Origin of the sequence: Shimia fortis (assembly GCF_040225985.1) — a bacterium.
Taxonomy (GTDB): Bacteria; Pseudomonadota; Alphaproteobacteria; order Rhodobacterales; family Rhodobacteraceae; genus Shimia.
This window is the reverse complement of the sequence record NZ_JBBPEU010000008.1, coordinates 1-55920: the sequence shown is the minus strand read 5'-3', so window position 1 is coordinate 55920 and position 55920 is coordinate 1. Positions and strand designations below refer to the sequence as shown.

The following is a 55920-nucleotide window of genomic DNA, read 5'->3' as shown; positions in this document are numbered from 1 at the left end:
CCTCCGAGCAAGGTTACATCGAGCGCAATTGCCCATCGCACTATGACATCGCCCATGCGCTTGATACGGCGCTGCTGTTCCGCTTTCTCAGGGAGACCCAACCTGAGGCATGGCAGACGCTGGAAGATCACTACAGCGCGCAGGCAGAGTCGGAGGTGTTGAAGCGTCTTGAACAGGCGCTAAAGCAGAACCCGACCCATGTCGTGCTGCGCGAAGGCATCAAACTGGTGCCGAACATCCGCTTTTCCTTGTGCTTCTTCAAACCCGCCTCGAACCTGAACCCCGACCTGACCCGCCTGTATGAGGCGAACATCCTTTCGGTGATGCGGCAGGTGGCCTATTCTGCAAGGAACAAGAACGCGATTGACCTCGTGACCTTCGTGAACGGAATTCCCGTCACGACACTTGAGGTAAAGAACCTGCTGACCCAGCAGACCTTCAAACATGCCGAACGCCAGTATCGCAAAGACCGCTCGCCCGCAGGGGAACCTCTGTTGACCTTCAAGCGGGGCGCTATCGTGCACCTTGCGGTGGACCAAGACAACGTCTCGATGACGACCCGCCTTATGAATGGGAAGACCCGTTTCCTGCCCCTAAATAGGGGCCGTGATGGCGGTGCAGGCAACCCAGATGTGCCCGGAGAGAACCGGACGGCTTACCTTTACAAAGACCTGCCGGATGGCAAAGCGGTGCTGTCGCGCGAGGTGCTGCTGGACCTTATAGGCCGCTTTATTCATCTTGAACGCGGTGGTGGCAAGGAAGTGCTGATCTTCCCCCGTTTTCAACAATTGGATGCGGTGCGGAAACTTCTGGCCGATGCGAGGGCGCATGGCGCTGGGCAGAATTACCTCATCCAGCACAGTGCCGGGTCTGGCAAATCAAACACCATCGCGTGGACCGCGCACCAGATCATCAACCTGCATGACGATGACGACAGGCCCTTGTTCGATACCGCCATCATCGTGACTGACCGTCTGGTGCTGGATAGGCAACTGCAGAACGTGATCGGCGGCTTTGCCCAAACCGATGGCGTGGTGAGGAAGATCGACGGAACCTCCCGCGACCTTAAGAAAGCCATTGAGGACGGTGCCCGCATCATCATCACGACCATTCAGAAATTCGGAACGGAACACCTCGCGGCGATCTCGGGGCAGTCCTCAAAGAACTTTGCGGTGATCATCGACGAGGCGCACTCTTCGCAATCCGGGAAGGCGGCGCAAGCAATGGCAAATGCGTTGACCCGCGAAGCCGCGAGTTCGGATGACATCGAAGACCTTATCCTTGCCCATCAGAAGGCCAGAGGTCCGCAGAAGAACATCTCGTTCCTTGCTTTCACAGCTACCCCAAGAAACGTCACGCTGGAACGGTTCGGGCGGCTTGGTGAAGACGGGAAGCCACACCCGTTCCATCTCTACTCGATGCGGCAAGCGATTGAGGAAGGGTTTATCCTCGACGTCCTGCAGAATTACACAACCTACAAAGCCTACTACCAGTTGGAGAAGGCCATAGAGGATGACCCAGAGTTCCGAGGCCGGAAGGCACAGGCACGGGTGGCCCGCTACGCCTCGCTGCATCCGAGCGCTATAGACCAGAAGGTTGAGGTGATTGTCGAGCACTTCCGACGCCATGTATCCAAAGAGTTGGGCGGCAAAGCCAAGGCCATGGTGGTCACCCAAAGCCGCGAACACGCGTTACGCTACTGGCTACAAATCAACGCCTATATCGAGGACAAGGGCTATCCTGATTTGAAGGCGCTCGTGGCCTTTTCCGGTGACAAGGACGTGGACGGTCAAACTTGGACCGAGGCAATAGCAAACGGCTTCCCGGAAACGGAGTTGCCCAAACGCTTTGATGGGGATGAGTTCCAGATACTTGTCGTCGCTGAGAAGTATCAGACGGGGTTCGACCAACCCAAACTCGTTGCGATGTATGTTGATAAGAAGCTGGCGGGGCTGCAGGCGGTTCAAACACTGGCAAGGCTCAACCGAACCCACTCTGACAAAAAAAGAACCTTCGTCTTCGACTTTCAGAACTCGATGGACGAAATCAAAGAGGCGTTCGCGCCCTTCTTTGAGGTTTCAGAGTTGGAAGAACGCACCGACCTGAACCAAATTTACGATCTCGAACAACGCATCTCTGGCTCCTCCTACGTGGTCAGCGACGAGGTCGAGCGGTTCGCCAATCGTTTCTTCAAGGGTGAGCTTGGGGACCAAGATCGGCTCGAACTGGAAGGTACGGTTCGGTTGGCCGTCGCGCGGTTCGATCTGGATGAAGATGACGCGCAAAAGGAAGAGTTCCGGCAGCTACTAAAGAGTTTTGCTCGGTTCTACAGCTTTGTTGCGCAAGTGGTGAAGCTGAGCGACCCATGGCTTGAGAAGCTCTATGCTTACTGCTCGTGGCTATCGCGCTTGCTCCCGTCACGGGATGTGCCACCGGACATCGACGTCAGCGACGATATGCTCGAACTGTCCGCTTTCCGGCTACAAAAAGAAGCGGAAGGCAGCGCATCACTGAATGCTGGCGAAACTGCCACGCTATCACCTATCAGCGAGTTCGGCGTGAACCCATATACCGTGGAAGAAGAGAAATCCCTTTCCGAGATCATCGACTCATTCAACGAGCGCCATGGCACGAATTTCTCGCGGGAGGACTTTCTGCGGTTTGAGCGCGTGAATCGAGAGGTTCTTGATGACAACATGCTGGACATGATGCGCAACAATCCGGCTGATGTGGTCTACAACGCATTCTCGCAAGCGTTCTTTCAAGGAATGGTGAAGATGTTCCAGCAGGACAACGAGATGCGCAACGTGGTGATGACCGACAAGGAAGCCCGAGAACAGGCGACTCGTCACTTCTTCAAGAGGGCGCAGAGGCAGGCTATGAGCGGATAGCAAGTACAGCCACTCGAAAATTACCAATTTTTGCAGATGACCAACTACTATCCTAGAATGTAGGAGAAAATATGACACAGTATTATCGAAGAACCGCACTTAGCCTATTGGCGTTGTCGGGTGTCTATGCGGCCCTACTAGCTTTTTTGCTATACGTCAGCGTCAGTATTGGACAGATTCAAAACCTATTTGCGACGGTGTTGTGGCTTTCGTTGACTCTTTGGTGTGGTCTTTCCGTAAAGCGAGGATCGAACAAAGCTAGGAAATGGGCGATCTTTCTATTTTTTGTCCACATCCTAGTCGGTCTTTTCATGATAGTATTTCCGAGCGTCTACGGATTGGAGCTTCCTATCTTATTTGTCGTCCTGATCTCAATATTCGGATTATTCAACGCACTGAAAGCAGGCAAGGATTAGCCTGTTCGCCCGTAGCACGGTGGCGTATGACTTTCGCTGCTTCCAATTGGTAGCGAAAAAGAGACTGGGTAGTGTATCTTATACCACACACAACTTACACCACACTAAAGTGAATTTTATTGTTTTACTTCATACACTTAAAAGAAAAATAGGGCTAACAACAACCCCTCCTTCAGGGATCGCCATTTTCGTCCCCACATGGGCCATTTCTGTCCGCTGCAAGGGAACGGCTATGCCACTGGTCAATATGACGTGGTAGGTTTGGCGAATGACGCGTCCGCGATGGGTCGCAGGGAAAATCACATTCATCGACACCAACAGGAGACCTTTTTCATGTTCAGCCTTGCCATCACCGTCTGGCGGCTTCTGGTCGCAATTGCCCGATCCTGGGAGTTGCCCGAGTTTCGCGCGGCACTGACTCTTTCCATCATGATTCTGTTGTCCGGCACCCTGTTCTATCGCAGCGTTGAAGGCTGGGGCTGGATTGACTCGCTCTATTTCAGCGCGACCACGATTTCCACCGTAGGCCTTGGCGATCTGTCGCCCCAGACGGATTTAGGCAAGACGTTTACTGTGCTCTATATCTTCGTCGGCGTGGGCGTTTTTGTGGCGCTGTTTTCGCAATTCGCACGGTCGCTGATCGGCTTTGACAAGCCTGTCCGCAAGGACAACATGGATGGCAAAAGCTGAGCCAGCACACGGCACGTGACCAGCGGTGAGTTCCGTATCCCGCAAAACGTCGAACCTGTTCGCACGCCCGCATCAGAACGGGGGTTGAAAGAGAACAAAAAGAGACCAAAATACCTCTTAACCAGAGGAATCCTCAATGCCCTATGCCCATTCCGACAAATCCGTTCCCGTGAGCCAGCCCATTCCCGTTCTCGAAAAGCTCGAAGGCGGCAAGCGCTTTGTCATGGCGAGCGAGTTCGAACCCGCAGGAGACCAGCCCACCGCCATTGCCGAGATTTCGCAGGCGATCAATGAAGGTGAACGCAATCAGGTGCTGTTGGGGGCGACGGGCACCGGCAAGACCTTTACCATGGCCAAGGTGATCGAAGAGACCCAGCGCCCGGCGATCATCCTTGCCCCGAACAAGACACTCGCGGCGCAGCTTTATGGCGAGATGAAGGGGTTCTTCCCGGACAACGCCGTGGAATATTTCGTGTCTTTCTACGACTATTACCAGCCCGAGGCATATGTGCCGCGCAGCGACACCTACATAGAAAAAGAAAGCCAGATCAACGAGCAGATTGACCGCATGCGCCATTCGGCCACCCGGGCGCTGTTGGAACGGGATGACGTGATCATCGTCGCCTCGGTCTCTTGTATCTACGGCATCGGCTCGGTCGAGACCTATTCGGCGATGACGCAGGATCTTGAGGTCGGCAAAGAGTACGATCAGCGCGCCGTGATGGCCGAGCTTGTCGCCCAGCAATACCGCCGCAATGATCAGGCGTTCCAACGCGGGTCGTTCCGCGTGCGGGGCGACAGCCTTGAGATCTTCCCCGCCCACCTTGAGGATCGCGCCTGGAAACTGTCTTTCTTCGGCGAAGAGCTTGAAGCGATCACGGAATTCGATCCGCTGACCGGCGAACGCACCGGCACGATGGAAAAGATCCGCGTCTACGCCAATTCGCACTATGTGACGCCCAAACCGACGCTGAAACAGGCGGTGATCTCGATCAAGGAAGAACTGCGCCAGCGTCTGGATGCGCTGGTGGCTGATGGCAAGCTGCTCGAGGCGCAGCGTCTGGAACAGCGCACGAATTTCGACATCGAGATGCTTGAGGCGACCGGCCACTGCAACGGGATCGAGAACTATTCGCGCTATCTCACCGGTCGCGCGCCGGGCGAGCCGCCCCCCACCCTGTTCGAATTCATCCCCGACACCGCCATAGTGTTTGCCGATGAATCCCACGTCTCGGTGCCCCAGATCGGCGGCATGTACAAAGGCGACCACCGGCGCAAATTCACGCTGGCAGAACATGGGTTCCGCCTGCCCTCGTGCATGGACAACCGCCCGCTCAAGTTTGAGGAATGGGACGCCATGCGGCCCCAGTCCGTCTTTGTCAGCGCCACCCCGGCCGCATGGGAGCTGGAGCAGGCCGGTGGTGTGTTCACCGAGCAGGTGATCCGGCCCACCGGCCTTCTGGACCCCGAGGTCGAGATACGCCCAGTCGAGATGCAGGTCGACGACCTGCTGGACGAGGTGCGCAAGATGGCCGATCAGGGGTTCCGCACACTGGTCACCACGCTGACCAAACGCATGGCCGAAGACCTGACCGAATATCTGCACGAACAGGGCATCAAGGTGCGCTATATGCACAGCGACATCGACACGCTGGAGCGGATCGAGATTCTGCGCGACCTGCGTCTTGGGGCATTTGACGTGCTGGTGGGGATCAACCTGTTGCGTGAGGGGCTGGATATTCCGGAATGTGGTCTCGTCGCCATTCTGGACGCCGACAAAGAGGGCTTCCTGCGCTCTGAAACCTCGCTGATCCAGACCATTGGCAGGGCCGCGCGCAACGCCGAGGGGCGCGTCATCATGTATGCCGACCGCATCACCGGATCGATGGAACGTGCGCTGGGTGAGACCAACCGCCGCCGCGCCCGCCAGATCGCCTATAACGAGGAGCACGGCATCACGCCGGAAACGGTCAAGAAAAACGTCGAGGACGTGCTGGCCGGTCTGTATGACGGCAATGTCGACATGAACCGCGTCACCGCCCAGATCGACAAGCCCCTGCACGGCGGCAACCTCGAAGCCGTGCTGGACGGGATGCGCACCGACATGCGCAAGGCGGCCGAAAACCTTGAATTCGAAGAGGCCGCCCGCCTGCGGGATGAAATCAAGCGGCTTGAGGCGGTGGATCTGGCCGTCGCGGACGACCCCATGGCAAGGCAGTATGCGGTCGAGGCGGCGAGCGAACAAGCCGTCAAGTCACGCGGACGGTCATCGGCTGGCCGCGCAGGGCAGCGTGGCGGGAATGTGAAGCGACGGAGGCGGTAAAAAATGAGCACCACACCTGCGCTGGAACTTGCGAGTTCTCTACGAAATGGGCTTTTGGCCTGGAAATCGGAAGACCCTCACGTCGATCGCCGCGCCCTTTCAAAGGCGATACGCGACAATTGGGATCGGAGAATAGGAAAAGCTAAGTTTGGCGGTGTTTGGTCTATTTCACTGGCAAAGACAAATCTTGCTCACCCGGCATCTACCGAAGCGTTGAAGATAGCTCGCGAGGAGTGGTCAGGGTTTACGGTCACAGTTGAGCATGCCGTTCCAATTGCCGTTCTTTTTGACGCCTTTTGGGCAGCAAACAGCGACCCCAAACTACAAGAGGTTATCGATGCCTACTTTGTCGCCGTGGTTACGAAGTCGGAAGACGAAAGGCTTCGCAAATCAGGTTTGGCCAGCAAGATGCCGCCGAATTGGAGTTGGGGCGATGACACTTTTGCGCGCTGGGCGATTGCAGGAATCTCTGTTTCAACCGCTGAACAATACCTCAAGCCAAATCACTATTGATTTCACAGGTCGCCACAATTTAGGTCGCGCCCGACCCGATGGGTGGGGGCGGGTCGCGCACATACAATCATGCATTGGTCATCCGTGGCGCGAGGTTCACCCTGCCTCACCAATACAAATCCAAACGGCGGACTGAAGCCCGCCCTACCATCTTCCGTAGACCGGGCTTTAGCCCGGGATACCCTTTGCCATTCCTCCGCACCACCCTATCCTCCCTCCCTATGCGCCCCCTGATCCTCGCTCTCACCCTCGCCGCCCCCGCCCATGCTTGGGAGGCGACCATGGGCGCGGTCTGCACCCTGAGCCACGAGACCGGTGCGGCGCGTATTCACCTCACCTATGACCCGTCCAAGCCGCTCTACACCCTTGCCATCACCCGCAAGGATGCGCCGTGGCAAGAGGCATCGTGGTTTGCGATGGCGTTCAGGGGCGCGCGGGATCTGACGATCTCGACCGAGCGCCATGCGCTCTCGGAAAACGGCCAGACGCTGAACGTGACAGACAGGGGGTTCGGCAATGTGCTGAACGGGTTGGAGTTCGGCCAGACGGCCACGGCCTTTACCGATACCCAGCGGGTCGATATCCCGCTGGACGGGGCCGCGCCCGAGGTTCGCAAGTTTCGCGATTGCGCGGGCGCGGCGCTGTCTTAGGCAGGACGCTGGGTCAGAAATCGAAGATATCTTCCAGAAACCCGCCCATCTTTTTCTTCTTGCGGGACTTGCCCTTGTAACTGTCACGGTAGTCGTCGCGATACGCCTCGCGGGCCGGCTCACGATGTTCGCGCGGCGGCGGGGGCGGTGCGGCGAAATCGGCAGAGCGTTCGATGATCTTGTCCAGTTCTCCCCGATCCAGCCAGACCCCGCGGCATTGGGGACAATAGTCGATCTCGACCCCGCTGCGATCGGTAATGACCAGTGGGGTTCCGTCTATGGGACATTTCATGCGCGTCTCCTTTTGCTCAAGGCTCATGACAGTGAGATATGGCGCGGGGGTGGAATGTCATCCGTAATACTGCGTAGCCGTGTGCCGGAACGTCTTGCAGGAGGCGGTCAGGCGGGTTGCCCCTAGACCTTGGGCGCGCGCCGTGCCAACAGTTTTACCATGCCAGAGATTGACCCTTTCCAGACACCGGACGACGCGGCGCGCGCCCTTGCGCGGCGTCTGATTGATGACGCCACCTACGGCGCGCTGGCCGTGCTGACACCCGAAGGCACGCCCTCGGTCACGCGCATTGCCGTGGCCACCGACAAGGACGGCACGCCTGTCACGCTGATCTCGACGCTGTCGACACATACGCCCGCGCTGCTGGTCGATCCACGCTGTTCGCTGCTGCTCGGGGAGCCCGAGGACAAGGGTGACCCCCTGACGCATCCCCGTATCACGCTGGACTGCCGCGCCGTTTTCCTCGATCGCGGCACGCCCGGGCACACAAACCTGCGCGCGCACTATCTTGCCCAGCGTCCCAAGGCGAAGCTTTACGTGGATTTCGGGGATTTCCGGTTTGTGCGGCTTGAATTGCAGACCGCGATGCTGAACGGCGGCTTTGGCAAGGCATTCCGCCTCACCGCCGCCGATTTGCAGCGCGCAGAATAACCGCGCGGGCGCGTTACTTGCTGACGGTCAGGCCCAGCAGACGCCAGGCCTGCATGCCACCGCGATAGTAATGGATTTTCTCGGCCGGATAGCCCGCTTCTATCATGCGCCGGATCGCGGTCGGGGATTGCCCACACCAGTTGCCGTTGCAATACAGCGCCACCGGTTTGGCCCCTTCGCAATCGAACCCGTCAAAATCAATTTCGCAGCCCAGTTCATCCAGACGATCGGCAGCTTCAGTATATGGGATGTTGACCGCGCCGGGGATGGCGCCATCCTCGAACCAGTGGCCCACACGGCTGTCGACGACAATCGCCTCGGGGTCCTGCAATAGTTCGAGCAATTCCAGTTCGCCGATCGTGGTAACGCCCGGCGCCGGTGTCATGGGTTGCACACAGAAGTTCGGGCAACTGCGCGACGTCTTGGCCCAATCGCCTTCCAGCTTGTTTTCCGTGTCCTGAATGCGCGCAATCTCGACCGGGCCGCTTACTGTTTCCACCGTCACGGACAGGATATCGGGGCGAATGCCCACCTCTCCTTCTTCGGCGAACACAGGCACAGCCGCGAGCGATGCGGCCAGAACGCATAAAAATTTCTTCATCTCAAGTCTCCTTTGGGGCTGCCCGCACCACCGGATTTTTTCAGGGCACGAGTTCCGGGAACTTGGCCACCTCGTCGGCGATGGGGCCAAAAAAGGTTTGCTCTGCCTTGTTGCCGCTGCGCAAAAGCTCTTCGGCACGGGACACGTTGGTCGCATAGAGCGCCTCTGCCTCGGGCATGGACGCGGGCGTCACGGCCTTGAGCCGGTATCCATCCGTGCGGACCCGCCCTTTGGACGAATCCGTATTGGCCCGCTGAAAGGAGTAGAGGTTCCGCCCGACTCGTGTCAGGGCCACCTCAGCCTCCCAATAGCTGGCATTGTTCGCCAAGAGCTTGGACCCGTTGCGATAGACCTGGCTGAAACAGTCGATCCGATAGACCGGCTCCACCTTGAGGCAGGTTCTGAACCCGGTGTCGAGGATCGTCACAACACGGTTTGTCTGGTCGTGGGACAAACCGGACCCGTCGGCCCCTTGCGCCAAGGCCGGTTGCGCCGCAAAAGCAGCGCAGGCAACAGATGCGGCGGCCAGATGTCGTGACAATCGTTTCAAGCCGGACCTCCTATTATCGCAGCACATGCACCGCGCATTGGGCGTGGCGCACCACGCGCGCCGCCGTTGAGCCGAGGAAATAATCGCTCAAACCCGGACGGTGCGACGCCATCACGATACAGTCTACACCGTGCTCTTCCGCCCATTCAAGAATGGTGCGCCCGGAATGGCCTTCGACCACTTCGATCGTGATATCGTCCTGCCCCGCCAGTTCGTCGCGCAGCCCCTTCGAGATATCGGCAGCGTTATGAGCAATCTGACCCTTGGGCAGTTGCTGGGCGATGTACTCTGGCACGGCCTCCATCACGGTAAGCACCGTGATCTGGGCATCGCCGTCGGACAGCAAGCGTGCTGCGGCAATGGCCTTTGGAGATGACGGATCATGATCCGATGCGATGGGAACGAGAATATTCTTGTACATGGTCTTTCCTTTCTGCGACGTATCCCGCCATCAACGCAGGACATGCACCGCGCATTTTGCATGGCGCACCACGCGGGCGGCGGTGGAGCCAAGAAAAATATCCTGCATGCCGGGCCGGTGCGAGGCAATCACGATGCAATCCACCCCGTTGTCCCCGGCCCAATCTAGGATCGCGCGCCCCGAATGACCTTCGATCACCTCTGCCCGGGCCGAGGGTAGATCGGCAGCAAATTCAGAGAGCGATTTCAGGATCGCAAATCGCGCCTCTTCGTGAAAGCCCTCGGGAATATAGTTCACCGCATAGGGCGGCGGTGTTTCCATGACGTGCAACAGCACGACCATGGTACCCGCCTCGGACAAGGCCCTTGCAACCTTCAACGCGCCTTCGATGTTGCGATCGTCGTCAAAGGAAACGGGCACCAAGATTTTTTTATACATGTAGCACCTTTGGCGTTTTAGGCGACTCTAGACCGCGCACCGTGCAGAAGCCTTGATACAGGTCAGGCCGGATCAACCGAAGTTCTTCACCACGTCATACATGACGGGTTCGAAACTGCGGCAGAGGTTGTTGATTTCGCGGTTACGCTTGCGCATCTCGTCGCTGCGCAACATCGCCTGAAAATCCTCGCGGCGCCGCCACTGGGAATAATTCGCAATGCGGGTCTGCGCATCATTCACGTGCAATCCGGCGGCAATGAAACCCGGCTGTTTGGAAATGAAGTTGTCATAGGCGTCCTGCAGGGCATCCAGAAGATCCTGACAGGTGCCGGGGGTCATTTCAAAGGTCGTAATGACGGTCTGAAGGTCGGCATCTTTGGTAATATGTGGCATCTGACTCTCCTTCTCTTGTCCCGACCTTAGCGCAGCCGGATCGAAACTGGCTAGGGGTTTCCTGCAGGGATCAAAAGATAGGCACCACCACCTGATCCGGAACGGCTCGCCAGAAATTAACCGAAAATTCACCATGCCACACAAATGGTTAAAGTGAGGTGACCATGGTAAGGCTGTTTCTCTTTCTCTGTGTCTGCGCGGTCCCGCTGAATGCGGGGCCGTGGTCACGCGGGGCGGGCAACAGCTTTGTGTCGCTTAGCTATGAAACACCGTTCAAGACCCCAGCAGATACGGGCTATGCGTCGCTTTATATCGAACGCGGGCTAGACGATGTTTGGACACTGGGGCTGGACGCCGGATCGGACCTCCGGGACACGAGGTTTGCGTTTCTGTTTCTGAAACGCCCGATCCAGCGGGCTGATGGCCCCTACAAACTGTCATGGGAGGCCGCCGTTGGCGCGGCGCAGCTGTTCAACCAATCCGCCCTGACCGTCCGCTCCGGCCTCAGCTTTGGGAGAGGAACGCGCTGGTTTCAGAGAGACGGTTGGGCGACGTTAGACCTTTACTACACCTTGGCCCCGGAACACGCTGTCTGGTGGAGCAAGGCCGAAGTGACCGCCGGCCTAGACCTGACAGATCGCACAAAGCTGTTGCTGCAGGCCACGGCCGAACAAACCTCGTTCGGCGGCGCGTTTCACAGTGTCGGACTGGCAGGCGCGGTGCGCCTCAGGCCCGGGCTGCACCTGTTGACCGGCGTCATCGCGAAAGATCACGCAGCTTCGCCCGTTTTGAAGGTGGGTTTCTGGCATGAATTTTCACGGCGCAAATCAAGGTGAATTGAATATTTACCCTTTTTGGCACATAGTGTCGCCAGAATCCGGCCATGGACATCATGAATACATGGGGCATGGCATTCTTAACGGACTGAGGCAGACCATGAAAACTGTTTTGAAAACCGCCCTGATCGCAGCAGTGATCACTCCCGTCTTTGTCAACACGGCTGATGCCGGGCGCCTGACCAGCGCCTGTATGCAATCGGATCGTAAAGGCGTGTCGCGCAGCCTGTGTCGCTGCATCCAGAGTGTCGCCGACCAGAACCTGTCACGCCGAGACCAGAAACTGGCCGCGTCCTTCTTCAAGGACCCGCACAAGGCACAGCAAATCCGCCAATCCGACAACAGCAGTCATGAAGATTTCTGGAAACGTTACAGAGAGTTCGGCGGGGTTGTCGCGGCCAGCTGCAGCCATTTGAAGAAGTAATCCTTCTCGCAAAGTGGTGCGCCCGTCAGGACGCACCATTGACCGAACGCTTAACCACAGGCGTCATTTTCCCGAGCCGGATTTCGGCGCTGCGGGCGTGACCTTCCATACCCTCATGCCGTGAAATCGCGGCACTGACGCGTGCCAGGTCAGACAGGGCTTCGGGCGCGACCCGCTGCCACGTCACGGTTTTCAGGAACTTGTGCACCGACAGCCCACCGGTATAGCGCGCGGCCCCCGACGTGGGCAGTACATGATTCGGACCTGCCGCCTTGTCCCCGAAGGGCACCGTGGTGTCCTCGCCCAGAAACAGCGATCCATAGCTGCGCAACCTGCCCCTCCACCACTCCAGATCCGCCGCCTGCACATGCAGGTGCTCGGGACCATACTGGTCGGCAAGCTGCGCCATCTCTTCACGGTCCGAGCACAGAATGATCTCGCCCAGCGCGGCCCAGGCGCTTTGGGCATTCTGGCGGTTGGGGTCCGGCAAATCCGCGATCATCACGGGCACCAGTGTCATGACGTCCCCAGCCAGGTTTGGATCGGTCGTTGCCAGCCAGACCGGCGAATTGAATCCGTGTTCTGCCTGCCCCACCAGATCGCAGGCCACGAACTCGGCATCTGCGGTACTGTCCGCAAGGATCATGGAATCCGTCGGCCCCGCGAACATGTCGATCCCCACCTCACCGAACATCTGGCGTTTGGCCTCGGCCACGAACTGGTTGCCCGGCCCCACCAGAATGTCGGCAGGCCGGGCCCCAAACATGCCCCCCGCCATTGCGGCCACACCTTGTACCCCGCCCAAGGCAAGCGCACGATCCGCCCCGGCCACCCCCATCGCATAAAGGATTGCCGAAGGAATCCCCACATCCGGGCGCGGCGGCGAACAGGCGGTGATATCCGCGACGCCCGCGACCTTGGCGGTGGTGATGCTCATCAACGCGCTGGCGATATGGCTATAGCGTCCGCCCGGCACATAGCACCCCGCCGCCCCCAACGGGATCAACCGTTGTCCGGCCCAAAGCCCCGGCCGCAATTCGGTCTCAAACTCTGAAATGCTGGCCAGCTGCGCTTCGGCAAAGCCGCGGATGTTATCGTGGGCATAACGGATGTCGTCGCGTAGCTCTTGGGGCACCTGCCCTGCCGCGGCCTCCATCTGGTCACGGCCCACGGCGATCTCTCCGGTCCAGCCGTCCAGCTTGCGCGCATAGTCCCGCACGACATCTTCGCCGCCGCTGCGAATACGGGCCAGCATGATCTGAACGATGTCAGCCGTATCCGAGGTATTTTCGGGCGTAAGGCCCGGTGCGGATTTCAGGTATTGGATGGTCATGTCACGGGATCCTCGGGGCGGGAAAAGGGCGGTAGGACTTGACGCCCAACCTCCATAGTTTCACAAAAGACAAATCTATCGGGAGACAGACCATGCTGATGAAAGGCGTCACCCTGCGGGGTCTGGAAGTGTTCGAAGCCTTGGCCGCGTCCGGCTCGGTCGCGCAGGCTGCCGAGGTCACGGGCCTGTCGCAACCCGCCGTCAGTCAGCAGGTCCGAAACCTTGAAAAGGCCCTTGGCACGGATCTGGTCGATCACGGCAAACGCCCGATGCAACTGACCCCGGCGGGGCGCAGTTTTCTGGCGCGCACCGAGAGCATTCTGTCGGAACTGCGGCTTGCTCAGTCGGAACTGACTGTGATGGACCTGACCCATCTCAGCACGCTGAACATGGGGATCATCGACGATTTCGACAACGACCTGACCCCGCGCCTTGTCACGGTTCTGGCAGAAAGCCTGACACGCTGCCGGTTCAAACTGATCACTGCGCCCAGCCATGAAATTACCGCCGCGATGAAAGACCGGCGCCTGCATATCGGTGTCTCGGCCAGCACCGGAGAGGTGCTGGACGGTGTCACGGAATACCCCTTGGTGCGCGACCCGTTCGTGCTGGTGGCCCCGCGTGGCAAACTGCCCGCCAGCGGCGACCGGATGCAGGCACTGCAGGGCCTGCCCATGCTGCGCTATGAGCGGGAACAGCTGATCAGCCGCCAAATTGAGGCGCATCTTGCGCGCCAGAAACTGACCTTTCCCGAGCGGTTTGAAATTGGCAGCCACCTGTCGCTGATGGCGCTGGTGTCGCGGGGGATTGGCTGGGCAGTGACAACGCCGCTGGGCTATATGCGCGCGGCGCGTTTTCACGATCTGGTCGACGCGCATCCGCTGCCCTTCAAACCATTCAGCCGTAACATTTCCCTGTTCGCAAGCGCCGACTGGGCGGACCGCGTGCCGCGTGACGTGGCCCAGACCATGCGTCGTCTGGTGCAGGGGCAGATCATTGATCCCGCGTTGCGGTCCCTGCCCTGGCTGGACGGCGAGTTGCGGGTGCTGGAGGCCTGACAGCCCCCCTGCCCCGCCTGTCCATTTGGTTTGGGGAACGTACTGCACATATGTCATTGTCATGTGGCCCCCAACCGGATTGAGAACCTCTCGCGGATCGCCTTGTCGGATGCGGTGTCCAGGTGTCCCGGATCCGGCTGGGCAAGGATCTCGCGCGCCCGCGCACTTGCCCGCATCCACGCATCGGGCCGCCCCTTTTCCGACCAAGTCACCGGCGCGTCACGGTCCGCGAAGGCCGGATAGAAATAGTCGCGCTCCATCGCGCCCATGGTCTGCATTCCGCCAAGGAAATGTCCCTCGCCCAGAACGGCCTCGACAATCGCGTCATAGCCCAGCGTGTCCTCATTCACCTCGACCCCGCGCAGGGTTCGGTAAATATGTCCCAGCATGTCATTGTCTAGCAGGAACGCCTCGAACGACGCCCCCAGGAGCGAGGCTGACATGCCTGCGCTTTCATAGATCAGGTTGCCCCCCGCCAGCCCCGCGGCCATAGCCGAGATGCCCTTTTCCATGCCAAATTGCGCATCTACCGCCTTGGCATCAGTCATCGAACTGGCCACGCCCGACACCAACCCCAGCCAGTTTGACACTTGCGCCGAGGCGGCGTTCATCACGCTGATTTCGCCACCACCGCCACAGAACGCGCCTGTCCGCAGGTCGATCACCAGGGGCCAGTTCGAAAAGACCATCGGATATCCCGGTTCAAACACGTGAACGGCGACTAGGCTGGCCAGCGTTTCCGCAAGCGACTGCGCCAGAAACCCCGCAAGAGTGGCCGGCGCAGTTGCCCCTGACTGGGCCGCGGTGATGCAGCTCATGGGGATACCGTGGTGCAAACAAGCCATCATCACCTCAACCGCATCCGCACCGAACCGCATCGGCGAAATCACCGGAGAGATGTGAGCCTTGATCCATGGGTTGCGCCCGAAACTGCCCGCGCCGTCCGCAATCTCGACCATCTCGATGATCGGCGCCACATGCTCGGCCAAGGTAAAAGACGTGGCGACGGGGCGCGTCGTGCCCCGCAACAGGGCGTAGGCGGTGTTCAGGTCAAGGCTCCATTCGTCGGTCATGTCGCTCGCGACGACACAGCGTGTAAACCAACTGACGTTTTCAAGACCATCCTGCAACCGCGTGAAATCATAGAGATCCTGCAATGTGGACGGGCGGTAATCTCCGCTTTCCAAGTCCAGCACCTGCACCGCGGCCCCGCCAGTGCCGAAATGCACCCGATCCCCGCCCACCGTGATCGTGCGGGCCGGGTCGCGCCCGTGTAATTGAAACTCGGTCGGCGCGGCGGCGATGGCGGCCTCAACCAGTGAGGCCGGAATTTGAACCCTGTCGCCGACCTTGCGCGCCCCATGTTGACGCATCTGGGAAAACAGGGGCTCGGGCACCTCGCCCATGCCAAGGCCCTCAAGCAGGCGCAAGGCGGTCGCATAGATCGCGCGGCATTCGGCCTCGGTCAAGGGTCTGTACTGTCCACCGATCTGGCCCGGCTGACAGGGATTGACCGTAGGGGGTGCAGCGCGCTGCGCCAGTTTTTCGCGACGCCCGGATCGGCGCCGTGGGGATGCAGGAATAGTGTTCATGGGACCTTGAAAGCCGCTCTCAACATCCAGATCAGAGCGTTGCGGCGGATCTGGCAAGCGTAGATTTCGAGTTTCGGGAACGGAAATTCTTACATTTCAGATTTCTTAATCTGGAAATTGCCCTTTGCCCAGCATCCGTGCTGTCGGCATGCTTCGCAAAATTCCATCGCGCACGAGGTTGCCCCATGAAATCCACCACACGCGTCGTTGTCATTGGCGGCGGCATCGCAGGCTGTTCAACCCTTTATCACCTGACACAGGAAGGCTGGTCCGATGTGGTTCTGGTGGAACGCAACGAATTGACCAGTGGCACGACCTGGCATTCGGCGGCGCAAGTAACAAATTTCGGCATGAACCAGACCATGTTAGGGCTGAAATCGCACTCCATCAAACTGTACCGCAAGCTTGCCGCCAACCCCGACTATCCTGTCGGTTACCACTATGGCGACGGGGGGATCCGGCTGGCCAATACTGAGGTGCAGATGGAGGGCTATCATCACTTTGCCTCGCAGGCCGCCGGGATGGGTGTGGAGTTCGAGGTCATCGACGCCGACGAATGCGCGCGGCGCCATCCGCTGATCTCGACCGACAACCTTGTCGGCGGGCTGTGGGATCCGCATGACGGCGATATCGACCCGGCGCAACTCTGTCAGGCGCTTGCTTCTCATGCACGAAAAGCAGGAGCCGAAGTCTATCGCAACACCCCCGTGACCGGCTTGACCCAGCACAAGGATGACAGCTGGACCGTGCACACCGAGAAGGGCGATATTGATTGCGAGATCGTCGTGAACGCCTGCGGATATCGAGTGAACGAAGTGGGGGCTATGATGGGCGTGCATCATCCGGTGATGTCGATGGAGCACCAGTATTTCCTAACCGAAAACATCCCCGCCATTGCCGAGGCAGGCCACCGGATGCCCCTACTGCGCTGCCCGATCAGCGACTATTACTGCCGGCAGGAAAAAGGCGGGCTGCTGATCGGGTTCTATGAACAGGACTGCAAGACATGGGGCATGGACGGGATCGACCCGAATTTCGTGAACGCCCTCTGCCCGGATGATCTTGAGCGCGTCATGAACGTGCTGGAAGGGGCCTTTGCCCGCATGCCTGCGCTGCGCGATACCGGCATCAGGGCCGTGGTCAACGGCCCCATCACCTATACGATCGACGGCGCGCCGCTGGTTGGTCCGATCCCCGGTAAACGTAACGCTTTCTGCATCATCGGCCTGCGCGCCGGATTAGGCGAAGGCGGCGGGCATGGCTGGCTTCTGGCGCAGCAGATCGTACATGGCGAGGCCTGCTATGACACGTGGTGCCTCGATCCGCGCCGCTTTACCGGCCACGCCAATGTGGAGCTGACTGCCTTGAAGGCGATCGAGGAATACCAGAACGAGTTCCGCTTTCACTTTCCGCACGAACACCGCCCTGCAGGGCGCTTTGCCAAAACCACGCCCCTGACCCCCGTGCTTCAGGCAGAAGGGGCTGCGTTCACCCCTGTCAATGGCTGGGAACGCGCGGATTTTTTCAAACCTGCGCCCGACTTTGCCGAGACCCACGGCTATCGTTTTAATGAGGTCTTCGATGTGGTCGCCGCCGAAGTACAGGCCGTGCAGACCGCCGTGGGCCTGACCGAGGTCAACGGGTTCAACCGGTTCGAAATCGCGGGCGACGGGGCGCGCAACTGGCTGGACCGGATGTTCTGCGGGCGTGTCACCCGCAAGGCAGGGCGCGTGGGGTTGGGCTATTTGCTGAACCACCATGGCTGTATCAAATCCGAGGCCACCATTGCCAATCTGCCGGACGGGCGCATCTGGTACGGCTCGGCGGCCGCGTCGGAATTTCACGACATGGACTGGCTGACCGCCCATGCCCCCGAGGGCGTGACCATCACCAGCCTGACCAACGACCTGACCATTCTCGTCCTTGCCGGACCGAAAGCACGGGATGTCTTGTCGGCGGTGGCGCGCGGCGATTGGTCTGCCGAGGCGTTTCCGTGGCTGTCTGTGCGCCCGGCTTTTATCGGGATTGCCCCCGCAACCGTCATGTCGGTCAGCTTTTCCGGTGAACTGGCTTACGAAATTCATGTGCCGAATGCCTCGCTTTTTGCGGCCTACACAGCGTTGCGCGCGGCGGGCGAGGCGCATGGGATGACCCTGTTTGGCGCACGCGCGGTTGAATCCATGCGGATCGAAAAAGGCTATCGTCACTGGAAGACGGACCTGATCACCGAATTCGATCCATTCGAGGCCGGCCTCGGACGGTTTGTCAAACTGGACAAGCCCGATTTCCTGGGTAAAGAGGCGCTTTTGAAACGCCAGAAAACCCCGTCAGACAAGCGGTTCGCAACACTGCGCCTTGACACCGATATTGCCCCTGCCCAACCCGGCAGTTCGATCCGCGCAGATGGCGAGGTTGTGGGCACTGTTACCTCTGCCGACTGGGGGCACCGGGTCGGGGAAAACCTGGCCATGGGGTTTCTCATGGCGACAGAGGCGCCTTTGACCGTGGACATTCTCGGGCAGCCCGTTACGGCAGAGAGTGTGGACCCAGTGCGATATGATCCCGAAGGGGTAAAGCCACGATCCTGAGATCGCAGGCATGCGTGCGGCTTAGTCCGCCAGTTTCGTGGCCAGCCCGCGCGCGCAATCTTCAATCAGGTCCAGAACACTGTCAAAATCGCGGGTGTAATAGGGGTCGGGCACCTCATCCATTCCCCGCTCGGGCGCATAGTCGGTGAACAGGCGCAGGGGGGTGGTGCTTCCAGCGGGGCGCAGGCGTTCCATATTGGCGATGTTCGATGCATCCATTCCGAGGATAAGGTCGAACCGGTCGAAATCCGCCGCCTCGAACTGGCGCGCGCGCAAATCCGAAAAGTCATAGCCACGCGCGCGGGCCGCCGCCTGCATCGGGCCATAAGGGGGCTCGCCGACATGCCAACTGCCTGTACCCGCGCTGTCGGTCTGGACGCCCGAAACCATCTGGCGGAATACGCCTTCTGCGGCGGGCGACCGGCAGATATTGCCAAGGCAGACAAACAGAACCCGCATCACACACCTCCGTGCGCAGACACAGCCGCTGCGACCCCGTCCAGCATCAGCTCCATGCGATCACCTCGCGTGACCGGCACCCCTTGCTCTTGCAGGGCGCTTTCCAGCGCGTCAGCAACGCGCCCTTCTCCGACAACAACCACCTGCTGGCCAAGCCAGTAGGGCCGCGCCGCCGCGAGTTCAGCTCCAAGCAACGCCCCCCAAAGCGTTCCGGCATCGCCTGCCCGCGCAATATAGGCCGCCAGCCGTTCGGGCCGGGCCATCGCATCGGCCAGCGCCGCGCGCTGACGTGCCTCGTCCCAATCGGCCGAGACCTCAAGCGCCGCGGCCAGTTGCGCGGTCACGAACCGTTGAAAACTGATCACTTCTCCGGCGCTGACATGCGCCCAGACGGTACTGTCCCCCAGAATGCACAGCACCCCGTCCCAGTTCGGATGCGCTGTAGCATAGCCCGCGATCGCGGCCTCGGCCCCATCGCTGTTCTGGCCATCCCAGGTGAGCGGCGGAAACAGCCAGCCGCCGCCTTCGCCGGGCAAAAGCGCCTCGGGGACGGCCTTGCATGGCAGGTTGCGGCCCTGCCCGCCGCCCCCGACCATGACGATGGGGCCGCCCGGATCGGCGACCGGCTGACGCCCCGGCATATCCCAAAGCGCGATGCCGGATTTGCGGCGTTCGGCAAGTGTCCAATGGCTCATACGTGTCTCCTTTCCGTTCGGTTTCCCCAAACCTGCGGCAAAGGTCAACTCTCCCTTGCCGCGCTTCCTGCGCATTGCCATGCTACGCACAACCGATTGTCAACATACGAGGCCCGTTTCATGAGCAGCGATAAGATTGTGATCCTCACCGGTGCAGGGATTTCTGCCGAAAGCGGGCTTGGCACGTTTCGCGACGAAGGCGGGCTCTGGGCTCAACACCGGATCGAAGACGTGGCGACCCCCGAGGGGTTTCACCGCAACCCCGATCTTGTGCATGCCTTCTATAACGCCCGCCGCGCGCAGGCCGCCGAGGCCGAGCCGAACGCGGCCCATCATGCGCTGGCACGACTGGAACGGGAACATCCCGGAGAGGTCCTCGTCGTGACCCAGAATGTCGATGGGCTGCATGAAAAGGCGGGGTCGCGCAACGTGCTGCACATGCACGGCTTTCTGGCAGGCGCGCTATGTGCCAGCTGCGACCATCGATGGCCCGCGCCGCTGGAGATGTCGAAGTCTGACACCTGCCCTGCCTGCGGCCACGCCGCGACCCGACCCGACATCGTCTGGTTCGGTGAGATGCCTTACTACATGGACGAAATATGGAGCCACCTGGCCAGTGCCGATACCTTTGTCGCCATCGGCACCTCGGGCGAGGTCTATCCGGCGGCGGCCTTTGTGCAAGAGGCCGACCGCGGGGGCGCCCACACGATCGAGCTGAACCTAGCACCGTCGTCGCGCGTGTCGGATTTTGCAGAAACATGTTTCGGGCCAGCGTCGCAGATCGTGCCGGAATGGGTCGCACAAGAGCTGTCTCGCTAGCCTGAGCATGAAAAAGGGCCGCCCCTCAGGGCGACCCTTGACCGATCATTCAGGCACAGTCGCCACGCCAAAGGCGCGGCCTGCCATTAGTTCTTTTTCATGTTGCCGTGGTTCATGTGACCACCGCCATGCATCGGCTTGCGTTCGAGGTCGACGGGGATTTCCACCGGGACTTCGCCCGCTTTTTCGAACACCAGAACGACATTCACAACGTCGCCATGTTCAAGTGTTTCGTTCAGCCCCATAAACATCACGTGGTCGCCACCACGCATCAGCATGTGTTTGCCATGGGCCGGAATGGTAAATCCTTCGGGGATGTGCAGCATCTGCATCACACCATCGGCGTTTTCCTTGTGGGTGTGCAGTTCGACTTTCTTGGAAACATCCGAACGCGCGTCGATCAGTTGATCGTCTTCGTCGCCGTGGTTTTCGATTTGCATGAAGGCGGCACCGGATTTCGACATCTTGGCCGAAACGCGGGCATAGGGATCGGTGATAACGATCATGCCTTCGGCAAAGGCGGGGGCAGCAAGGGCAAAAGCGGCCACGGCGGCCATGGTGATGGTTTTGAAGGACATGGGTCTCTCCTGTCTCAATAGATTTCCGAGATGGGTCTTGTTTTGGGGACGTGCAAAAACATGCGCCAAAAGGCGTCAGACCCGGAGAGGGGGGGCGCGCGCCGAAGTCTCGACCGGTCGAATCACCCGGAACGAAACCGCATAGGCTTCTCCGATCTTCCGCCCGCGGCTTTCGTCAGGGGCCGCCAGCGCAGGGACAGGCGCAACGGCATCCATTAGCGAAAGACTGAACTCTGGGCAGATATGGGAAGGGCCGGTTGGATTGCCCTCGGCATCTACGGGCACCATCACCGGTCCAGTGCCGATGCATAGCTCCATGAAGCCGGACGCAGTGGGCATTCCACGCGCAATCGCCATGCTGTGCCCCGTCAGAACGAGCACAGCAACCAACAGAATCGCGATATGTTGGCGCAACCTGACCATAGGTTGTATCTAAACCTTCCAGCGCCGGAGTGTATAGCGACAAAACGCCGTATCACACGCGCGCCGGCCCACTGGCCGCTTCCCGCTGAAACGATTGCGCCCCAACTTGAAGTGTGGACCGTATTCCCCTGAACAAACAGGAAAACCCCCGCCTGATGCGTCAGGCAGGGGCTTCTTCACTGTCCGATCTTCAAAAGACTTAGGCGTTTGCGGCCTGTGCCTTTGCGATCTCTTTTTTGACTTTCAGCGCGTTGGCCGACAGGTCGCCGTCCTTGGCTTTTGCCAGGAACGCGTCCAGACCGCCACGGTGGTCTACCGAACGCAGGGCTGCCGCCGAAATGCGCAGCTTGACGCCACGGCCCAGAGCTTCGGATTGCAGGGTCACGTCGTTCAGGTTGGGCAGGAAGCGACGCTTTGTTTTGTTGTTGGCGTGGCTGACATTGTTGCCAGTCATCGGGCCTTTTCCGGTCAGTTCGCAACGGCGCGACATGGGTACATCCTCGTTTTTCGGTCCACGGGGAGTGGCCCCCGTCAAAGCAAATGGGCGCCGCAAAGGCCGCGCCCGGAAATTCGTTCGGCGTCATTAGGCCGAATTGATTGGGGCGTCAAGTGATTCAGGTGAAGGAATCTTCAGACAAGCAGTGATTTATGCCATCCCATGACAAACCACCAGCCAAAACAGACAAGGCACTCACTTGGCCGGGGGGGCCAGTTCTGCATGGCGGGTAAAGGCGATGCGGGCAAGTGTCATGTGTTCGCGCCGTGCCGCGTTTTCCCCCAGATGCCGCCAATAAGTGGGCGACTTCCGTCGGCTTTTACGGTGTTTCTGGCGGATTTCCTCCACATCGACCTGCCCGGATAAAAGCTGGGACTGCACCCGTCCGAAACCACCTGCCTCGCCCAGAACCCGCGTGGCCGGATGGCCTCCGCAGCCAAGTCGGCAAATGACCAAGTTTGGGAAACTGGTCTGGATCAGATCGGCGTGGCGATGATCCAGCGGGCGGAACGGATCCATCAGGATCACCCCTTTGAGGCCCCGCTTGGCCCGGCTGGCCACATCCCCCATCGCGGCGTCAAAGCCGTCGGCGCAATCACGGTAGCGCCGGTCCCACGGCACCACTTCGGGCGCGATCGAAATCTGTGGAGATACCAGCAAGGCGTGTTGCAACCCAAGCACCTCGGCAAAGCGCAATATGCCATAGCCGCCCATGGAAAACCCGGTGCCGACAATCCGACGATAGGGGCGGACCAAGGCACCGAGGTGCGCCTCAAAATCGGCAGTTTCGGAATTGATATACCAGTCATTGAACCGCGACTGCAGATGCAGGTGGGCATAGTTCCGTTTCACGAAACGCCGCACGGGACGGGCCGTATCAAAAGCACCGTCCGGACTGACCCGTTGGCGAAAAGTCACGATCAGCTTGGGCGCATCGGCATTGAACAGGGTGGCCCGCAGCCTGTCCCCGCCGAACACGATATCGCCCTCGGCCTTCATGATGCGAGATAGTCTTCCAGCATCCGTTGCGCGGCCCCGCTCGGGGTGGCCTTTCCATTTTCCACGTCCAGCGCCAGATCCGCCATCGCCTCGCGCGCGGGGGATTGCAGAAGCCGTGCCAGCAGCCCCTGCCGCACCTCTTCCTCGAACCAGAACCGCGCCTGCGCCGCGCGGCGCATGTCCCAATGGCTGTGTTCCCGCCGCCATTGAATCAGGGTCTGCATTTCGTCCCAAGCAGTTTCAAGCCCGTTCTCTTGCAATGCGGACACGGTCATCGCCTTGGGATATCCCTCGGGATCCTGCGGACGTTTGCGCAGAAGACGCAGCGCCCCGGCATAGTCGGCACAGGTCCGCATCGCAGCATGTTTCAGGTCCCCGTCGGCCTTGTTGACAAGGATGATGTCGGCAATCTCCATGATCCCGCGCTTCACGCCCTGCAACTCGTCGCCGCCGGCAGGGGCCAGCAGCAACAGGAACAGGTCCGACATTTCCGCCACAACGGTTTCCGACTGACCTACACCGACGGTTTCGATCAGCACCACATCAAACCCGGCAGCTTCGCACAAGGCCACGGCCTCGCGGGTGCGGCGGGCAACCCCGCCAAGATGTGACTGGCTGGGCGACGGGCGGATAAAGGCATTCGGATCGCGCGACAGCCGCTCCATCCGGGTTTTGTCGCCAAGGATGGAGCCGCCAGACCGCGCCGAGGACGGATCGACCGCCAGAACTGCCACTTTCAGCCCCTTGGCCGTCAGCATCATACCAAAGCTTTCGATAAAGGTGGATTTGCCCACACCGGGCGTACCGGACAGGCCGATGCGCAGCGCCTGACGGCCCGAACCCCGCAGTTTTTCCAGCAATGCGCCAGCCATGGCGCGGTGATCGGCACGACCGCTTTCCACAAGCGTGATCGCCCTTGCCAGAGCCCGCCGGTCCTGTTTCAATATCTTGTCATGCAGCTGTGCAATATCCATGGCCGTACCTGTTTTTCCGGCGCTGCCCGCGCCTTTCGCTTGGGGTGTTTACATGCCTTGTCGCTTGCGCGCTTGTCCAGTCTCGATCCCTGCCCTGCCCCGATTTTTCCGGTCTGCGCTTCCAACCGCCGCAGTTGTCGTCAGCCTTGCCGGTCCCGCCACTTCTGAACAGCTTTGGTCGGTACACGCCTTCGGGGTGAAGGTCGGCGAGTTGAGGGTCAAGATGCAGGAAACCGGATCGACCTATCAAGGCGCGGGCAAGTTCGAGACCACGGGTCTTGTCGGCATTGTTGCCAGCATCCGGTTTGACGCCGCCTCAAACGGGCGCATCGGGCCGGATGGTTATGTGCCCAGCCGCTATGAAGGCCATATCAACACCGGTAAGCGTGTTTCGGAAACCGAGCTTTTGTTCTCTGGCGGCACACCGAAAGAGGTCAGTGGCAAACAGGATCCGGCCGTGCCGATCCAGCCCACCGACCTTGCCGGCGCGCTGGATCCCATGACCCTGATGTGGATGACCCTGCGAGACCTGCCCGCGCCGCCCGCCTGCACACAGGACGAAAAACAATTCGATGGGACGCGACTGGCGCGGTTGCGACTGACCGAACGGATTGAAGACGGGGCCGAGATCACTTGCGCGGGTAGTTATGACCGACTTGGCGGATATACGTCCGAAGAACTGGCCGAGATGTCACGCTCGCCCACCTCGGTCACATACCGACTTGAGGACGGGACGTGGCGCGCCAGCAAGGTCCGGCTGAGCTCGCGCCATGGGCCTGCCACGCTTGTGCGACGACGTTAGGGTGCCCCCTCTGGACCCGCCCTCCCGCTTGGTTGATAAGAGGCGCATGTCCCGCCTGCCCATCCATGACGCCATTGCCCCGCTGATCGACGCCCTGCGTGGCGCCGGGCGTGCTGTGCTGCAAGCCCCGCCCGGTGCGGGCAAAACGACGGTTGTGCCGCTGGAAATACTGGCCGCCGATCTGACCAAGGGCCGCATCCTGATGCTGGAGCCGCGCCGCCTTGCCGCGCGCGCCGCGGCCGAACGGATGGCGCAGACCTTGGGCGAACCCGTGGGCCGGACGGTGGGATATCGTATCCGCGGCGAAAGCAAGATTTGCCCAGACACCCGGATCGAAGTGGTGACCGAAGGGATCCTGACCCGCATGATCCAGACGGACCCCGAACTTGCGGGGATTGGCGCAGTCATTTTTGACGAATTTCACGAACGGTCTCTGAATGCGGATCTGGGGCTGGCGCTGTGTCTTGAGATTGGCGAGGCCCTGCGCGACGATCTGATCCTGCTGGCGATGTCGGCCACATTGGATGCCGCCCCCGTGGCCAGCTTGATGGGGCAAGTCCCGGTTATCACCTCTGAAGGGCGCAGCTTTCCGGTGGAAACGCGCTGGCTGGACCGCCCGCTTGCCAAGGCTGAGCGGCTTGAGGACGCGACCGCGCGCCTGATCACACAGGCCGTGGCCGAGACGTCGGGGGGCGTGTTGGTTTTTTTGCCGGGCGAAGGTGAAATCCGGCGGGTACAGTCAAAGCTTTCCCTGCCTGCAGAATGCGATGTGCGCCCTTTGTTCGGGGCGATGCCCTTCAAGGACCAGCAGGCTGCGATCCAACCGGCCAAGACCGGGCGCAAGGTGGTGCTGGCCACGTCCATCGCGGAAACGTCGCTGACCATTCAGGATATACGCGTCGTGGTCGATGCAGGACGGGCAAGGCGCGCGCGGTTTGATCCCGGATCGGGTATGTCGCGCCTTGTCACCGAACGGATCACCCGGGCCGAGGCCACCCAAAGGCAGGGCCGCGCGGGCCGGGTGGCCGAAGGGGTGTGTTATCGGCTTTGGACCAAGGGCGAGGAAGGCGGGCTTTTGCCTTTTCCCCCTGCCGAAATCGAGTCCGCCGACCTGACGGGGTTGGCACTGGAACTGGCCGTGTGGGGGGCGACGCCAGACGATCTTGCCTTTCTGACGCCGCCCAACGCGGGCGTTTATGCCGAGGCCCAGGCCCTGTTGCGGTTGCTGGGAGCACTGAATGCGCGTAACCAGATCACGGCGCATGGGCGCGATCTGGCCGCCTTGCCGCTTCATCCCCGGTTGGCCCATATGATGATTCTTTCAGGTCCGCAGGCCGCCCCCCTTGCCGCGTTGCTGGCCGCACGCGATCCCTTGTCGCGCGGTGCCCCGGTTGATCTACACCTGCGTCTAGAGGCCCTGCAGGATCTCAGGTCCTTTACCGAGCGGCGCCCCTATGGCGTGAACCGCGCCGCCTTGCACACGGTGCGCGACGAGACCAAGCGCCTGTCCGCCGCGACCCGCGACCTGAGCAAGGTCGAGAGAAGTGCTGCGGAAATGGCCGCGCTGGCCTATCCCGACCGGATCGGGCTGCGCCGCAAGGGGGACACGCCGCGTTTTGTGCTGTCAGGTGGCAAAGGGGCCGTGCTGGACGATGCCGATCCCTTGGCGGGCACGCGGCTGATCGTGGTCACCGACACGGACGGGAACCCCCGCGAAGCCCGTATCCGACAGGCCGTCGCCATCACCGAGTCCGAAATCCGCGCCCTGTTCGCCGAGCAGATCACATGGGTCGAGACCTGTGAGTGGTCCCGGCGCGAGCGTCGGGTGATTGCCCGGCGACAGGAAATGTTCGGGGCCATAGCCCTGGACGACCGGATCTGGAAAGATGTGCCTGATGATGTGACGGCACGGGCCATGATGGACGGTGTGCGGGACCTTGGCCTGACCTTTTCCGATGCCGCCCGCCGGTTTCTGGCCCGCGTGGCCCTGCTCCGCGAGGCAGGGCACGACCTGCCGGACATGTCCCAAGAGGTGTTGATGGACAGGCTTGAGGACTGGCTGCTGCCGCATATCTCGGGCATCCGGACCGCCGAGCAGTGGAAGAAATTCGATCTGCTTGACGCCCTGCGCGCGCGGCTGGACTGGTCGCAGATGCAGACCCTGGACCGACTGGCGCCCGCACATTTCACGACCCCACTGGATCGAAAGATACCGATTGATTATTCCGGTGAACACCCTGAAATCTCGTTGCGCCTGCAAGAACTGTTCGGACAAACCACGCACCCGATGGTCGGGCGCACGCCCCTGCGTGTCACCTTGCTGTCGCCGGCGGGACGCCCCGTCCAGACCACCATGGATATTCCGGGGTTCTGGGCCACGTCCTATGCCGATGTGCGCAAGGACATGCGCGGGCGCTATCCCAAACACCCTTGGCCAGAAGACCCGACTCAGGCCGATCCGACCCTGCGCGCCAAACGCCGAAAACCAACAAAATAAAGAAAATTTTGCATAAGGGTTGAAACTTACGCACCCAAATGTATATACATTGCACAGACAAAAAACGCGCAATACCAGAGCAGTTCTATGACAGACGCCTTCAAAAAGGCGCTGACCAATGTGGTTGGCCCTATCTTGCAACGACCCAAACGCCTCCAGGTGGGGGCGCTCTGCTACCGTGAGGAGGGTGCATCCAAAAAGGTTCTGTTGATCAGCAGCCGCGACACAGGACGCTGGATCATCCCCAAGGGATGGCCGATTGATGGCAAACACGCCCACGAAGCGGCCATGCAGGAAGCCTGGGAAGAGGCTGGCGTCAAGTCGGGGAATGTGTCGGACAAGATGATCGGCACCTATGATTACGAGAAAGAGCTCAAGACAGGCCTGCCCGTCACCGTGGAAACTTTGGTTTACCCAATCCGTGTAGAACGCCTGACCGACAGCTACCCCGAGGCGCACCAGCGCAAACGCAAATGGGTCAGCCCCTCCGAGGCTGCAAACCTCGTGCGCGAACCCGAGTTGAAAGCTATTTTGCGCCAATTGTAAAACTTTTGTAACGGAACTGCGACAATATCCTTGAAATGAGGGTGCACCTGCCCTAGGGCGGCGTAAAGCTGCTTGGGGGAAAATTCCGTGACCACACCATCGAACGACGCCGATCATCTGGAAACGCTTGACCGCGACCTCGACCGTTTTTCACATCTTGAAACCGCGACGCAATATGTGGCCCGCCCGATGGTGGGGCTGGGCATTGCCCTAATCTTTATCGTGGTCGCAGGACTCGTGGCCGGATTTTTCTTTGGGGATTACCCGTCAAATCTCGTCGTGATCGCGGCAGCCGGTTTTGGGGCCTATATGGCGATCAACATCGGGGCCAATGACGTGGCCAACAACATGGGGCCCGCAGTCGGCGCAAACGCCCTGACCATGGGCGGCGCAATTGTCATCGCGGCTTTGTGTGAAAGCGCGGGGGCCCTTCTAGCGGGCGGTGACGTGGTTTCGACCATCTCGAAAGGGATCATTGATCCGGCAGGGATCGCCAACGCGCAGATTTTCATCTGGGCCATGATGGCCGCGCTGATTTCTTCGGCCATGTGGGTCAATCTTGCCACCTATGTCGGTGCGCCGGTGTCGACCACGCACTCGGTTGTGGGCGGCGTGATGGGGGCAGGCATTGCGGCTGCGGGCTTTGCCGCAGTCAACTGGCCCACCATGGGCAAGATTGCCGCGTCCTGGGTCATTTCGCCGGTTCTGGGCGGGGTGATTGCCGCCGCGTTCCTGGCCTTTATCAAGACCAAGATCATCTACCAGGAAGACAAGATCGCCGCCGCCCGTCGCTGGGTGCCGGTGCTGGTGGGGATCATGGCGGCCGCCTTTGCCTCGTACTTGGCGCTCAAGGGCCTGAAACGCATCGTCAAGATTGACCTCATGACGGCGCTGACCATCGGCTTGGTGGTCGGGGCGCTGACCTATGTGATCACCGCCCCGCTGATCCGCAAGCAATCCGAAGGTATGGAAAACCGCAACAAATCGCTCAAGGTGCTGTTCGGCCTGCCTTTGGTCTTCTCGGCAGCGCTTCTGTCCTTTGCCCATGGCGCCAATGACGTGGCCAATGCGGTCGGTCCGCTGGCGGCCATCGTGCATGCCTCGGAGTTCGGGGATTTCGCCGCAAAGGTCGCGATTCCGACATGGGTGATGGTGATCGGGGCCTTCGGGATTTCATTCGGCCTGTTCCTGTTTGGCCCGAAACTGATCCGCATGGTTGGCAGCCAGATCACCAAGCTGAACCCGATGCGGGCCTATTGCGTGGCGCTGTCGGCAGCCATAACAGTGATTGTGGCGTCGTGGCTGGGACTGCCCGTGTCCTCAACCCACATCGCGGTTGGCGGTGTGTTCGGGGTCGGTTTCTATCGCGAATGGCACGCCGAGCGCCGTTTGCGCAATTCTGCCGCTCAACGCCCCGAAGCCAAGCGCATCGCGCCCGAAGAACGCCGCCGTCGCAAACTGGTACGTCGCAGTCATTTCATGACAATCGTAGCAGCATGGGTGATCACAGTGCCCGCCGCCGCGCTGCTTTCGGGGGTGATTTTCCTGATCCTGAACGCGGTCGTGAACTGAACCGATAAACACAACACCTTGGCAGCCGGGCAGCACGCCCGGCTGTTTTTCATTCAGCGAGACCACCAGGGCCCGTGCTGGGGGCCGTCGGCATCAATCCGTTCGTACCCATGGTACCCGAAAAAATCCCGCTGCGCCTGAATCAGATTGGTGGTGCCGCGCGCCTGCCGCATCGTGTCGAACCACGCCAACAGCGCTGACATGGCCGGCACAGGCACACCCGCCTGTATCGAAGCCGCAACAACCGCGCGCAGGGCCGGCACGGTAACGCGCAAACGTGTCTGGATCGCCGGATAGCGCAACAGCGCGCTGTCGTCTTCCGTGTCTTTCAGAATATCCGCCAGATCATTCAAAAGTACCGATCGGATGATACAACCCGCCCGCCAGATCTCGGCAATCCGCGACAGGTCAAGCGCCCAGTCATATGTTTGGGACGCGGCTTGCAGCACCGCAAATCCCTGCAAATGCAAGAGCAGACGGGCCGCCTCGAACGCCGCGCCAAGCACATCGTCCTGCGGCACCTCTGCCGAAAGGGTCTCGGTCAGGGACTCGGCGATCTCGGCACGCAGGTCTTTTTGAGAAGACCAACTTCGGGCACCGACGGCGGCCTCGATCCCGCTGGGCGACTGGCCGAGTTTCAACGCCTCGATCACCGTCCAGCGCCCGGTGCCTTTCTGGCCTGCCTGATCCCGGATCACGTCGACCACGGGCCACCCTGTTTGGGGGTCCTCGGCTTGAAGGATCGTGGCGGTGATCTCGGTCAGGAAACTTTGCAGCGGACCGGTGTTCCACGCCGCGAACACTTGCCCGATCTCTGAAGCCTGGCGGGCGCTAGCATCGCGCATGATACCGTAAAGCTCGGCAATGACCTGCATATCCGCATATTCGATGCCGTTATGCACGGTTTTCACGAAATGGCCCGCACCATCCGGTCCGACATGGGCAACGCAGGGGTTACCTTTGAAGTCCGCCGCGATAGCGTTCAAAACGGGATGCAGACGCGCCCAACTTTCGGCGCTTCCACCCACCATCATCGACGGCCCGTGCCGCGCGCCCTCTTCGCCGCCAGAGACCCCCATCCCGACAAAATGCACCCCATGCGCCTGCAGGTCTTTGGAGCGCCGCCGGGTGTCATGAAAATCGGCATTGCCCGCATCCACGATCATGTCCCCTGCTTCAAGCAGCGGAAGCACCTGCGATATCATGTCGTCCACCGGGACGCCTGACGGGATCATGAACAGCACAACGCGCGGACTGGACAGGGCCGCGACAAATGCTTTGAGGTCTTCACACGCGATGATCTGGCTTGAGAGCGGTCCGGCCTCGGTAACGAAATCCGCGACCCATTCAGACTCGCGGTTGGCAACAGCAACGGGAATGCCCTTTTCAGCCATGTTCAGTGCAATGGCACTGCCCATCGTTCCCAAACCATAGACACCGATATCCGCCTGTCGCATCAAGAATATTCCGCCGTATTGTTTTCGCTAACACTGCGCCGGAAAACCCCGCTCTGCAAGGGGCGCGACGCGATATCGCGGGGACCTCAGGCGCGGATTTCCTTGGGCACCAGCTTGGGAGACCCGCGCCCGGCCTTTTCCGCATCGCGGATGAGGGCCGCCACACGCGCGTTGATCGGGGCTTTCAGGCCGTGTTCCTTGGCCAGCGCTACAATCACCCCCTGCAATTCTTCAATCTCTGTCAGGCGTCCGCGCTCGAGATCCTCCCACATCGAGCTGCGGGCATAGGGATCAATCGTCAACATCGTGCGGGCGACCCGCTTGAACAGCGGCGACGGCAGGCGCAGAATCTTGGGCACAAAGCGGATCGGAACACGGCGCGACATCGGGGTTTCGGCAGCAATCCCCGCCTTTTCCAACACCCTGACAGCCTCGGCCAGTTGGTCCGACATGATCCGCCGCCATCCCATGCTGGTCAGTTGTTCGCGCAGGGTCAGACCCGACAGGGCATTGAGCGCATTGTTGAGATTGATCAGCAACTTACCCCATTGCACCGGCGCCATGTTCCGACGCTCATAAAAGGCCAGATCCGGCACGCTCAGAAACCGTGCGACGTGGCCGGGACCGCGGCTGATCTGGATGTCGCCACTTGTCCCGCGATGAAAACACCCGCCCCCCTTGGACATGACATTGAACGGCACCATGCCGGCGCGCACATCGTGATCCGGCAACATCTTTTGCAACACCTCGGCATTGCCCACACCGTTTTGCAGGCTGATGACAACCGCCTCTTTCGGGGCATGGGTGCGAATTTCCCGCGCGATGGTTTCGGTTGCCCCGCTTTTAACCGTGACCAGAATGTAGTCGGCGGTTTTCAGGCATTCTGACGTCGTCGAGATGGTGAAGAAATCAGGCGACAGTTCTTCATCGAGGTCCTGAAAATCGGTGATGGTCAGCCCCTGGCGCAGGATCTCATCCGCAAGGCGCGCACGCATCAGCAAGGTCACGCGATGCGCCCCGCGCACCAGCAAGCCACCCACGAAACAGCCCACGCTGCCCGCCCCTGCGATCACAACATGAGGTCGCGAATCTTTCGGCGCCGAAGACATCCAAAGCTCCTTTCCGGCAGGTTTTCAGGCCTGCCCAGCCATAGCGGTTCTTTGCGGCAGGATTATGATGCCCGCCGCACACACAAGCCTAGCGCATCCGCAGAGAGGGCCAAGCCGAAAGTCACTGTCCCGGCAAAACAAAAAGCCCCGCCAGAGGACGGGGCGTTTTGCTTGGAGTTGGCTCAAACCGTTATTTTCCCACGCACCAGCGCATCACGGCTTTTTGCGCGTGCAGACGGTTCTCGGCCTCGTCAAAGATCACCGAGTTTGGCCCGTCCATGACACCGTTTGTGGCCTCTTCATTGCGGTGCGCGGGTAGGCAATGCATGAACAGCGCATCTGGATTGGCATGGCGCATCAGCTCTTCGTTCACCTGATAGGGGCGCAGCTGGTTGTGGCGGCGCTCGCGTGCGGATTGTGCATCATGCATCGACACCCAGGTGTCCGTCACAACAAGATCTGCGCCCTGCACGGCCTCGATCGGATCGCGCGTGATTTCGATCTTGGACCCTTGAGCGCGGGCAAGGTCGACAAAAGCCTGCTCGGGATCCAGAACTTCGGGGCCGGTAAAGGTCAGGTCGAACCCGAACTGGCCCGCCGCGTGAATGAACGACGCACAGACATTGTTACCATCGCCGGACCAGACGACCTTTTTGCCCTTGATCGGGCCGCGATGTTCTTCGTAGGTCAGGATATCGGCCATGATCTGGCAGGGGTGGGTGCGGTCTGTAAGACCATTGATGACAGGCACATCCGCATATTCCGCCAGTTCCAGCAGAACCTGTTCTTCAAAGGTCCGGATCATGATCATGTCGACATATCGGCTCAGAACGCGGGCCGTGTCGGCAATAGTTTCACCATGCCCCAACTGCATTTCCTTGCCCGACAGCACCATGGTTTCACCGCCCATCTGACGCACGCCCACGTCAAAGGACACGCGGGTCCGGGTCGATGGTTTTTCGAAGATCAGGGCGACCATGTGATCCTTGAGCGGCTGGTCCTCGTCCGGCGCGCCTTTGGGCTTGCCGTTGCGCGCGCCCTTTATCGCCTTGGCACTTTCGATAATGCCGCGCAGCTCGGCCGCATCCGTTTTGTGGATATCCAGAAAATGGTTCATGATCCTAGTCCTTTTGCGCCGCGACCTGCGCCGCAGCCTTGTCGAGACGCGCAACCGCCTCGGAAATTTCTTCGTCAGTGATGGTCAGCGGCGGCAACAGGCGCACCACGTTGTCGGCGGCGGGCACGGTGGCGATTTCCTGATCATACCCGGCCCTGACCACGTCGACATTGGGGGTATAGCACTTGAGCCCCAGCATGAGCCCGGTGCCGCGCACCTCTTCAAACACATGCGGATGGGCCGCAACCAGCCCCTCAAGCTTCTGCCGGAACAGACCCGCCTTGCGGTTTACATCGTCCAGAAACGCGGGCGTTGCCACCACGTCCATCACCGCGTTGCCCACGGCACAGCCCAGCGGGTTGCCGCCATAGGTCGACCCATGCGTGCCCGCAACCATGCCGCTGGCGGCCTCTTCTGTGGCTAGCACCGCACCCAATGGAAATCCGCCGCCAATACCCTTGGCCACCATCATGATGTCGGGGGTGATGCCCGCCCATTCATGGGCAAACAGGCGACCGGTCCGCGCCACGCCGCACTGCACCTCGTCAAGGATCAACAGGACGTCGTTTTCCTTGCAGATGTGGGCCAGCTCGCGCAGATCCTCGTCCGCGATCGGACGGATACCGCCCTCGCCCTGCACAGGTTCAATGATGACGGCTGCGGTGCGGGCATCAATCGCGTCATTCACAGCGGCGATATCCCCCCAGGTCAGGTGCCTGAATCCCGGCAGCAACGGCCCGAACCCCTTGGTCATCTTTTCGCTGCCTGCGGCCGCGATGCCCGCCGAAGACCGGCCATGGAACGCCCCTTCAAAGCCGATGATCTCGACCTTTTCGGGATGTCCTTTCTCGTACCAGTATTTCCGCGCCATCTTGACGGCCAGTTCACAGGCCTCGGTGCCGGAATTGGTAAAGAACACGGTGTCGGCAAAGCTGTGCTCCACCAGCTTGTCCGCCAGCGCCTGCTGTTCGGGGATCTGGTAGAGGTTCGACACATGCCAGATCTTGTTGGCCTGATCGGTCAGCGCTGCCACCAGCGCCGGGTTGGCATGGCCCAGAACATTGACCGCGATCCCGGCCCCGAGATCAAGAAAACGTCGGCCATCCGCCTCGATCATCCAGCTTCCCTCGCCTTTGACAAAGCTCAGCGGCGCCCGGTTATAGGTTGGCAAAACAGATGGGATCATGGTCCTGTCCTTCATTCAGAAGCCCCGTGGTTGCCCCACGCGGGCGGTCAAGTCAACATTGTCGGAAAGTGTTGCGTATCTGTGACGCAATTTCGGATAAGGGGATGCGCTTTTCGCGCAACAAAGCAGCGCGGAATTTATCCGCGTCGGGTGCGTCGCAGGCGTCGAAGGCCGGTCAGTGCAAAGGTCTTATCCATGGCCGCTCTCTAGCGACAAGAACGGGGTTTGAGAAGCCCCAATCCGCAGATGCGGCAATTCTTCTTGCCAAGGCCTGACCGCTCGGTCAAAGCAGGTCCATGACAGATGCGCCCCAACGCCCGGCCCTGGCGGCCCTCCTGACCGTCGCGGCTTCGGCTTTCGTGGCGGGCACCACGCTTCTGGCGAAAGCGTTGGGCACGGGCGCGCTCGGCCCCGCGCTTTCACCGTTACAGATCAGCCAGGGGCGTTTCCTTTTCGCCTTTCTCGCGTTCTCGCTCGCCGCGGTGCTTCTGCGCCCAAGCTTTACCCGTCCGCATCTGGGCATCCATGTGGGGCGTTCTGCCTTTGGATGGGGGGGCGTTACACTCATGTTTGCCGCCGCCAGCTTCATCCCACTGACCGACGCGACCGCCATAAGTTTTCTGAATCCGGTCTTTGCCATGATCCTTGCCATCCCCTTCCTCGGGGAACGGATCGGGCCCTGGCGCGCCGGGTCGGCGGCGCTGGCCTTTCTGGGGGCAATGATCCTGACCCGCCCCGGCATGGGCGCGCTACAGTTCGGCGCACTTCTGGCGCTTTGCGCAGCACTGGCCATGGGTGGCGAAATGATCTTTATCAAGCTTCTGTCGGGACGCGAACGACCGTTCCAGATCCTGTTGATCAACAATGCCATCGGCCTGACCATCTCGACCACGGTGGCGGCTTTTGTCTGGCTGTCCCCAACCCCGCAGCAATGGCTGGCCCTCGCCGGGGTGGGCCTCTTGATGGCTGCGGCCCAAACCTGTTTCATCAACGCGATGCGCCTCGCCGATGCCAGTTTCGTGTCGCCGTTTTTCTACACCACGCTTGCCTTTGCCACGCTTTATGATGCGCTGATTTTCAAGGTGCTGCCTGACACGGTTTCCATTCTTGGGGCGGTGTTGATCCTGACCAGCGCCGCGATTTTGGCGTGGCGCGAAACCCGCCACAGATAAACCCACCCGGCCTTCACCTTCGGAAAGTACTCTGGGGTGAATGGGCGCCCCGGCGCCCAGAGGGGCAACGCCCCTGCCCGCCCTAGGACACCAGAACCAGCGCGAGGATGCTGCAGCTCAACAGCCCCATCCCCAACCATTCCCGGCCCGAAATGCTTTCCTTGAAAAACAGGACCGAACCAAGCACCGCAAAAATCAACTCGACCTGCCCCACGGCTTTGACATAGGCCGCGTTCTGCAAGGTGAACCCCGTGAACCAACAGAATGACCCCGCCATGCTGGTCACACCAATCCACATGGCACTGCGCCAGGCAGCGGCGACGCGCCTGATCTCGCCCGCTTCTCTTAGACGCAACCAAAGCACCATCGCCAGCGTCTGCATGGTGGTCACCGCCGCAAGAGTGACCAGCGCGCGCAGGAAAGGATCTTCGCCCGCCACCTGCAAAGACGCTCCGCGATAACAGACCGCCGAAACACCGAACAATGCCCCCGCAGCCAGCCCCAGCCCTGCCGAGGGGCTCAATAGGCGCGCCCACCCGCCTGCCGCAGCGCCCGCAGCAGGACCGGACAACACCAGAACTCCCGCGACGCCGACAAGAATTGCCCCAAGTCCCAAGACCGAAACCGTATCTCCAAGCACAACAAGACCGATCAGGGCCGTCAAAAGAACCTCGACTTTGATAAAGGTCACCCCCACGGCAAAATTGCGCCGCTTGAACAGCATCACGGTCAACACGGTCGCCACGATCTGGGCCAACCCGCCCGTAGCGCCATAGGCCCAGAACTCTGCGCCCCGCACTCCCAATTGTGCGCCGCCCTGAACCGGATAAAGCGCCAGCAATGCCAGCGCCACCGGGGCCGAATAAAGAAATCGGGCAAAGGTGGCCCCCGCAGCCGACAGTGACACCTGCGACAGGTATTTCTGAAGCATGAAGCGCACCGTCTGAAACAGCGCGGCGGCAATCGAGACGGCAACCCAAAGTTCCATGCCGCCCTTAGATCACGTGGCTACTTCCACGGCCAGAGTGGATGCGGCACGGGATCTTTTGCCGCCAAGAAATACTTGGCGAAAATCTCTCGGTAAGACCTGTAATAATAGGCGTCGTTCTGCTTCAGATACCGGTCTCGGTTCTGGCGGAACAGCTTTGGCATGTTGTACCAGGCCACCTTGGGGTGCATGTGGTGCACCACGTGCAGGCTGTTGAACAGGAAAATCCACGCCAGCGGCCCGTTATCCTCAATGATCACGGTGCGCCCACGGGCCCGCTCGTGCGCCTGATGTTCCAGAAATGTCCTGATCTTCAGAATCGACAGCGCGGCATAGGCGCTGACCAGGTAGCTCCAGACCGGCATCTGCATCACCGCAAACATCCACCACAGCACCACGGCGACCGCCGGCACATGCCACAGCCACCCGCGCAGGGCGGCGCGGTCACCGGACTGAATGGCCTGCCAGTCACAAGCAATAAAGGCCACCTGCCCCATCGCTGGTCCGATCAGCAACCGGCCAAGCAGGGTATTGTTGAAATTGTGCAACGCCTTGCGCCAGCCCGGCAGTGCCGCCCAAACCTCCGGATCCAGATAATTGGTCTCGGGGTCGTCATAAGGGTCGGTCAGGATCGAATCCTGATGATGCGCCAGATGGGTGTCGCGAAACCGGTAATAGGGGATGACCAGGCCAAGGGCCGGAAAAACCAGCGCATCATTGAGCCGCTGGTTCCGGAACGGATGCCCGTGCAGAACCTCGTGCGTCAACGAAGAATGCAGCGCGATTGCAAGCGTGGTCAGCACCATCCCGAGCGGCAGAAAAAACGCCGCCGCCCAGAGCGTACCAAGGACATAGGTGCCATAACACAAAACCAGCATAGCCAAGGTCGGCCACTCAATAGCTGGGCGGCTGCGGCGCGGATCAGACATGACGCCCCCAGCCAATAGCGGACCAGACCCGTTCGTAAATCACGTAAAGCGCAAACCCCAACGCGGTGTTCACAAGGGCCAGCTTGCCGCCAAGCGCCCCCGAGCCCGTGGCGACAAACCCCACAAGGCTCATCGTTATAAGACCCAACAGGTTCCAGATAACCGCCTTGGTCAGAGATCTCTTCCGACTGTCCATGCCATGTCCGTTTTTGTTAACTTCACAAAACCGTTACCTGACATGCGGTCCGCGCGGCAGTCGGAATGTAATTCACAAAATCCCCGTTTGGTGATAAAATTGAACATATGAGCAATAATATCGACAAGCGCCTGCGGGCAATGCGGTTCCGGCAACGGCTCGACAGCGCCATGCGCGATAAATCTGTCAGCCAGAGCGCCCTTGCCCGCCAGATCGGGGTCGACCGGTCGACCATCTCGCAACTTCTGAAAGACAAAGGCGCACGCCTGCCGAATGCACAGGTGGTCGGGGAGTGCGCCGCTGCGCTTGGCGTCTCTGCGGACTGGTTGCTGTCGCTCACTGACCGGCCGGAAAGCGCGGCCGACATCCTTGCCAATTCGCTGACCCTGACCGAAGCTCCCCGCGCCCTTGTCGATGAACAGATCTTTGAATGGCACCTCGAGGCCGCGGGTTACAAGATCCGCCACGTCCCTGCCGGTCTGCCCGACATGCTCAAAACCCGCGACGTGCTCGAATGGGAATACTCCCCCCATCTCGGGCGCACCACCCGACAGGCGATCGGCGCCTCCGAGGACCGGCTCAACTGGATGCGGGCAAGCCAGTCGGATTACGAGATCGCCGTTCCCCTGCACGAACTCTACTCTTTCGCAACAGGGAGCGGCTATTACACCGGCCTGCCCCTCCCTCTGCGGCAGGCCCAATTACGCCACATGTCGGACCTCTGCACCCAACTCTATCCGCGCCTGCGCCTCTACCTGTTCGATGCCCGCCAGCTGTTCTCGGCCCCGATCACCGTGTTCGGCCCGCTGCTTGCGGTGCTTTACATTGGTCGCAACTACCTGGCCTTCCGTGATGTCGAACGCATCCAGAGCTTCACCGCCCATTTCGACAACCTTGTCCGCAGCGCCACGATCACGGCCCGCAAACTGCCCGAACATATCGCGGATCTGCAAACCCGCATCTGAGACCCGACCAAGCGACTTTTTTCTTGGGAAAAAATACCTCGGGGTGAATTGGCCCCTTGCGGAGCCAAGAGGGGCAGCCCCCCCGCCCTTTCCGGTCTCAGACCTTCGGGTCGGGATTGACGGTATGCCCGTCCACAGCGATCACCTGCCCGGACACGGCGGCTGATGCGTCCGATCCTAGAAACACCGCCATATCCGCAATTTCGCGCGCCTGCACGAACCGACCCAGCGACGTCCCGCTGGCATAGCCCTGATAGACCGCATCGCGCGTCATGCCTTTGGCCGCGGCCTCGCGCTCCAGAACACCTTCCATACGCTCACCCTCTACCGACCCCGGGCAAATCACGTTGCACCGAATGTCAAAATTGCCCAGTTCCATCGCCAGCGTCTTGGCCAGCCCGATCACCGCCCATTTCGCCGCCGCATAAGGAGACCGGTACGGATACCCGTGCTGCCCCGCCGTGGAAGAGGTGACAATGATCGACCCGCACCGCGCCGCCTTCATCATCGGCACCGCGTGTTTCGTTGCCAGAAACGCGCCCTCCAGATTGACCGCCACGCAGGACCGCCAGTCCTCAAGGGTGATGTCCTCGACCGCCGCCGTCGGTCCGGCCACGCCCGCATTGGCACAAAGCACATCCAACCCGCCCCAGACGCGCCCCACCTCGGCAAACATCGCCGCCATCTGCGCCTCATCGGCCACGTCCACATGACTGCGCCGCCAATGAACCGGCACAGAGGAGAGAGCCGCCGGGTTCAGATCACTGACCCAGACGTCATAGCCCGCCATATCAAAGGCGTCGCCCATCGCGCGCCCGATCCCCGACGCCCCTGCCGTGATCAGGACGCGTCGCCTGTCCGCCAACGTCACCGGGGCTGCCCCACATAGCGCCCGACTCCTTCAGGGGCCGGCAGACTGGCTTGCGCGGTCGAAATCATCGCTAGGTTGGCGGCAATCTCGGGGCTGAACGGTGCGGGCCGCCGCGTTTCAAGGCTGACATGGATCAGGATATGCTCGCCCGTCGCCAACAGTTTGTCGCCCGCGTACATCTCGTGCCAAAGGTGCATCTTCTTGCCTTCCGCCATCAAGACGCGGGTGCGCACCTCGATCCGCGCGCCCAGATGGGTCTCGTCGATATGGCGGATATGCGTCTCGGCGGTAAAGAAACTACCGCCGGTCGCGATATAGTCCTGATCACAGCCGATGATTTCCATCAACCGGTCCGAGGCATCGGCGAAGGCATGCAGATAGCGGCTCTCGGTCATATGGCCATTATAGTCCAGCCAGTCGATCGGCACCGCGCGCGACACTGTTACGAGGGGTTGCGAGGGGTCGGCAATATCCGCCGCCTTGCGCACCATCCCGGCCTCTGCGGCCAGTTTGACGTCATGCTGGTTCAGAATAGCCCCAGAGGCCCAGTTTTGCGCCTTAAGCGCGCGCATCATCGCCACAAGGTTATTGTCGCGGATGCGTTCCATCTCGCGGATATCCAGGTGGCCCGACTGCGCGTCCGATTGCCCTGCGATCAAATCGACCAACTCGTCATTGAATTCGGGCACGTCCATCAGCTTGGTCCAGGGCCATTTCAGCGCCGGACCAAACTGCGCCATGAAATGCTTCATGCCTGCCTCGCCACCGGCCACGCGATAGGTGTCAAACAGCCCCATTTGCGCCCAGCGAATGCCAAACCCCATGCGGATCGACTCGTCGATCTCTTCCGTGGTGGCCACTCCGTCCTTGACCAGCCACAGCGCCTCGCGCCAGACCGCCTCAAGGAACCGGTCCGCAATATGTGCGTCGATTTCCTTGCGCACATGCAGCGGATACATACCCACACCCGACAGTACTTCTTTTGCGCGCGCCACAAGGGCCGGGTCGGTTTGCGCGCTGGGGACGACTTCGACCAGCGGCATCAGGTACACGGGGTTGAATGGATGGGTCACCATGATCTGCGCAGGGCGCGGGGCGACCTCTTGCAACTCACTGGGTTTGAACCCGCTGGTGGAGGACCCGATCACGGCATCTTCGGAACAGGCTGCTTGCAACTCCGCATAGATCTTCTGTTTCAGGTCCAGCCGTTCCGGCACGCTTTCCTGTATCCACGCGGCACCTTCCACTGCCTCGGCAATGGTCTCATGAAAGCTCAACGCCCCCTCTGCGGGCATCGCCGCATCACTCAGGCCCGGCATCGAGCGGCGCGCATTGTCCAGCACCTCTCCGATCTTGCGCCCGGCTTCGGGGTCGGGGTCAAACACCCTTACATTCCAGCCGTTCAACAGGAACCGCGCGGCCCATCCGCCACCGATCACACCACCACCGATAATTGCCGCTACGCGTAGCATCGCACACCTCTCTCGTTCATGAAAAGGCGAGCGTCATCATCCCCATGAAGCTGTGCATCCACCCGCCTAGAAACACCACCTTGGCAATTTTGCCAGGGCTCCACATTTTCCGTAGCATCAGGGCCAAGCCAGACCCGGCCCCGATCAGAACATTTCCCAAAAACGCCGCGACGACCATCCCGGACGAAGGCGGAAGGTTGCCGCCTTGCGGCACTTCGACGGCAACGAAGAGAAAAAGCAGCGTCGTCACAACGCCCAAGGCAATCGCGGCCAGCGACCCTTTCCACCACGCTGCGTCGGACTGAAGACAGGCCGCCATCGACAAAACGAAAGCGAATAGCAGGGATAGGAAGAATACGAATGTCATGAAACACGTCTATAGCCCCCCTATTTTCTTCAACCCACGTACTGGTTTCATCTTGCCAAAAATACTCCGGGGGTGTGGGGGCTGGCCCCCACTCCGCCCCGTGACACTCTCACTTTGCCACCGGCGCGCGTTTCACCAACCCCAGTCTCTCGCGCACGGCTTCGGGGCCGATCACCTTGGCCCCCATGCCTTCGATGATGCCCACGGCGCGTTCAACCAGTTGATAGTTCTCGGCCAGCACGCCCTTGTCGAGCCACAGGTTGTCCTCAAGCCCAACCCGCACATTGCCCCCCGCCAAGATAGCGGCGGCCACATAGGCCATCTGGTCCCGTCCTAGCGAAAACGCCGACCAGTCCCAATCCGACGGCACGTTGTTGACCATCGCCATAAAGGTATTGAGATCATTCGGCGCGCCCCAGGGTACGCCCATGCAGAGCTGCACCAAAGCGGGCGAGGTCAGGATGCCTTCCCTGACCAGTTGCGTCGCGAACCACAGGTGGCCTGTATCAAACGCCTCGATCTCGGGTTTGACGCCCAGATCGGTCATCATCTGTCCCATGGCACGCAACATGCCGGGGGTGTTGGTCATCACGTAGTCAGCCTCGGCAAAGTTCATCGTGCCGCAATCCAGCGTGCAGATCTCGGGCAGGCATTCCGCGATATGGGCCATGCGCGCGGTCGCGCCGATCATATCGGTGCCCGTCTCGTTCACTGGCAGCGGGTTTTCGACATCGCCAAACACGATGTCGCCGCCCATCCCCGCGGTCAGGTTCAGCACCACATCCGTGTCGCTGTCGCGAATCCTGTCCGTGACCTCGCGATAGAGGCCCAAATCGCGGCTCGGCGCGCCTGTTTCAGGATCACGCACGTGGCAATGCACCACCGCAGCCCCCGCTTTGGCGGCGGCAATCGCGCTTTCTGCGATCTGCGCGGGCGAGCGTGGCACATGCGGGCTGCGATCCTGCGTGCCGCCCGATCCGGTCACGGCGCAGGTGATAAAGACCTCTCGGTTCATGTGAAGGGGCATGGCAATTCCTTTCTGTCGTTGCCCGCAAGCATGATCAGGATTGCGCCGCATCACTTTCCATTTTACGAAGTAAATTTGATGGTAAGCGCAACAAACATCTTCCAGCACAGCGATAGGGCCCTGAACACGGCAGTTCTGGTGCTGGATGACTGCAACACGTTGAGCTTTGCCGCGGCTGTCGATCCGATGCGCGCCACCAATCGCAGGGCCGGAAAAACGCTGTTCCGATGGCAGTTCTTCACTGCAAACGGATCCCCAGCCAAACTGACCAGCGGCCTTTCCATCACCGCCCCACCCTTGTCCGAGGCACATGGCGTGGATTTCTTGATCGTGGTGGCCGGCTTCAACCTAGAACGGCATTCCACCCCCGCCCTGCTGTCAAGCTTGCGCCGTCTGCACCGCACCGGCGCAAGTATCGCGGCGATTGATGGCGGGCCGTGGATATTGGCGCGGGCGGGGCTGCTGGACAACCAGACGGCCACCACCCACTGGGAAGACCTCGAAGAATTCGCGACCCGTTTTCCGCAGGTCACCACGCTGCGCGACCGCTTCGTCATCAGCCCGCCCTTTGCCACCTCGGGCGGCGCGGCGCCGGGGATCGACATGATGTTGCACCTCATCGCGATCCGCTTTGGCGACAACCTGGCGCGCAGGGTGGCCTCTGCCTTTCTCTATGATCCTGTGCCGCTTGGCACTCAGGGCCAGAGCATCAGCGCCACCTCACGCAAAATCCGCCGCAATCCGCGAATCGCGCCCGCGCTTGAACTCATGGAGGCCCATCTGGAAGATACGCTTTCCATTCAAGAGGTTGCAGCCCGCATGGGACTGTCCCAGCGCAGTCTGGAGCAGAGATTCCGCACCCATTTGAACCAATCCCCCCATGCGTGGTACCTGCAATTGCGGCTGGACGAAGCTTATCGTCTGGCCACCGACACCAGCCAACCGGTGCAGACCATCGCCATGGCGACGGGGTTTTCCTCGCAAGCCAGTTTCGCACGCGCCTTTCGCAAGGCGTTCGGGCATTCGGTGCGGGAAATCCGGGCAGGGTAACGCCCCAACCATCCGGCCGACACGACCCTAACGCGCAATGGCAAAGATGCCGTCAAGGTCAAGATGGTGTTCCATGTGGTCGGCCAGTGCGTCGAGCGTGGCCTCGACCGTCGCATCATAACCCGTTGCCGACACCTCTGCCCCCAGACCGCCAAGCCATGCAGCGCGGAACCCGTCATCGCGGAACATACCGTGCAGGTAGCTGCCGCAGATGCGGCCGTCGGCGCTAACCGCACCTTCGGGGCGTCCGTCGACATGGGCAAACGGGCGGTCGCGGTCGGGGCCTGTCGTCCGGCCAATATGGATTTCATAGCCGTGACACCCCCGCCCCGTTGCCGCGTGCGTCGCGCGTGTTTCGGTCAGGCGTTTGTCCGGGGTCATCTCGGTTTCGACATTCAAAAGGCCCAGCCCTTCGGTCTCTCCTGCCGGCCCTTCGATGCCTTGAGGATCGCGTACGATAGCACCAAGCATCTGATATCCCCCGCAAATCCCGAGCACCCGCCCGCCGCGCCGCGCATGCGCCCAGAGGTCAATATCCCACCCCTGTGCCCGCAAGAAGGCAAGGTCGCCACGGGTGGATTTGCTGCCCGGCAGGATCACAAGGTCCGCATCCCCAGGAATGGATTGTCCGGCCTGCACCATGGTCAGGCTGAGGCCCGGTTCCTGTGCCAGCGGATCGAGATCATCAAAGTTGGCGATCCGGGACAAGGCAAGACATGCGACCTTGAAATCCCCTGTGCCGCGCCCGTCCGCGATGTCGAGCCCGTCTTCGGCAGGCAGCTTCCAAGCCTCTGAAAAATATGGCAATACGCCAAAGCCCCGCCACTCAGTTTTCTGGGAAATATAGTCATAGCCCTCGTCGAACAGCCTAGGGTCGCCGCGAAATTTGTTGACGAGAAACCCCGCGATCATGGCCGCATCACCCGTATCCAGCACCGCCTGTGTGCCGACAATCTGGGCGATCACGCCGCCGCGGTCGATGTCACCGGCCAGAATGACCGGAACATCCGCTGCGCAAGCAAAGCCCATATTGGCAATGTCGCGCGCCCGCAGATTGACCTCGGCCGGGCTGCCGGCGCCCTCGACGATCACCAGATCATTGTTTGATTTCAGACGATTGAAGCTTTCCAGTACAGGCGCCATCAATTGAGGTTTCAGCCCGGCATAGGCATCGGCCCGCGTCGAGGTAAGGCGCTTTCCCTGCACGATGACCTGTGCGCCCGTCTCGGTTTCGGGTTTGAGCAACACCGGATTCATGTCTGTTGTCAAAGGCTTGCCACAGGCCAGCGCTTGCAACGCCTGGGCACGTCCGATCTCACCGCCATCGCGGGTCACTGCCGCGTTGTTGGACATATTCTGGGGCTTGAACGGGGCCACAGATTGACCGCGTCGGACGGCGGCACGGCAGAGGCCCGCCACCAGCAGCGACTTGCCGACGTTGGAGCCTGTGCCCTGGATCATAAGCGCGCGTGACATGGCAGTGACCTCAGATTTGTGGGGTTTGTACGTGTGCAGGACGGCGAATGTCCGTTTTGTACAAATAATTTCAGGCTTGTTTCGGCAGAAATGCCTCGACTGCGGCGGATGCGATGACCAGCACATTCCCCGTATCGGGGTTGGTCACATTCAGGCCGCCGAATACGGCGCGCACACTGGCCTGCCCCCGTGGCAGGGTTTGGGCAAGCGCGGCACAATCGACCTTGTCCGGTTCCTGAACGCCCACGGTCACAGAGACCCGCATCTGTGCGGCGTCCAAACCCAGCGCGTCGAACATCGGGATCGAGGAGTGGCGAATGGCGTCTTCGATCGCGCGGGCGGCAGCCTTGGTATAGTCCTGCCCGTACTGGTCATTGCCCATGCCCATTGCGATGATGAACCGTTGATCGCTCATGCCGCCCCCCCGAGATCCAGCGCCACCGAGATCGCGACATTGGCGATCACGATCGGGTTGCCGCCATCGCTGCGGGGCACGTCCAGCCCGCCCCTGACCGGCAGTACCGTGACCTGCCCATAAGGAAAAATCGCGGCAATCGTATCTGTGTCGATCCGTTCGGGCTGCTGCACGGCGACCTCGACCGTGATCTGCATCTCGGATTTGTCCTTGCCGAACAGCTCGGCGAGGTTGATTGAGTTGTGCCAGAGCGCGTCTTTCACGGCGCGGCGGGCAGCCTCGGTATAATCCTGACGGCGCAGGGACGACCCCATGCCGAATTCGGTGAGCAAACGTTTTTGAGCCATCAGAATCCCCCTTGCCTGTGCCATGGTCCCGTCGCGGACCGGATGTCTGGCCTGTATCTTATGGGTGAGCAGAGTGACGGGATTAACCCGTCGTGACCCGGCATCGCGCCCGCTTCGCAAGACATGCGCCATCGGGACCGTTTCCGCCAGAAGAAAATCTGATGAATGTGACAACCGGCAACGTTTCAGGAAAGACAGGAAGGCAAAGCACCGGTGATGACGGTTCAAACCCCCTTGCGCAGACTGGCCCAAAGCCTCAACCGACACGAAAAAGGGCGACCCGACAGGCCGTCCCTTTCAAGCCTTGGTATCGCGATCAGCCCGGCGTGTCCCAGATGGGCGACGTATAGGCGCGTTCTGTCCTGGTCCTCGGCACGTCCGGATTCATCACGATGTTGAAACGCTTGGCCTTGTAAGCGGTCCAGCGTGGCGTGGGAATTTCACTCACACGGGCGTCGTAGAAGGCGCTGAGAGCGGGGGCGGATTCAGGATCCTGCAACGCGCCCGTGCCGTCCAGCCAACCTTTGACGATCTGGATCCGATCAAGATTGCCCGACAGCAGATCCTTGAGGGCCGCAACAAGGAACGAGGAAGGTTGACCTTCGGAGGCCGGTTTCAGCTTCCCCCCAATCGCCCCCCTTGGCATAGCCTGTGTCGGCTGGAAGGCGGCTGAGTGTTTGTCAAAAAGTTTTCTTCTTGCGCCGTGGCCATGCCGCTATGCGTGTTCCTGCGTCAGGTGGGTCATCATACCGGCATCAGCAGACACCGCCGTATGAAGATGCAAGTCCCCCCTTCGCTCACCGATGTTTAGCTGGCCTTTTTTAGCGAAACGCCTACCGTAAAGTGTCACGCAGCGGATAAATGCCTAGCACATCAGGTGCAGGCAGAAAGGAAACGACATGATGATCACGACTGCAGTGAAATCAGTTCTATCCAAATATGCCACGTTTGGCGGGCGGGCATCCCGATCCGAGTTCTGGTGGTGGGTGCTGGCGACCTTTTTGTTTTTCGCGGTCGTACAGATCATTGATGGCGCAGTTATCCTGCCGATACTTGGATTCGAGGCGTTTCAAGAAGATGGTGGCCAGCCTCTGTCGATGATCTTTGCGCTACTGCTGATTATCCCCAATATCGCGGTTGCGGTGCGCCGCTTGCACGATACGGGGCGTAGCGGATGGTGGCTGTTGCTGGCGCTGATCCCGATCCTTGGAACCCTGATCATCCTGTATTTCTACATCCAGCCCAGCGAAGACGGCAGCAACGACTATGGCGCCCCGCACCCCCTGACCGCGTGACCGCGTGACCGTAGAAAGGCACCACACATGTTGAAACCATTTGTTTTTCTTGCGCCTTGTCTGGCGCTTCTGGCGGCCTGTTCGGACGCCCCGAGTTCCGAAACCGTATTGCGCGACCATGGCTATTCGGATCCCTATGTGCGCGGCTATCACGATGGGTGCGAAAGCGGCAAACATGACGGCGGTGACAGCTTTGCCCAGCGCAACCGGGATGGCGCGGCCTATGGATCGGATCAAGACTACAAGCACGGGTGGGATTATGCTTTTGTGACCTGCCGCGAACAGGAAATCCGTGATTTGCAGGTCGCCACGGCCGTGGGCATCGTAGCAGCGGCGGCGATGTCATCCTCCTCGCATGGGGCGGACGGGATCGATGCCCGGCAGGCCCTCAGGGGCATTGACACCAGCGCCATTCAGGCCGCGGGCTGGTAGGGTTTCGCCTTTGCAGCGCGGAATATGGTTTTGCCCTTGTGACGCTGCTGCTGCCGCCGATACAGGCTAGAGATCGGCGAACCAGTCGGGCAACACCGTGCGAATGGGCCAGCGCCGCAAACGTGTTTTCACCAGGCTATAGCGTTCGACGCGGCTGGGCCGTTTCGAGAAGAAATCAAAGGCCACACGCTCGGCGTATTTCCACGGCACCAACTCCTTGTCTTGGAACGCAAGAAAGAAATCCTCGGTCGCCTTGTCGGGGTTGCGCCATGCCTTGCCCGGCAGCCCCTTGCCCTCACCTGTGGCGACGGCGCGGCGGGCGGCGTTGGTGTCGCTCAGCACCGCGCGATTGGCATATTTGAGGTGCATCAGGTACACCCCGCGCGGCATGAGAAACGGAAAGCTCTGCAATTCTGAAGGCGGCACCCGGACTCCGTGCAGATGAAGGTCGGCAGGGATGCGGGCGGCAAAGGCCTTGCTGTAGTGGCCCGAAAAGGCCGCATCGCGCACATCGCGGAACGGCACGCCCCCGCCTGTCTCGGACAGGTCCGCAATGTCCATGCCCAGCGCGGTCAGAACCGGGGCATCGGCGTTCTGGACAAAGACATCTTCGAGGCTGTTGTAACGTCGCGGGTGCCAGCAGATCAGCTCGTCCGCGTCAGTGCGGATCACCCAGTCATGGGTTTTGAGCAAGGCCGCCTGAAACAGGTTCAGCATGTCGCCGCGTTTGCGGTCGAACCCTTCAAGATCATCGCGGGGAATGGTGATCACGCTGCTGCCGGGGCAGATTTGGGCAATGTTCGGATCCGGCCCGTGCGCCACAACATAAAGACGTTCGGGGCCAAGGTGTTTTGCGTAGTGCCGATACCATTGCCCAAGCGCCCAGTAGTCGCGGTAAACCATTGTGAGAGCGGCAATCTTCATGCCCTCAACCTGCTGTAACGGGCGGCAGATTGCAAATCTATGTATCCTGCTAACTTAACGAAAAGGCGGGCATTTCGTCGGTGGTCTTGCGCGATCCCATATCCTAACGCGATCCTATGTCCGACTCAGAATACGCTTTGGAGCGCGGGGCATCACCAGCTCATTTATTGAAAACATGCATATGACCACGCTGTCTGGCGGCTGCTTTCCAGTGTTTCTTGCGCATGCCATCCGGTTCTAGGTTGGCATATTTTCCGCCCGAGAATTTTGGCCAGTCAAGCGCCATCCCCCGCCGCACCATTTCTGCGCTAAGATCCGTACCATCGGGCAAGTAGCAAGTTGCGACAACCCTGTCGTAGGAAAGTTCCGGCTCGATTTCAGCCGTGATGGTTTTCCCCTTGCAGAGATGAACCAATTCCCATTTGGCTTTTTTACCCCAAGGGTGTTCAAGTTCTGGCGCATCAATACCGGCCAGTCTCAGACTTACCTTACCTATCCGAATCGTATCTCCATCGACGACATAACACTTGCCAGTCAGTGTGGTTTCGAGCGCAGGCTCCGACTTTGCTGACGTATGAGACGCCGTTTTTTGAGGCGGGACGGCTTTTGTCGAGCTATCTTTCCGAGGGGCACGTCGTACGTATGGCGTTGGGCTATATACAGACTTCGCTTTTTTTTGCTTCGGCGCATTAACGCCGAACAACGCTCTGATTATGATTTTCAGCAATTCACGCGCCTCGTACCTCGCTTCGCCACACACAACTTAGGAATGCCCCCCGAGCAACACCTACATCCGTGTTTTCTTGCGGCGCATTCGCTGCGCAGCCAAAGTTTGCGACGAAATTCTGTTTCCACAAAATGTTAGCAATGAAGAAACTGGAAAAATTGAGAATGGTCGCCAAAAATTTGTGATCTGCGGTCAAGCAATAGCTTTTTGTCTACGCGAACTCGACAAACGGATCTTTTTGGGGACCACAAAATAAAACCGGAGGCAACTGCGTGCCTCCGGCCTTGGATTTTCTGTTGTCCCGCGCAGGTGATGCGCGGGACAAAAGGGGCTTAGAAGTGGGCCGAGCGGGCACCGGCGGGTTTTTCAAGCGGCGGCGCGAACTTGGTCAGGTCGATACCTTCCACGGCAGACTTGTATTCTTCCATGGTCGGGGTCCGACCGAGGATCGCGGCCAATACCACGACCGGAGTCGAGGCCAACAGAGATTCACCTTTCTTCTCGGGTGTATCGCCCACGACACGGCCCTGGAACAGGCGGGTCGAGGTGGCCAGAACGGTGTCGCCCTTGGCGGCCTTTTCCTGGTTGCCCATGCAGAGGTTACAGCCGGGGCGTTCGAGATACATGATGTTCTCGTACTCGGTCCGTGCCTTGGTTTTCGGGAACATGTCGTCGAACTCGAAGCCCGAGTATTTCTCGAGGATGTCCCAGTCGCCTTCTTCTTTCAGCTCGTCGATGATGTTGTAGGTCGGGGCCGCAACGACCAGCGGCGCGTTGAATTCGACCTTGCCATTGAGCTTTTCGAGGTTCTTGAGCATCTGGGCCACGATCTTCATGTCGCCCTTGTGCACCATGCACGACCCGACAAAGCCCAGGTCCACCTTCTTGTCGCCACCATAGTAGGAGACGGGGCGAATGGTGTCGTGGGTGTAACGCTTGGACACGTCTTCGTTGTTGACGTCGGGGTCGGCAATCATCGGTTCGTTGATGGCGTCGAGATCAACCACAACTTCGGCGAAGTACTTGGCGTTGTCGTCCGGGGTCAGGGCGGGATTTTCGCCCGACTTGATCTCGGCAATGCGCTTGTCTGCCTTGTCGATCAGGCCCTGCAAGAGCTGGGCTTTGTTGTCCATGCCCTTGTCGATCATGATCTGGATGCGCGACTTGGCCAGTTCCAGCGAGCCGATCAGGGTCTCGTCATTCGAGATACAGACCGACGCCTTGGCTTTCATCTCGGCGGTCCAGTCGGTGAAGGTGAAGGCCTGGTCCGCCAGCAGCGTACCAATATGCACTTCGATCACCCGGCCCTGGAACACGTTGTCGCCATGCTGCTTGAGCATCTGCGCCTGGGTGGCGTGCACGACGTCACGGAAATCGAGGTGGTCGGCCATTTTACCTTTGAAGGTGACCTTGACCGATTCCGGGATCGGCATCGAGGCTTCGCCGGTCGCCAGCGCCAGCGCCACGGTGCCCGAGTCCGCACCAAAGGCCACGCCTTTGGACATACGGGTGTGGCTGTCGCCGCCGATGATGATGTCCCAGTCATCCACGGTGATATCGTTAAGCACCTTGTGGATCACGTCGGTCATCGCGTGGTATTCGCCCTTGGGGTCACGCGCGGTGATCAGGCCGAAGTCGTTCATGAACTTCATCAGCTTGGGGATGTTGGCCTGTGCCTTGGCATCCCAGACCGACGCGGTGTGACAGCCCGACTGATAGCCCACGTCAACCGACGGCGAGATCACGGTGGCGGCCATCGCTTCGAGTTCTTGCGCGGTCATCGGGCCGGTGGTGTCTTGCGAGCCCACGACGTTGACCTTCACGCGCACGTCCGAACCGGCGTGCAGCGTGACACCCGGCGTGGTGCCGCGTGCGTTGCGGTTGAAGATCTTTTCAACGGCGGTCAGACCCTGACCTTCGACCGAGACCTCTTTCGAGGGAGCATAGGCCGACTTGAGTTCCTGACCGAGGGTCTCGGCGGCAAATGTCTGCAGCTTCTTGCCGAAGACCACGGCGTAAGAGCCGCCTGCCTTCATGAATTCGACTTTTTGCGGAGTAAAGGCGGCCGATACGTCTTTCAGAACATTGCCGTCCGCATCCCGCAGGGTTTTGTCTTTGGTGTTGATGGTCAGCACGGTGCCGGTTGCGACCGAGTAGGCCTCTTCCAGAACAGGTTCGCCATCTTCGTCCAGCACGACATTGCCGTCGGCGTCGGTCTTCTTGACCCAGTTGTCCAGATCAATGCCGATACCGCCGGTCACGCCCACGGTGGTCAGGAAGATCGGCGAAATGCCGTTGGTGCCCGCCACGACCGGTGCGATGTTAACGAAAGGCACATAGGGGCTGGCTTTCTTGCCGGTCCAGAGCGCCACGTTGTTCACGCCAGACATACGCGACGACCCCACGCCCATGGTGCCTTTTTCGGCGATCAGCATAACGCGTGCATCGGGGTGCTGCTTCTGCAGCTCCTGAATGGCAACCTGATCCTCGGGGGTACACATGCATTTGCCGTGCAGTTCGCGGTCCGCGCGGCTGTGTGCCTCGGCGCCGGGCGACAGAAGGTCGGTCGAAATGTCGCCGACGCCGGCGATATAGGTGACAACCTTGATTTCTTCTTCAACCTCGGGAAGCTTGGTGAAGAACTCGGCCTTGGCATAGCTTTCCAGCAGGTCTTTGGCGACAGCGTTGCCGGCCTTGTAGGCCTCTTCCAGACGCTCGGTGTCGGCTTCATACAGGAACACCTGGGTCTTCAGAACTTCGGCGGCCTGCGCAGCAATCGCAGCATCCTCGCCCAGAGCCAGATCCAGCAGCACGCGAACCGACGGTCCGCCTTTCATGTGCGACAGCAGTTCAAAGGCAAAGTCCGGCGAGATTTCTTCAACACTGGCCTGGCCAAGGATGATGTCCTTGAGGAAGGCCGCTTTCACGCCTGCGGCGCTCGTGGTGCCGGGCAGCGTGTTGTAGATGAAGAAATTCAGCGAGGCTTCGCGGTGTTCGTTGCCGGTGTCCTTGATCTGGTCGATCAGTTCCGCAACCAGAGCCCCGTCGTCGATGGGCTTGGCGTGCAGGCCTTGCTCTTTGCGGGTCTCGATCTCGGTTAGGTAGTCTGTGTACAAGCTCATGACGATCCCTACGATTTGATGTTAGAAAATGCCTGGATACCGGCGCGCAAAAATCACTTTCCGAGTCGGGTCAAGCTCACTTGTATGCCGCTGTATACCAAAGCGTATGGCGTTGCAAGAATTTCGGCAAACGCCCCATCGTGGCATGATGCCCCAGTCTGTATTTCGCAGCGCGCGGTCAAGCGGCGTCGGACGGGGTCTTTGCAGGCAAACAGGCGAAAGAACGAGTCTTGTGGCGGGGGGTACCTCTGTTTTCCAAGGCTGGGAAGACGGCGGAATGGCGCAGGCTTTGTGGGGGTATCAGGCCCCGGCAACCTTAAGATGCGCATAACACCCCCACAAGGCGGCCGCGTCGTCAGTCACGAGATAGGCGTCACATGCCACTGCGGGCGCATCCGGCGCAACAGGGGCATTGAACCCGTCAAGAAACGCGCCGCGTTCGGTTTCCAAAGCAATACGCGCCACGGCCCCGCAAAAGACCAGACCCGCGCGCGGCAGGTAAAGGTATCGCAGATCCCGCGCCCATGCGCCCAGCGCCCGCGCGAAAACGCATCTGGCCTTTGGTGCCTTCGCAGCATCCGCAGGTGGGGCGTGTAATAACGTTTCAAGCCGGGCCAGCCCTCTGCCGCTGAACAGGGACTCGATTGTGGGGAACATCCGCTCCGCGTCGGCCATGACCGGGGTCAGAACCCGGAGAACCGAGGCCGGCAGGCTGGCGTGGCCCGCCTCACACGCCATGACATGCGTAACGCCCTGTGCTCCAATCGCTGCCGCGCAGATATTGGCCCCTGTCCCGATGCCGACGACAAGCCCCCACCCCATGCCCAAGCCCGCAGCGCCGTCGGTGACGGGAGCCGGAGTCACGAAGGGCAAGGCCAGCGCCATCGCCTCGAGATCATTGAGCAAGGCAACCCGTTTCACGGCCAACATTTCGGACAACGCGGCGCGATCAACTGTCCAGTTCCGGTTGGTCAACTGGGCGCCACTGCTCTCGACCGGCCCGGCCACGGCCAAACACGCGCCGGTCAGTGCCGCTGGATTGGTGCCCTCGATGTAATGGGCAAGCGCCGCGCGGAAATCGGGGAAGGCGGCGTTCTCAAGCCGCATGAGCGTGTCGGCCCGCACCCCCTGCCCGTCCGCAAGGGCAAAGCGGCTGTGCGTACCGCCGATATCCGCCAGAAGCGCCCGCATCACACCGCCGCTACACGGCGGTTTCCAGTGTCTTGAGCACCCCGAGCAACTGGGCAATCTCGGCCTCGGTATTGTAATGGCACAGCGAGATACGGATACAATCCTCAAGCCCCAGCGGCCCAAGGACATTGCCGCTGTAATGATCGGCCTTGCGGGTATGGGTGCGGATGCCCTGCTCGTTCAAAAGGTTGACCACATCGGGCGAGGCCAGTCCGTTCACCACGATCGACACCAGCCCCTCTCGGGCCGGGTTGTCAACCCCGCCAAGGATCGTGACATGTTCCATATCGCGCAGACCCGGAAGATTGCCCGTGCCGTTGATCATGGCATTGGTCAGATGGGTTTCATAGGCATGGATCGCCCGGCCCGCGGCCTCGATCCGCTGGCGGGGATCCGTTTCTTGCGAGACCTCGCCACCCAACCAGTCGAAATAGGCCACCACATCCGACATCGTGGCATAGGCACCGGTATCGCGCGTGCCGAATTCCCAGCCCGTTGCGGGGGCGTCGATCAGCTGATCATGGGGCAGCGCGCTCAGACGCTCCGAAATCCACGCCATGCCGTACCCATGGCGGGCAAACACCTTGTAAAGCGAAATCACATAGCCATCGATATCATAGGCGTCGATGTCGAGCTGCCCGTGCGCGGCGTGCTGGATTCCGTCCACAAGGATCATGCAATCGGGCGCCACCGCGCGGATGGCCGCCGCAATGGCCGCCACATCCATGCCCATGCCGGTCACGGGCGAAGCATGCAGGATCGTGGCCACCGCCACATCCGGTGTGACCAAGGCCGCGTAATCTGCCGCGGTCACGGTGCCGGTCGCGTCATCGTGGGGCACGCTGACATAGTCGAGCCCTGCAATCCCGGCCCAGCGCCGCGCGGCAGACCGGCTGGCGGGATGTTCCAGCGTGGACCCGATCACCTTGTTGCCTTTCGGCGCGTTGACACAGGCCGTGCGGATCAGGCGGAACAACAATTCGGTACCGCTCTCACCTGCAAAAAACTGGCCTGTCGAGGCGTTCATCAAGACCCCCATATCGGCCTTGGCCTTTTGGATGATGTCCACCAGCGCATGGGACGCCGGGTTATCCCGCCCCTGGTTGTCAGGGATGGCGGCAAACCGCGCCGAGGTCTCGACCACGGATTTCAAGGTTAGCGCCCCACCCGCATTCTCGAAAAAGACACGCGGCCCCTGGAATGGACAGGCGTCCACATGGGCAAAGCGGTCGCGAATGGCGGAAATAAGGTTTGGGGTGTCTTGAATCATGGTCAGGTGTCCGCGGTGCTGGTGTGTCGTTCTTGACGTGTCACGAGAGAGTTTCTTCCCCAAGGACGCCTCTCGACGTACCCCTGTCAAGTCAAAGCCTACTTCCACAAAGCTGCAGGCTTCCAGCACCCGCGATCCGGTTGGTGTGACTGAGAAATACGCAGGTTAATCGCAAGCCATCTGACGCCGCCCGTCATGACCTTCGGGAAAAAACCAAAACACCTCTCAAGATTTTGCCTCTATTCCCGATTTTTGCCCTTGTTCTCCGCACGGCAGGGCCTGTATAGCGGTCAGCGGAGACGTGGCCGAGTGGTCGAAGGCGCTCCCCTGCTAAGGGAGTATACCGGAAACGGTATCGAGGGTTCGAATCCCTTCGTCTCCGCCACCCACCATTTTCATTCAATTCTGTTGATGCTCATTCAGCCCCTTACGGGGCTGTTCTTGTTGGTTTATCTGCATTCGCTGTTGCTATTGAACTTTCTTCGATTAGACTCATTTCTGTTCATTGCGTGGTAGGAATTGTGGTATTTTATGGCTGCTCTGAGCGGAAAGTTGACGAAGAATCTGGTGCGAACACTCGGCCCTGGTCGCCATGGCGACGGGAGCGGGTTGTACCTTGTTGTTGATCCATCCGGCGCTCGGCGCTGGATTGTTCGCGTCACAGTGAAGGGTCAGCGCAATCGTGAAGGCAAGCCGTTGCGAACTGATTTTGGCCTTGGTGGCGCGGATGTTGTGACACTGAATGAAGCGCGTGACCGAGCTCTAGAATATCGCCGCCTCGCAAAGCAGGGCATCAATCCGCGCTACAACGGGCGACAGGAGATACCTTGCTTTGAAGAGATTGCGCGGCAAGTTCATATTGAACGCTTGCCGACGTGGAAGAATCCTAAACACGGCCAGCAGTGGATCAATACTCTAGCCGACTATGCATTCCCCAAAATAGGCCGTCTGCCTGTTTCTGAGATCGGTCAACCCGAAGTCCTGCAGGTGCTATTGCCAATCTGGACTGAGAAACATGAAACTGCAAAGCGGCTTGCACAGCGGATAAAGGCCGTTCTCGACGTGGCGAAGTCAAAGGGATTTCGTGACGGAGAAAATCCTGTGACCACGATCCGCGATGCTCGTGTTCTGCCGCAAGTTAAGCAGAAGGTGCAGCACCACAAGGCCATGCACTGGAAAGATGTTCCCTCTTTCTATGCGGTGATCCTCCCCCACTGAAGTGGTCCGCCCCTATAGTTGGGAAACGGAGGATCAAACATGGGAATCAAACGACACAAGCCGGAAGAGATTGTCAC

56 protein-coding genes and 1 tRNA gene (1 of these 57 only partly in view) are annotated in these 55920 nt (G+C 60.3%); 22 read left to right on the top strand and 35 right to left on the bottom strand.

Annotated features, from left to right (window positions below):
* The 5 genes from WNE31_RS12875 to WNE31_RS12855 all read left to right on the top strand — a co-directional run.
* Window positions 1–2891, top strand: the 3' portion of a protein-coding gene (locus tag WNE31_RS12875; RefSeq protein WP_349980216.1) for a type I restriction endonuclease subunit R. The gene continues 73 nt to the left of window position 1, outside the view; the window shows 2891 of its 2964 coding nt (coding positions 74–2964); its start codon lies beyond the left edge, outside the window; the stop codon is at window positions 2889–2891.
* A gap of 749 nt (window positions 2892–3640) precedes the next feature.
* The gene (locus WNE31_RS12870; protein WP_349980215.1) at window positions 3641–3997 is read left to right on the top strand and encodes a potassium channel family protein; all 357 of its coding nucleotides are present in this window, start codon (window positions 3641–3643) and stop codon (window positions 3995–3997) included.
* 136 nt (window positions 3998–4133) lie between these two features.
* A complete protein-coding gene (uvrB, locus tag WNE31_RS12865; protein ID WP_349980214.1) occupies window positions 4134–6320 on the top strand; it encodes an excinuclease ABC subunit UvrB in 2187 nt (728 codons plus the stop codon).
* Window positions 6321–6323: 3 nt separating this feature from the next.
* Window positions 6324–6833, top strand: a complete 510-nt coding sequence (locus tag WNE31_RS12860; RefSeq protein WP_349980212.1) for a hypothetical protein — start codon at window positions 6324–6326, stop codon at window positions 6831–6833.
* A gap of 281 nt (window positions 6834–7114) precedes the next feature.
* The gene (locus WNE31_RS12855; protein WP_349980210.1) at window positions 7115–7483 is read left to right on the top strand and encodes a hypothetical protein; all 369 of its coding nucleotides are present in this window, start codon (window positions 7115–7117) and stop codon (window positions 7481–7483) included.
* A 13-nt stretch (window positions 7484–7496) separates the two neighbouring features.
* Here the strand turns inward: WNE31_RS12855 and WNE31_RS12850 are convergent, their stop codons facing one another.
* On the bottom strand, window positions 7497–7775 hold the full coding sequence (locus WNE31_RS12850; RefSeq protein WP_349980209.1) for a TFIIB-type zinc ribbon-containing protein: 279 nt from the start codon (window positions 7773–7775) through the stop codon (window positions 7497–7499).
* A gap of 159 nt (window positions 7776–7934) precedes the next feature.
* Between WNE31_RS12850 and WNE31_RS12845 the strand changes: the two genes are divergently transcribed.
* Window positions 7935–8426, top strand: a complete 492-nt coding sequence (locus WNE31_RS12845; protein ID WP_349980208.1) for a HugZ family pyridoxamine 5'-phosphate oxidase — start codon at window positions 7935–7937, stop codon at window positions 8424–8426.
* A 13-nt stretch (window positions 8427–8439) separates the two neighbouring features.
* Here the strand turns inward: WNE31_RS12845 and WNE31_RS12840 are convergent, their stop codons facing one another.
* The 5 genes from WNE31_RS12840 to WNE31_RS12820 all read right to left on the bottom strand — a co-directional run bounded on the left by WNE31_RS12840 (window position 8440) and on the right by WNE31_RS12820 (window position 10829).
* On the bottom strand, window positions 8440–9027 hold the full coding sequence (locus WNE31_RS12840; protein WP_349980207.1) for a rhodanese-like domain-containing protein: 588 nt from the start codon (window positions 9025–9027) through the stop codon (window positions 8440–8442).
* A gap of 40 nt (window positions 9028–9067) precedes the next feature.
* Complete coding sequence (locus WNE31_RS12835; RefSeq protein WP_349980205.1) at window positions 9068–9577, bottom strand: hypothetical protein; 510 nt, start codon at window positions 9575–9577, stop codon at window positions 9068–9070.
* Between the two features lie 13 nt (window positions 9578–9590).
* The gene (locus WNE31_RS12830) at window positions 9591–9998 is read right to left on the bottom strand and encodes a universal stress protein (RefSeq protein ID WP_349980203.1); all 408 of its coding nucleotides are present in this window, start codon (window positions 9996–9998) and stop codon (window positions 9591–9593) included.
* A 30-nt stretch (window positions 9999–10028) separates the two neighbouring features.
* The gene (locus WNE31_RS12825; protein ID WP_349980202.1) at window positions 10029–10436 is read right to left on the bottom strand and encodes a universal stress protein; all 408 of its coding nucleotides are present in this window, start codon (window positions 10434–10436) and stop codon (window positions 10029–10031) included.
* A 72-nt stretch (window positions 10437–10508) separates the two neighbouring features.
* A complete protein-coding gene (locus WNE31_RS12820) occupies window positions 10509–10829 on the bottom strand; it encodes an antibiotic biosynthesis monooxygenase family protein (protein ID WP_349980201.1) in 321 nt (106 codons plus the stop codon).
* Window positions 10830–10993: 164 nt separating this feature from the next.
* On the opposite strand from WNE31_RS12820, the gene WNE31_RS12815 reads away from it, so the two are divergent.
* Both WNE31_RS12815 and WNE31_RS12810 read left to right on the top strand, forming a co-directional pair.
* Window positions 10994–11665, top strand: a complete 672-nt coding sequence (locus WNE31_RS12815) for a hypothetical protein (RefSeq protein WP_349980200.1) — start codon at window positions 10994–10996, stop codon at window positions 11663–11665.
* Entirely contained in the window at window positions 11637–12089 is a 453-nt protein-coding gene (locus WNE31_RS12810) for a hypothetical protein (RefSeq protein ID WP_349980199.1), read from the top strand. The genes WNE31_RS12815 and WNE31_RS12810 overlap by 29 nt, the downstream gene beginning before the upstream one ends.
* Before the next feature lie 25 nt (window positions 12090–12114).
* On the opposite strand, the gene hisD is transcribed toward WNE31_RS12810, so the two are convergent.
* Window positions 12115–13422 carry a histidinol dehydrogenase gene (hisD, locus tag WNE31_RS12805; RefSeq protein ID WP_349980198.1) on the bottom strand — a complete coding sequence of 436 codons (1308 nt, stop codon included), beginning with the start codon at window positions 13420–13422 and terminating at the stop codon, window positions 12115–12117.
* Window positions 13423–13514: 92 nt separating this feature from the next.
* Here hisD and WNE31_RS12800 point away from each other — a divergent pair, with 92 nt between their 5' ends.
* Entirely contained in the window at window positions 13515–14480 is a 966-nt protein-coding gene (locus WNE31_RS12800) for a LysR family transcriptional regulator (RefSeq protein ID WP_349980197.1), read from the top strand.
* A 59-nt stretch (window positions 14481–14539) separates the two neighbouring features.
* On the opposite strand, the gene WNE31_RS12795 is transcribed toward WNE31_RS12800, so the two are convergent.
* Window positions 14540–16072 carry a trimethylamine methyltransferase family protein gene (locus tag WNE31_RS12795; protein WP_349980196.1) on the bottom strand — a complete coding sequence of 511 codons (1533 nt, stop codon included), beginning with the start codon at window positions 16070–16072 and terminating at the stop codon, window positions 14540–14542.
* A gap of 185 nt (window positions 16073–16257) precedes the next feature.
* Here WNE31_RS12795 and WNE31_RS12790 point away from each other — a divergent pair, with 185 nt between their 5' ends.
* Window positions 16258–18660 (top strand): GcvT family protein, encoded by a 2403-nt coding sequence (locus tag WNE31_RS12790; protein WP_349980195.1) that lies wholly within the window; start codon window positions 16258–16260, stop codon window positions 18658–18660.
* A gap of 21 nt (window positions 18661–18681) precedes the next feature.
* Here WNE31_RS12790 and WNE31_RS12785 read toward each other — a convergent pair whose 3' ends face one another.
* Both WNE31_RS12785 and WNE31_RS12780 read right to left on the bottom strand, forming a co-directional pair.
* A complete protein-coding gene (locus tag WNE31_RS12785) occupies window positions 18682–19119 on the bottom strand; it encodes a low molecular weight protein-tyrosine-phosphatase (protein WP_349980194.1) in 438 nt (145 codons plus the stop codon).
* Complete coding sequence (locus tag WNE31_RS12780; protein ID WP_349980193.1) at window positions 19119–19814, bottom strand: 2-dehydro-3-deoxygalactonokinase; 696 nt, start codon at window positions 19812–19814, stop codon at window positions 19119–19121. The genes WNE31_RS12785 and WNE31_RS12780 overlap by 1 nt, the downstream gene beginning before the upstream one ends.
* Before the next feature lie 120 nt (window positions 19815–19934).
* Here WNE31_RS12780 and WNE31_RS12775 point away from each other — a divergent pair, with 120 nt between their 5' ends.
* Window positions 19935–20633 (top strand): NAD-dependent deacylase, encoded by a 699-nt coding sequence (locus tag WNE31_RS12775; RefSeq protein WP_349980192.1) that lies wholly within the window; start codon window positions 19935–19937, stop codon window positions 20631–20633.
* A gap of 86 nt (window positions 20634–20719) precedes the next feature.
* On the opposite strand, the gene WNE31_RS12770 is transcribed toward WNE31_RS12775, so the two are convergent.
* The 5 genes from WNE31_RS12770 to meaB form a co-directional block, all read right to left on the bottom strand.
* Complete coding sequence (locus WNE31_RS12770) at window positions 20720–21211, bottom strand: copper chaperone PCu(A)C (RefSeq protein WP_349980191.1); 492 nt, start codon at window positions 21209–21211, stop codon at window positions 20720–20722.
* 75 nt (window positions 21212–21286) lie between these two features.
* Window positions 21287–21568, bottom strand: coding sequence for a hypothetical protein (locus tag WNE31_RS12765; RefSeq protein WP_349980190.1), 282 nt, complete (start codon window positions 21566–21568; stop codon window positions 21287–21289).
* A gap of 265 nt (window positions 21569–21833) precedes the next feature.
* Entirely contained in the window at window positions 21834–22124 is a 291-nt protein-coding gene (gene rpmB / locus WNE31_RS12760) for a 50S ribosomal protein L28 (RefSeq protein WP_349980189.1), read from the bottom strand.
* 201 nt (window positions 22125–22325) lie between these two features.
* Window positions 22326–23129 carry an alpha/beta hydrolase gene (locus WNE31_RS12755; protein ID WP_349980188.1) on the bottom strand — a complete coding sequence of 268 codons (804 nt, stop codon included), beginning with the start codon at window positions 23127–23129 and terminating at the stop codon, window positions 22326–22328.
* On the bottom strand, window positions 23126–24103 hold the full coding sequence (meaB, locus tag WNE31_RS12750; protein ID WP_349980187.1) for a methylmalonyl Co-A mutase-associated GTPase MeaB: 978 nt from the start codon (window positions 24101–24103) through the stop codon (window positions 23126–23128). Before meaB ends, WNE31_RS12755 begins: the two co-directional genes overlap by 4 nt.
* A gap of 52 nt (window positions 24104–24155) precedes the next feature.
* Here meaB and WNE31_RS12745 point away from each other — a divergent pair, with 52 nt between their 5' ends.
* From WNE31_RS12745 to WNE31_RS12730, 4 genes are all read left to right on the top strand, one after another.
* Window positions 24156–24905: a DUF3108 domain-containing protein gene (locus tag WNE31_RS12745; RefSeq protein WP_349980186.1), complete on the top strand. Its 750-nt coding sequence runs from the start codon at window positions 24156–24158 to the stop codon at window positions 24903–24905.
* A gap of 46 nt (window positions 24906–24951) precedes the next feature.
* Window positions 24952–27402 (top strand): ATP-dependent helicase HrpB, encoded by a 2451-nt coding sequence (gene hrpB / locus WNE31_RS12740; protein WP_349980185.1) that lies wholly within the window; start codon window positions 24952–24954, stop codon window positions 27400–27402.
* Window positions 27403–27489: 87 nt separating this feature from the next.
* Window positions 27490–27948, top strand: a complete 459-nt coding sequence (locus WNE31_RS12735; protein WP_349980184.1) for an NUDIX hydrolase — start codon at window positions 27490–27492, stop codon at window positions 27946–27948.
* Window positions 27949–28035: 87 nt separating this feature from the next.
* Entirely contained in the window at window positions 28036–29520 is a 1485-nt protein-coding gene (locus tag WNE31_RS12730; protein ID WP_349980183.1) for an inorganic phosphate transporter, read from the top strand.
* 53 nt (window positions 29521–29573) lie between these two features.
* Here WNE31_RS12730 and gndA read toward each other — a convergent pair whose 3' ends face one another.
* The 4 genes from gndA to WNE31_RS12710 form a co-directional block, all read right to left on the bottom strand.
* Window positions 29574–30977, bottom strand: coding sequence for an NADP-dependent phosphogluconate dehydrogenase (gene gndA / locus WNE31_RS12725; RefSeq protein WP_349980182.1), 1404 nt, complete (start codon window positions 30975–30977; stop codon window positions 29574–29576).
* Between the two features lie 86 nt (window positions 30978–31063).
* Window positions 31064–32086 (bottom strand): 2-dehydropantoate 2-reductase, encoded by a 1023-nt coding sequence (locus WNE31_RS12720; RefSeq protein ID WP_349980181.1) that lies wholly within the window; start codon window positions 32084–32086, stop codon window positions 31064–31066.
* Between the two features lie 190 nt (window positions 32087–32276).
* Complete coding sequence (gene argF / locus WNE31_RS12715; RefSeq protein WP_349980180.1) at window positions 32277–33203, bottom strand: ornithine carbamoyltransferase; 927 nt, start codon at window positions 33201–33203, stop codon at window positions 32277–32279.
* Window positions 33204–33207: 4 nt separating this feature from the next.
* On the bottom strand, window positions 33208–34389 hold the full coding sequence (locus tag WNE31_RS12710) for an aspartate aminotransferase family protein (RefSeq protein WP_349980179.1): 1182 nt from the start codon (window positions 34387–34389) through the stop codon (window positions 33208–33210).
* A 296-nt stretch (window positions 34390–34685) separates the two neighbouring features.
* Between WNE31_RS12710 and WNE31_RS12705 the strand changes: the two genes are divergently transcribed.
* Entirely contained in the window at window positions 34686–35561 is an 876-nt protein-coding gene (locus WNE31_RS12705; protein WP_349980178.1) for a DMT family transporter, read from the top strand.
* Between the two features lie 82 nt (window positions 35562–35643).
* Here the strand turns inward: WNE31_RS12705 and WNE31_RS12700 are convergent, their stop codons facing one another.
* Genes WNE31_RS12700 through WNE31_RS12690 form a run of 3 tightly spaced genes read right to left on the bottom strand, consistent with a single transcriptional unit; the run spans window position 35644 to window position 37674 of the window.
* Complete coding sequence (locus tag WNE31_RS12700) at window positions 35644–36549, bottom strand: EamA family transporter (RefSeq protein ID WP_349980177.1); 906 nt, start codon at window positions 36547–36549, stop codon at window positions 35644–35646.
* A 20-nt stretch (window positions 36550–36569) separates the two neighbouring features.
* Window positions 36570–37478, bottom strand: a complete 909-nt coding sequence (locus tag WNE31_RS12695) for a fatty acid desaturase (RefSeq protein WP_349980176.1) — start codon at window positions 37476–37478, stop codon at window positions 36570–36572.
* Complete coding sequence (locus WNE31_RS12690; RefSeq protein ID WP_349980175.1) at window positions 37471–37674, bottom strand: DUF2061 domain-containing protein; 204 nt, start codon at window positions 37672–37674, stop codon at window positions 37471–37473. The genes WNE31_RS12695 and WNE31_RS12690 overlap by 8 nt, the downstream gene beginning before the upstream one ends.
* A gap of 107 nt (window positions 37675–37781) precedes the next feature.
* Here WNE31_RS12690 and WNE31_RS12685 point away from each other — a divergent pair, with 107 nt between their 5' ends.
* Window positions 37782–38639, top strand: coding sequence for a helix-turn-helix domain-containing protein (locus WNE31_RS12685; protein WP_349980174.1), 858 nt, complete (start codon window positions 37782–37784; stop codon window positions 38637–38639).
* A 97-nt stretch (window positions 38640–38736) separates the two neighbouring features.
* Here WNE31_RS12685 and WNE31_RS12680 read toward each other — a convergent pair whose 3' ends face one another.
* The 4 genes from WNE31_RS12680 to bcoG form a co-directional block, all read right to left on the bottom strand.
* Entirely contained in the window at window positions 38737–39510 is a 774-nt protein-coding gene (locus WNE31_RS12680; RefSeq protein ID WP_463407434.1) for an SDR family oxidoreductase, read from the bottom strand.
* Window positions 39507–40982, bottom strand: coding sequence for a carnitine 3-dehydrogenase (locus WNE31_RS12675; protein WP_349980173.1), 1476 nt, complete (start codon window positions 40980–40982; stop codon window positions 39507–39509). Before WNE31_RS12675 ends, WNE31_RS12680 begins: the two co-directional genes overlap by 4 nt.
* Window positions 40983–40998: 16 nt before the next feature.
* On the bottom strand, window positions 40999–41349 hold the full coding sequence (locus WNE31_RS12670) for a hypothetical protein (protein ID WP_349980172.1): 351 nt from the start codon (window positions 41347–41349) through the stop codon (window positions 40999–41001).
* A gap of 109 nt (window positions 41350–41458) precedes the next feature.
* Complete coding sequence (bcoG, locus tag WNE31_RS12665) at window positions 41459–42376, bottom strand: 3-dehydrocarnitine:acetyl-CoA trimethylamine transferase BcoG (protein WP_349980171.1); 918 nt, start codon at window positions 42374–42376, stop codon at window positions 41459–41461.
* 78 nt (window positions 42377–42454) lie between these two features.
* Here bcoG and WNE31_RS12660 point away from each other — a divergent pair, with 78 nt between their 5' ends.
* On the top strand, window positions 42455–43426 hold the full coding sequence (locus WNE31_RS12660) for a GlxA family transcriptional regulator (RefSeq protein ID WP_349980170.1): 972 nt from the start codon (window positions 42455–42457) through the stop codon (window positions 43424–43426).
* A 27-nt stretch (window positions 43427–43453) separates the two neighbouring features.
* Here the strand turns inward: WNE31_RS12660 and WNE31_RS12655 are convergent, their stop codons facing one another.
* From WNE31_RS12655 to WNE31_RS12640, 4 genes are all read right to left on the bottom strand, one after another.
* On the bottom strand, window positions 43454–44902 hold the full coding sequence (locus tag WNE31_RS12655; protein WP_349980169.1) for a cobyric acid synthase: 1449 nt from the start codon (window positions 44900–44902) through the stop codon (window positions 43454–43456).
* A gap of 70 nt (window positions 44903–44972) precedes the next feature.
* Window positions 44973–45317, bottom strand: a complete 345-nt coding sequence (locus WNE31_RS12650; protein ID WP_349980168.1) for a Lin0512 family protein — start codon at window positions 45315–45317, stop codon at window positions 44973–44975.
* The gene (locus WNE31_RS12645; RefSeq protein ID WP_349980167.1) at window positions 45314–45664 is read right to left on the bottom strand and encodes a Lin0512 family protein; all 351 of its coding nucleotides are present in this window, start codon (window positions 45662–45664) and stop codon (window positions 45314–45316) included. Before WNE31_RS12645 ends, WNE31_RS12650 begins: the two co-directional genes overlap by 4 nt.
* Window positions 45665–45980: 316 nt before the next feature.
* Window positions 45981–46310: a DUF3604 domain-containing protein gene (locus WNE31_RS12640; RefSeq protein WP_349980166.1), complete on the bottom strand. Its 330-nt coding sequence runs from the start codon at window positions 46308–46310 to the stop codon at window positions 45981–45983.
* Window positions 46311–46563: 253 nt separating this feature from the next.
* Between WNE31_RS12640 and WNE31_RS12635 the strand changes: the two genes are divergently transcribed.
* Both WNE31_RS12635 and WNE31_RS12630 read left to right on the top strand, forming a co-directional pair.
* Window positions 46564–46959, top strand: a complete 396-nt coding sequence (locus WNE31_RS12635; protein ID WP_349980165.1) for a DUF805 domain-containing protein — start codon at window positions 46564–46566, stop codon at window positions 46957–46959.
* Between the two features lie 27 nt (window positions 46960–46986).
* Complete coding sequence (locus WNE31_RS12630) at window positions 46987–47391, top strand: hypothetical protein (RefSeq protein WP_349980164.1); 405 nt, start codon at window positions 46987–46989, stop codon at window positions 47389–47391.
* 66 nt (window positions 47392–47457) lie between these two features.
* Here the strand turns inward: WNE31_RS12630 and WNE31_RS12625 are convergent, their stop codons facing one another.
* The 5 genes from WNE31_RS12625 to WNE31_RS12605 form a co-directional block, all read right to left on the bottom strand.
* On the bottom strand, window positions 47458–48315 hold the full coding sequence (locus WNE31_RS12625; protein WP_349980163.1) for a glycosyltransferase family 2 protein: 858 nt from the start codon (window positions 48313–48315) through the stop codon (window positions 47458–47460).
* Window positions 48316–48475: 160 nt separating this feature from the next.
* Entirely contained in the window at window positions 48476–49042 is a 567-nt protein-coding gene (locus WNE31_RS12620) for a thermonuclease family protein (protein ID WP_349980161.1), read from the bottom strand.
* 332 nt (window positions 49043–49374) lie between these two features.
* Window positions 49375–52164 (bottom strand): bifunctional aconitate hydratase 2/2-methylisocitrate dehydratase, encoded by a 2790-nt coding sequence (locus tag WNE31_RS12615; RefSeq protein WP_349980159.1) that lies wholly within the window; start codon window positions 52162–52164, stop codon window positions 49375–49377.
* Between the two features lie 300 nt (window positions 52165–52464).
* Window positions 52465–53355 (bottom strand): glucokinase, encoded by an 891-nt coding sequence (locus tag WNE31_RS12610; RefSeq protein ID WP_349980157.1) that lies wholly within the window; start codon window positions 53353–53355, stop codon window positions 52465–52467.
* Window positions 53356–53365: 10 nt separating this feature from the next.
* Window positions 53366–54625: an aminotransferase class V-fold PLP-dependent enzyme gene (locus WNE31_RS12605; protein ID WP_349980154.1), complete on the bottom strand. Its 1260-nt coding sequence runs from the start codon at window positions 54623–54625 to the stop codon at window positions 53366–53368.
* Window positions 54626–54920: 295 nt separating this feature from the next.
* On the opposite strand from WNE31_RS12605, the gene WNE31_RS12600 reads away from it, so the two are divergent.
* Window positions 54921–55010 (top strand) — tRNA-Ser (locus WNE31_RS12600).
* Between the two features lie 146 nt (window positions 55011–55156).
* Entirely contained in the window at window positions 55157–55843 is a 687-nt protein-coding gene (locus WNE31_RS12595) for a tyrosine-type recombinase/integrase (RefSeq protein ID WP_349980152.1), read from the top strand.
* Window positions 55844–55920 lie beyond the last annotated feature (77 nt).

Bases quoted from the DNA above. Each gene is read 5' to 3' on its own strand.
- WNE31_RS12870 (WP_349980215.1), top strand. From the start codon at position 3,641: ATGTTCAGCCTTGCCATCACCGTCTGGCGGCTTCTGGTCGCAATTGCC.
- uvrB (WP_349980214.1), top strand. From the start codon at position 4,134: ATGCCCTATGCCCATTCCGACAAATCCGTTCCCGTGAGCCAGCCCATT.
- WNE31_RS12860 (WP_349980212.1), top strand. From the start codon at position 6,324: ATGAGCACCACACCTGCGCTGGAACTTGCGAGTTCTCTACGAAATGGG.
- WNE31_RS12855 (WP_349980210.1), top strand. From the start codon at position 7,115: ATGGGCGCGGTCTGCACCCTGAGCCACGAGACCGGTGCGGCGCGTATT.
- WNE31_RS12850 (WP_349980209.1), bottom strand. From the start codon at position 7,775: ATGAAATGTCCCATAGACGGAACCCCACTGGTCATTACCGATCGCAGC.
- WNE31_RS12845 (WP_349980208.1), top strand. From the start codon at position 7,935: ATGCCAGAGATTGACCCTTTCCAGACACCGGACGACGCGGCGCGCGCC.
- WNE31_RS12840 (WP_349980207.1), bottom strand. From the start codon at position 9,027: ATGAAGAAATTTTTATGCGTTCTGGCCGCATCGCTCGCGGCTGTGCCT.
- WNE31_RS12830 (WP_349980203.1), bottom strand. From the start codon at position 9,998: ATGTACAAGAATATTCTCGTTCCCATCGCATCGGATCATGATCCGTCA.
- WNE31_RS12825 (WP_349980202.1), bottom strand. From the start codon at position 10,436: ATGTATAAAAAAATCTTGGTGCCCGTTTCCTTTGACGACGATCGCAAC.
- WNE31_RS12820 (WP_349980201.1), bottom strand. From the start codon at position 10,829: ATGCCACATATTACCAAAGATGCCGACCTTCAGACCGTCATTACGACC.
- WNE31_RS12815 (WP_349980200.1), top strand. From the start codon at position 10,994: ATGGTAAGGCTGTTTCTCTTTCTCTGTGTCTGCGCGGTCCCGCTGAAT.
- WNE31_RS12810 (WP_349980199.1), top strand. From the start codon at position 11,637: ATGAATTTTCACGGCGCAAATCAAGGTGAATTGAATATTTACCCTTTT.
- hisD (WP_349980198.1), bottom strand. From the start codon at position 13,422: ATGACCATCCAATACCTGAAATCCGCACCGGGCCTTACGCCCGAAAAT.
- WNE31_RS12800 (WP_349980197.1), top strand. From the start codon at position 13,515: ATGCTGATGAAAGGCGTCACCCTGCGGGGTCTGGAAGTGTTCGAAGCC.
- WNE31_RS12795 (WP_349980196.1), bottom strand. From the start codon at position 16,072: ATGAACACTATTCCTGCATCCCCACGGCGCCGATCCGGGCGTCGCGAA.
- WNE31_RS12790 (WP_349980195.1), top strand. From the start codon at position 16,258: ATGAAATCCACCACACGCGTCGTTGTCATTGGCGGCGGCATCGCAGGC.
- WNE31_RS12785 (WP_349980194.1), bottom strand. From the start codon at position 19,119: ATGCGGGTTCTGTTTGTCTGCCTTGGCAATATCTGCCGGTCGCCCGCC.
- WNE31_RS12780 (WP_349980193.1), bottom strand. From the start codon at position 19,814: ATGAGCCATTGGACACTTGCCGAACGCCGCAAATCCGGCATCGCGCTT.
- WNE31_RS12775 (WP_349980192.1), top strand. From the start codon at position 19,935: ATGAGCAGCGATAAGATTGTGATCCTCACCGGTGCAGGGATTTCTGCC.
- WNE31_RS12770 (WP_349980191.1), bottom strand. From the start codon at position 21,211: ATGTCCTTCAAAACCATCACCATGGCCGCCGTGGCCGCTTTTGCCCTT.
- WNE31_RS12765 (WP_349980190.1), bottom strand. From the start codon at position 21,568: ATGGCGATTGCGCGTGGAATGCCCACTGCGTCCGGCTTCATGGAGCTA.
- rpmB (WP_349980189.1), bottom strand. From the start codon at position 22,124: ATGTCGCGCCGTTGCGAACTGACCGGAAAAGGCCCGATGACTGGCAAC.
- WNE31_RS12755 (WP_349980188.1), bottom strand. From the start codon at position 23,129: ATGAAGGCCGAGGGCGATATCGTGTTCGGCGGGGACAGGCTGCGGGCC.
- meaB (WP_349980187.1), bottom strand. From the start codon at position 24,103: ATGGATATTGCACAGCTGCATGACAAGATATTGAAACAGGACCGGCGG.
- WNE31_RS12745 (WP_349980186.1), top strand. From the start codon at position 24,156: ATGCCTTGTCGCTTGCGCGCTTGTCCAGTCTCGATCCCTGCCCTGCCC.
- hrpB (WP_349980185.1), top strand. From the start codon at position 24,952: ATGTCCCGCCTGCCCATCCATGACGCCATTGCCCCGCTGATCGACGCC.
- WNE31_RS12735 (WP_349980184.1), top strand. From the start codon at position 27,490: ATGACAGACGCCTTCAAAAAGGCGCTGACCAATGTGGTTGGCCCTATC.
- gndA (WP_349980182.1), bottom strand. From the start codon at position 30,977: ATGCGACAGGCGGATATCGGTGTCTATGGTTTGGGAACGATGGGCAGT.
- WNE31_RS12720 (WP_349980181.1), bottom strand. From the start codon at position 32,086: ATGTCTTCGGCGCCGAAAGATTCGCGACCTCATGTTGTGATCGCAGGG.
- argF (WP_349980180.1), bottom strand. From the start codon at position 33,203: ATGAACCATTTTCTGGATATCCACAAAACGGATGCGGCCGAGCTGCGC.
- WNE31_RS12710 (WP_349980179.1), bottom strand. From the start codon at position 34,389: ATGATCCCATCTGTTTTGCCAACCTATAACCGGGCGCCGCTGAGCTTT.
- WNE31_RS12705 (WP_349980178.1), top strand. From the start codon at position 34,686: ATGACAGATGCGCCCCAACGCCCGGCCCTGGCGGCCCTCCTGACCGTC.
- WNE31_RS12700 (WP_349980177.1), bottom strand. From the start codon at position 36,549: ATGGAACTTTGGGTTGCCGTCTCGATTGCCGCCGCGCTGTTTCAGACG.
- WNE31_RS12695 (WP_349980176.1), bottom strand. From the start codon at position 37,478: ATGTCTGATCCGCGCCGCAGCCGCCCAGCTATTGAGTGGCCGACCTTG.
- WNE31_RS12690 (WP_349980175.1), bottom strand. From the start codon at position 37,674: ATGGACAGTCGGAAGAGATCTCTGACCAAGGCGGTTATCTGGAACCTG.
- WNE31_RS12685 (WP_349980174.1), top strand. From the start codon at position 37,782: ATGAGCAATAATATCGACAAGCGCCTGCGGGCAATGCGGTTCCGGCAA.
- WNE31_RS12675 (WP_349980173.1), bottom strand. From the start codon at position 40,982: ATGCTACGCGTAGCGGCAATTATCGGTGGTGGTGTGATCGGTGGCGGA.
- WNE31_RS12670 (WP_349980172.1), bottom strand. From the start codon at position 41,349: ATGACATTCGTATTCTTCCTATCCCTGCTATTCGCTTTCGTTTTGTCG.
- bcoG (WP_349980171.1), bottom strand. From the start codon at position 42,376: ATGCCCCTTCACATGAACCGAGAGGTCTTTATCACCTGCGCCGTGACC.
- WNE31_RS12660 (WP_349980170.1), top strand. From the start codon at position 42,455: ATGGTAAGCGCAACAAACATCTTCCAGCACAGCGATAGGGCCCTGAAC.
- WNE31_RS12655 (WP_349980169.1), bottom strand. From the start codon at position 44,902: ATGTCACGCGCGCTTATGATCCAGGGCACAGGCTCCAACGTCGGCAAG.
- WNE31_RS12650 (WP_349980168.1), bottom strand. From the start codon at position 45,317: ATGAGCGATCAACGGTTCATCATCGCAATGGGCATGGGCAATGACCAG.
- WNE31_RS12645 (WP_349980167.1), bottom strand. From the start codon at position 45,664: ATGGCTCAAAAACGTTTGCTCACCGAATTCGGCATGGGGTCGTCCCTG.
- WNE31_RS12640 (WP_349980166.1), bottom strand. From the start codon at position 46,310: ATGCCAAGGGGGGCGATTGGGGGGAAGCTGAAACCGGCCTCCGAAGGT.
- WNE31_RS12635 (WP_349980165.1), top strand. From the start codon at position 46,564: ATGATGATCACGACTGCAGTGAAATCAGTTCTATCCAAATATGCCACG.
- WNE31_RS12630 (WP_349980164.1), top strand. From the start codon at position 46,987: ATGTTGAAACCATTTGTTTTTCTTGCGCCTTGTCTGGCGCTTCTGGCG.
- WNE31_RS12625 (WP_349980163.1), bottom strand. From the start codon at position 48,315: ATGAAGATTGCCGCTCTCACAATGGTTTACCGCGACTACTGGGCGCTT.
- WNE31_RS12615 (WP_349980159.1), bottom strand. From the start codon at position 52,164: ATGAGCTTGTACACAGACTACCTAACCGAGATCGAGACCCGCAAAGAG.
- WNE31_RS12610 (WP_349980157.1), bottom strand. From the start codon at position 53,355: ATGCGGGCGCTTCTGGCGGATATCGGCGGTACGCACAGCCGCTTTGCC.
- WNE31_RS12605 (WP_349980154.1), bottom strand. From the start codon at position 54,625: ATGATTCAAGACACCCCAAACCTTATTTCCGCCATTCGCGACCGCTTT.
- WNE31_RS12595 (WP_349980152.1), top strand. From the start codon at position 55,157: ATGGCTGCTCTGAGCGGAAAGTTGACGAAGAATCTGGTGCGAACACTC.